The sequence below is a fragment of the Citrobacter sp. Cb004 genome (assembly GCF_030337065.1).
GTDB lineage: Bacteria > Pseudomonadota > Gammaproteobacteria > Enterobacterales > Enterobacteriaceae > Citrobacter > Citrobacter braakii.
Window position 1 is genome coordinate 88,036 of sequence record NZ_JAOWCH010000069.1, and the last position, 56,983, is coordinate 145,018.

Genomic DNA, 56,983 nt, shown 5'->3' on the forward strand with positions numbered 1-56,983 from the left:
TGATAACGATGCGCGACAGGCTGGAGGATAGATCAGCTTTGCTGAAACAGGGACATCTTTGTGGAATCCATTACGCAAAACGAAGAAAGTCGCGTGCGGTAGCAGGGTGGTTTAAGAACGTTTTAAAAATCGCGTCATGCGGCGTAGCAGTCGTGTCAGTATTCATGGCGATCCGTCACCTGAGAAACAAGATGACGAGACTCTACTTCCCTGGTCGCCAGTAATCATCCACGAGTTGATAACGATGCGCGACAGGCTGGAGGATAGATCAGCTTTGCTGAAACAGGGACATCTTTGTGGAATCCATTACGCAAAAAGCCGGATATCAGCATAAACGCTTTATCCGGCCAGGACGTTTGCAGTCATTTTTAGACCGGAAGCGTAGCACCATCCGGCATCGAACTAGCGCAAAGCCCACCACTCGCGCAGGCAGGCTTTACCTTCCGGACAACTCTTGCAGCTTCCGGAAAGACACCCGTCGGCATCTTCCTGAATCCGCACCGCTTTGCCCATCTTTTCTAACTGATTCAGCATGGCGTCAATCATGGGCTGCGGGGTGTGCAGCGTGTGGCTAATCTGAGTTGCCTCCATGCGTCCCCGCAAAGCCAATAAATCACGAACCTGAATAAGCGATGCCATTGTCGATAACCTTAGTGGCAGTCGCCAGTGGTGCTGGAACAGCAGGAGCTTGCCGTCCTGTTGGTCGCCAGCAGTGCGAGATCCACGCGACTGCGAGCTCGACGCAGCAGGCCCAGCAACACAATGTTAAACAGGATGACAGCTAAAATGCACACCAGGCTGTAGGTCGGGTGCTCTTTGTAGCTGACCGCCTGATAAAACAGCGTCGACAGAGAGTAGGCGATGTTCAGGCCCCACAGAATCGAGAAGCTCATCCAGCCACGGCTGGATTCACGTGCAATAGCGCCCATTACCGAAATACACGGCACATACAGCAGCACGAAAATCAGGTAGCTGTAAGCGGCGGCAGCGCTGCCAAATTTTTCGCCCATCACGCCCATTGCACCCGTAGCCATTTCACCGTCGCCCTTGCTGGCTTCAATAGGGTTAGCCAGTACGCTCAGGCTGAAGGTGTCTTTCAGGCTTTGCCAGGTCTCATCTACCGCGCCGAGCAGCTCGTCACCGAGGTGGAAATCTGCCGGGTTGAACTCTTCTTCCTGAATGTTTTCTGCGGTATAGAGCGTGTTCAGCGTACCGACAACCACTTCTTTCGCCATCGCGCCGGTGAACAGACCTACGGTTGCCTGCCAGTTATCTTCGTGAACGCCAATCGGCTTGAAGACCGGCGTGATTACGCGGCTGACGGAAGCCAGAGCAGAGTCGTTGATGTTGTCGACGATTTTTCCGCTCAGCGAGAAACTGTTAAACGCGCTGAGGAAAATGCTGACGATGATGATGACTTTACCCGCACGCAGAACGAAGCCTTTCAGGCGTTGCCAGGTCTGAATAATCAGACTCTTAATGTGCGGCACGTGGTACACCGGCAGCTCCATCACGAACGGCGTTGCTTCGCCACGCATGATGGTGTGTTTGAGCATCAGACCGGTCAATACCGCCATAACGATACCCAGTACGTACAGTGAGAAGACCGCCAGCGCACCGTTCTGACCAAAGAACGCTGCGGCAAAGACGGCGAAAATCGCCAGGCGAGCGCCACAAGACATAAACGGCGCCATCATGATAGTCATCAGACGTTCACGCGGGGCGTCCAGCGTACGTGCGCCCATCACTGACGGTACGTTACAGCCAAAGCCGACGATCAGCGGGACAAACGATTTGCCCGGCAGTCCCAGCGCCTGCATCAGACGGTCCATTACAAACGCGGCGCGCGCCATGTAACCTGAGTCTTCAAGGAAGGAGAGGAACAGGTACATCATGCCGATTTGCGGTACCAGTGGCAGCACGGTGTTAATCCCGCCGCCAAGACCTTGCGCCAAAAAGATAGTGAGCCAGTCCGGGAAGTGCAGCGTGTAGCCAATCCACTGAATACCATGGATAAAGAGCGCTACGGAGCCGACGTCAAACAACGGTTGCAGCGCGCCGCCAATGTTGATGGCGAGCAGGAACATCAGGTACATCACGAACAGGAAAATCGGCAGCCCGAGGAAGCGGTTGAGGACGATTTTATCTACTGCGGTGGTGAAGCGGCTCGGCTCTGCCGTCAGGGTGTTGCTGACGGTATCGCAGATAGCGGCAATGCACTGATAGCGCGCATCGGCGATATGCAGTGCCGGATCGTCCATTGTCTCGCTCAGACGTGCAATGGCGGCATCAAGGTTTTGCGCGGCATCACCCGCGTAGGCCCGACTGTAGATATCGCCTTCCAGCATCTGCAGGCCCAGCCAGCGGCGCTGTTTTAACGGCATATCTTTGGCCATCGCATCGGCGAGGGAATCCGCTTCCTGCAGCAGCGGCTGGGCATAATGAACCAGCTCGACGGTGTCGTTTTCTTTGTAGCGATCGATCGCCAGCTTCAGCGCTTCAATGCCGCGGGCGCGGGTGGATACCAGCGGAACCACCGGGCAGCCAAGGCGAGCGGAGAGGGCATCGATATCGATACGGATTTGCTGCTTCTCGGCAATATCCAGCATATTCAACGCGACGATGCAGGGGATGCCCAGCTCAAGCAGTTGCAACGTCAGGTAGAGGTTGCGTTCAAGGTTTGAAGCATCGACCACGTTGATCAAGAGATCCGCGTCGCCGCTTAAAATATAGTGACAGGCGATCTGCTCATCGAGAGAGGTCTGGGATGAGATTGTCGTCAGAGAATAGGTGCCGGGTAAATCAACCAGCGTGACCTGGTGGTCCGTCGTTGCGAAATGACCTTCTTTACGCTCAACGGTAACGCCAGCCCAGTTGCCTACACGCTGGCGTGCGCCGGTAAGCTGGTTGAATAAAGTAGTCTTGCCGGAATTAGGATTGCCAATTAAACCAATGGTTAGTTTTTTCATTTTTATAGACTCACTGTATTAACAGGAAACCGCTTCCACTTCTAATAACGCCAGATCTTTCTTACGCAATACCAGACTTACGCGACGCGTTTCGATATGGATAGGATCGCCGAGTGGGGCGACGCGCACCACGTTGAAAGAGGAGCCGGGTAGCATGCCAAGTGACAACAGTTTCTGACGATAAGCCGGGCTGATTTCACGGGCAAAACCGGTAATTTTCCACGCACTGTCAGGAGTGAATTGCATAGGGACCTACTTATATCTCGCTAACTGGATGATTACCTCATGGGGCGGCAAGGCGGCATGAGGCCAGATGATTAGCCAACGTAAGGAAAGAGTAAATAATCAACAGATCAATGATAATGAGAATGGTTTCTATCATCAATAGAATAAATGTGACGGAATGTACAATTGGATAATAATTTGCGCCAATTTTGATATTCCTCAATATTTATTCTGGTTGGGAACGAATGATTCGCGGAAATAATTAGTGAGGATCTTAATGTTTAATTAAGGTTTCATCTGTTAATGAAGTGATAAATATATGGCGGTGGAAAGCGGGAAATAGACTAAATATGCCGGATGGCGACGCTCACGCGTGTTATCCGGCTTACAAATTAATTGCGACAAGTCAGCCGGATAAGGAGGTTACACCCCCATCCGGCACAAAAGTCACACTAGCGTTTTTTACCCATTGCCGCCGCCAGCGCATCCATCATGGCGCTGTTACCCGCAGGCTGTGCGTCACGACCACGAGGTTTCGCGGCTTTTGGCGCCGGGCGATTGCTTTGAGTACGATCGTTATTCCCGCCGCCGCGACGCGCATTGGTTTCACCCGGCTGCTCGTCCAGACGCATGGTCAGTGCGATACGCTTACGTTGCAGGTCAACTTCCAGCACTTTCACCTTCACAATGTCGCCCGCTTTCACCACAGTGTGTGGATCTTCGACGAACTTATTCGACAATGAAGAGATATGCACCAGACCATCCTGATGAACGCCAATATCAACAAACGCGCCGAAGTTCGTGACGTTAGTGACTGCCCCTTCCAGAATCATTCCCGGCAGCAGATCGTTCATGGTTTCTACGCCATCAGCAAACTGCGCGGTTTTAAATTCAGGACGCGGGTCGCGGCCCGGTTTTTCCAGCTCTTTGATGATGTCGGTGACGGTCGGCACCCCGAAGCGTTCGTCGGTAAAATCGGCTGCTTTCAGATTGCGTAGTTCGTTGCTGTTGCCCATCAGGTCACGCAGCGATTGCTCGGTTGCGGCCAGAATGCGTTCCACAATCGGATAAGCTTCCGGGTGAACGGTAGAAGCATCCAGTGGGTTATCGCCATGGTTGATACGCAGGAAGCCCGCGCACTGTTCAAAGGCTTTTGGCCCCAGGCGGCTAACTTTTAGCAGTTGCTGACGGTTCTGAAACTGACCGTTCTCATCGCGCCAGGCGACGATGTTTTGCGCCATCATGCGCGTCAGGCCAGCAACGCGGGTCAGCAGCGGCACGGAGGCGGTATTCAGATCGACGCCGACGGCGTTCACGCAGTCTTCCACCACTGCATCCAGCTTGCGCGCCAGTTGCGTCTGGCTAACATCGTGCTGATACTGGCCCACGCCGATAGATTTCGGATCGATTTTCACCAGCTCCGCCAACGGATCCTGCAAACGACGGGCGATAGACACCGCGCCACGCAGTGAAACGTCGAGATCCGGGAACTCCAGCGCCGCCAGCTCGGAAGCAGAGTAAACCGATGCCCCGGCTTCGCTGACGATCACTTTCTGCGCGGTCACTTTCGGGAATTGTTTCTGCACGTCGAGGAAGAAACGCTCGGTTTCGCGCGACGCCGTACCGTTACCAATCGCGACCAGCTCAACGTTGTATTTTTCACACAACGCCGCCACGGCAACGGCGGCTTTGGCTGCCTGGCCGGTATGCGGATAAATAGTGTCGGTCGCGACCAGCTTGCCGGTACCGTCAACCACCGCCACTTTTACACCGGTACGCAGACCCGGATCGAGACCCATTGTGGCGCGCAGCCCGGCCGGGGCGGCCATCAGCAGGTCATGCAGGTTACGGGCAAAGACGTTGATCGCTTCATCTTCCGCACGTTCACGCACGGTACCCATCAGCTCAGTTTCAAGGTGCATCAGCACTTTGATGCGCCACGTCCAGCTAACAACGCCTTTACGCCAGCTGTCAGCGGGGGCGTTGTTCAGGCGCAGTCCCAGGTGATCCTGGATAATCTGCTCGCCGTGGCTCTCTTTTGGCGGCTCATCGAATTGCGGATCGGCATTTAGTGAAAGCTGCAACACGCCTTCGTTACGACCACGGAACATGGCCAGCGCACGGTGGGATGGAACGGTAGAAATAGGTTCGTGGTGATCGAAGTAGTCGCGGAACTTAGCGCCTTCCTCTTCTTTACCATTAACCACGGCGGCAACCAGATGGGCGTTTTTCCACAAATAATCACGCACTTTTGCCAGCAGCGCAGCGTCTTCGGCGAAGCGCTCCATCAGAATGTAGCGTGCGCCATCGAGGGCGGCTTTGGTATCGGCCACGCCGTTTTCAGCGTTGAGATATTTTGCGGCTTCGGTTTCCGGGTCATGGGACGGTTCGTTCCACAGCAGATCTGCCAGCGGCTCCAGTCCGGCCTCAATGGCTATCTGCCCACGGGTGCGGCGCTTAGGTTTGTACGGCAGATAGAGATCTTCGAGTTCGGTCTTACTTAACGTGCCGTTGATCGCGTTCGCCAAATCGTCGGTCAGTTTGCCTTGCTCGCCGATAGATTTCAGGATTGCCTGACGGCGGTCTTCCAGTTCACGCAGATATCCCAGACGGGTCTCCAGATTACGCAGTTGCGTATCGTCCAGACCGCCGGTGATTTCCTTACGATAACGTGCGATAAACGGCACGGTGTTCCCTTCGTCAAGCAGGCGAACGGCAGCTTCTACCTGTTCAGCACGAGCCTGAATTTCACCTGCGATAATGCGGCAGAAAGAATCATTCATCATGGATAGCTTCGTCTATAGGATAAAAAATCAGGGGATAGTTATACGGATTGACTGGCAAAAATGCCAGTCATCTACCGGGGCTTCGGATTGTTCCGGTCTCACTTAACGTATTCAATTTCGTTCACGTACCAGCTGGCTTCACCACCAGGGGTGTTGACTATCGCGAGATCGCCGACCTCTTTTTTCAGCAGCGCCCGCGCCATCGGTGAGTCGATAGAAATGTAATCTTTACGACCGAAGATCTCATCGTAGCCGACAATACGGAATTTACGGATGTCGCCATCGTCATTTTCAACCTCGACCCACGCGCCAAAGAAGACTTTGCCCTCTTGCTGCGGGGAGTAATCGACGATTTTCAAATTCTCCATGCACTTGGTCAAATAACGGACACGGCGGTCGATCTCACGCAGACGCTTTTTATTATACTGGTAGTCGGCATTTTCGCTGCGGTCACCCAGACTTGCGGCCCAGGTAACCTTTTTGGTGACTTCCGGGCGCTCTTCACGCCAGAGGTAATTCAGCTCTTGTTTGAGTTTTTCATACCCTTCGCGGGTTATCAGGGGCGTTTTCATCTTATTGTTTTACCTTCGACTCTGTGATGATGCGCACAATTAGTATTACGCGAGCATATCAACAGAATAAATAATGTATTGCGAGAAACATTGTATACTTAAGCTGCTGTTTAATATGCTTTGTAACAATTTAGCCTGGAATTCATACCAGAATTCGCTGGTGACTCACGTTAGCTTTCTTAAGAATATACACTTAATTGTTGCGAACCTTTGGGAGTAATAACAATGCAAGAGAACTATAAGATTCTGGTGGTCGATGACGACATGCGCTTGCGTGCGCTTCTGGAGCGTTATCTGACCGAGCAGGGCTTCCAGGTTCGAAGCGTCGCTAACGCTGAGCAGATGGATCGTCTGCTGACCCGTGAGTCCTTTCACCTGATGGTGCTGGATTTAATGCTGCCGGGAGAAGATGGCCTGTCTATTTGCCGTCGCCTGCGCAGTCAAAGCAACCCGATGCCGATCATTATGGTCACGGCGAAGGGTGAAGAAGTCGATCGTATCGTTGGGCTGGAAATCGGCGCTGACGATTACATTCCGAAACCGTTTAACCCGCGAGAACTGCTGGCCCGTATTCGCGCTGTACTGCGTCGTCAAGCGAACGAACTGCCGGGCGCGCCTTCTCAGGAAGAAGCGGTCATTGCTTTTGGTAAGTTTAAACTGAACCTCGGTACGCGTGAAATGTTCCGTGAAGATGAGCCAATGCCGCTCACCAGTGGGGAATTTGCGGTACTGAAAGCGCTGGTAAGCCACCCGCGCGAGCCGCTGTCCCGCGACAAGCTGATGAACCTGGCTCGTGGGCGTGAATATTCGGCGATGGAGCGTTCTATCGACGTCCAGATTTCTCGTCTGCGCCGTATGGTGGAAGAGGACCCGGCGCATCCGCGCTACATTCAGACCGTGTGGGGTCTCGGCTACGTCTTTGTTCCGGACGGTTCTAAAGCATGAGGCGAATGCGCTTCTCGCCACGAAGTTCGTTTGCCCGCACGTTATTGCTCATCGTCACCTTGCTGTTTGCCAGCCTGGTGACGACTTACCTGGTAGTGCTGAACTTCGCGATACTGCCGAGCCTCCAGCAGTTTAATAAGGTCCTGGCCTACGAAGTTCGTATGCTGATGACCGATAAACTGCAGCTGGAGGACGGTACGCAACTGGTGGTGCCGCCCGCATTCCGCCGGGAAATTTATCGTGAGCTGGGTATTTCCCTCTATTCCAACGAGGCCGCTGAAGAAGCTGGACTGCGTTGGGCGCAACACTATGAATTCTTAAGCCATCAGATGGCGCAGCAGCTGGGCGGTCCGACGGAAGTCCGCGTTGAGGTGAACAAAAGCTCGCCGGTCGTATGGCTGAAAACCTGGCTGTCGCCCAATATCTGGGTACGCGTGCCGCTGACGGAGATCCATCAGGGCGATTTCTCACCGCTGTTCCGCTACACGCTGGCGATTATGCTGTTGGCTATCGGTGGCGCGTGGCTGTTTATCCGTATCCAGAACCGACCGCTGGTGGATCTTGAACATGCGGCGCTGCAGGTGGGGAAAGGTATCATTCCGCCGCCGCTGCGTGAGTATGGCGCTTCAGAGGTGCGCTCCGTTACCCGAGCCTTTAACCATATGGCCGCGGGTGTGAAGCAACTGGCCGATGACCGTACGCTGTTAATGGCGGGCGTGAGCCACGATTTACGTACTCCGCTGACGCGTATTCGTCTGGCGACCGAAATGATGGGCGAAGAGGATGGTTATCTCGCGGAGTCCATCAATAAGGACATCGAAGAGTGTAATGCCATTATCGAGCAGTTCATCGATTATCTGCGTACCGGTCAGGAGATGCCGATGGAGATGGCGGATCTGAACTCGGTATTAGGCGAAGTGGTCGCAGCGGAAAGCGGCTATGAACGTGAAATCGAAACTGCGCTGCTGCCGGGCAGCATTCAGGTGAAAATGCACCCGCTGTCGATCAAGCGTGCGGTTGCCAATATGGTGGTTAACGCCGCCCGTTACGGCAACGGCTGGATTAAGGTCAGCAGCGGTACGGAGACGCATCGCGCCTGGTTCCAGGTAGAAGATGATGGTCCGGGCATCAAGCCGGAGCAGCGTAAACACCTGTTCCAGCCGTTTGTCCGCGGCGACAGCGCGCGTAGTACCAGCGGCACGGGCCTGGGTCTGGCGATTGTGCAGCGTATTATCGATAACCATAACGGTATGCTGGAAATTGGCACCAGTGAACGAGGAGGGTTGTCGATCCGCGCCTGGCTTCCGGTTCCCTTCACTCGCGCGCAGGGCACCACGAAAGACGCATAAGAAAGGGAGGCGAAATGCCTCCCTTTTTGTTGCTGTAGGCCGGATAAGGCGAAACCGCCATCCGGCACTCTTCGTTACAGCTTCGGTCCGGCGCTAACCAGCGCTTCACCCGCAGGGGTATCGGTGTATTTCTCGAAGTTCTCGATAAACAGTTTCGCCAGTGCGTTGGCTTTTTCCTGCCACTGCTCCGGAGAAGCATAGGTATTACGCGGATCGAGAATGCGAGTATCCACGCCCGGCAGCTCGGTTGGGATAGCCAGGTCAAACATCGGCAGACGGAACGTTTCTGCGTCATCCAGCGAACCGTTCAGGATAGCGTCGATAATCGCGCGGGTATCTTTGATAGAGATACGCTTGCCGGTACCGTTCCAGCCGGTGTTAACCAGATATGCCTGCGCACCTGCCGCCTGCATACGTTTCACCAGTACTTCTGCGTACTGCGTTGGGTGCAGTGACAGGAATGCTGCGCCAAAGCAGGCTGAGAAGGTTGGGGTCGGTTCGGTGACGCCACGTTCGGTACCGGCCAGTTTGGCGGTGAAGCCAGACAGGAAGTGGTACTGGGTTTGGTCTGCCGTAAGACGAGAGACCGGCGGCAGCACGCCAAACGCATCGGCGGTCAGGAAGATCACTTTGGTGGCGTGACCCGCTTTTGACACCGGCTTAACGATGTTATCGATGTGATAAATCGGGTAGGACACGCGGGTGTTTTCGGTTTTGGAACCGTCGTCGAAGTCGATGGAACCATCTGCGCGCACGGTGACGTTTTCCAGCAGCGCGTCACGACGGATTGCGTTGTAGATTTCCGGCTCGGCATCTTTAGACAGTTTGATGGTCTTCGCGTAGCAACCGCCTTCAAAGTTAAACACGCCGTCGTCATCCCAGCCGTGTTCGTCATCGCCAATCAGGCGGCGTTTCGGATCGGTGGACAGCGTTGTTTTACCCGTACCGGACAGGCCAAAGAAGACTGCCACATCACCTTTTTCCCCGACGTTTGCCGAGCAGTGCATGGAGGCAATGCCTTTCAGCGGCAGCAGGTAGTTCATTACGGAGAACATACCTTTCTTCATTTCGCCGCCGTACCAGGTGCCACCAATCAACTGGATACGCTCAGTCAGGTTGAAAGCCACGAAGTTTTCGGAGTTCAGACCCTGCTCTTTCCACTGCGGGTTAGTGCATTTAGCGCCGTTCATCACGATGAAATCAGGTTTGAAATCAACCAGCTCTTCGTCGCTTGGGCGGATGAACATGTTTTTAACAAAATGCGCCTGCCAGGCTACTTCGGTAATGAAGCGTACGGAAAGGCGGGTATCGGCGTTAGCGCCGCAGAATGCATCAATGATAAACAGACGCTTACCGGAAAGCTGCTGGGTGACTAATCCTTTCAGATGCTGCCAGGTTTCCGGGGAGAGCGGTTTGTTGTCGTTCTTACCTTTACCTTTGTCGGACCACCAGAGCGTGTCGCGCGTGGTGTCGTCACGGACAATATACTTATCCTTTGGCGAACGTCCGGTAAAGATACCGGTATCAACGGCAACGGCGCCCAGGTTTGTTAACACGCCACGCTCATAACCTTCCAGGTTTGGATCAAGTTCCTCCTGGAAAAGCGTGTCGTAGTCTGGATTGTAAACGATATCCTGAACGTTATTGATACCATAAGCCTTGAGATCTTGCGGGGTTAAACTGTTGTTCACACGCATTTCACTGCTCCTTAGCCAATATGTATTACCTGGAATAGTAAGGTTTTTTAGGGATTGCTAACCGCGACAAGGCTCATAGATTTACGCATCCGGGAAAATCACGGATAACCGAATGCGCTGCGACTCCTGTCACAAAGAGGCGGATATTATGGCAGGAAACCCTTTTTTGTTGTGGAAAATGTTCTTAAAACGTTAATAGAGAGTGTTTTTGGCGGGAAACTTGTGAGTGTAATCGCATTCACGTAAGAAAATAACGTAACTCATACATAAACAATATCGATTCACTTCCCGCCGCAGTGGTCCGGGATCGGCCTATCAATGCTCAAAATTGTGAAGTTGATGCGATAATTACCTTTTCTCTTCATTCTGGGTGACGACATGGATAGTGTTGAACTTTCACGTACTACTCGCTGGGGCATGATATCTATCGGCCTGTTACAGGGGATATTGTGCTACCTGCTGATGACATATCTGGTGCCGCATAATGACGGCTGGCTGTTCTATGGCATGCCCGCGACAATTGCTCTCTCCTCGGCGCTTTTACTCACTGTTGTCTCTTTCAAACAACGCGCGCTGTGGTACTGGATGGCGCTGATCTTTGTTGTCGTGCTGGCGATGAGCGTCTGGCTAAAGTGGCAAGTCGAGGGCAGCGATAAGTGGCGGCAAAATGATATTTTTATGTTGTACGGCTGGCGCTTACTGCTGATGGCGATGCTGGCATTGCCATGGATTCAGTACTCGCTCCACGCATCCCGCCAGCAGGCCCGTTATGCGCAGTTTTATACGAGTTTGTGGCTTAATGCGCTGACGTTACTGATTGTCTTTGTCGCCAACGGTCTGTTCTGGATGGTGCTCCTGCTATGGAGCGAGATGTTTAAGCTCGTTGGTATTACCTTCTTCGACACGCTTTTCTTTGATACCGACTGGTTTGGCTACGTGGCCTTTGGCCTGGTTACCGCACTGGCGGTGGTACTGACCCGCACGCAGTCGCGTCTGGTTGCGGCGGTCCAAAAGTTACTGACTTTGATCGCCACCGGTCTGTTACCCCTGGTCGCGCTGCTGGCGCTGATGTTTGTGCTGACCTTGCCCTTCACCGGCCTGGAGGCTATCTCGCAGCGGGTGTCTGCGGCCGGGTTGATGTCAACGCTGGCGCTGCTCCTGCTGCTGTTGATGGCTATCGTTCGCGAGCCGCAGAAAGAGGCGCTTCCCTATCCAGCCGCGTTACGCTACCTGATCAAATGCGCCCTGGTTGTCGCGCCCATCTATATGCTGATTGCCGGTTGGTCACTGTGGGTGCGAATTCAACAGTACGGTTGGACGCCCGAGCGTTTATATGGCGTGCTGGTGGTCTGCGTGCTGCTGCTCTGGTCGTTTGGCTATCTGGCGAGTATTTTACGCCGTGGGCGCAATCCGCTTGAGCTTCAGGGGAAGGTGATTCTTAGCGTTTCGTTGCTGGCGTTGGGGCTGTTGATTTTGCTGTCGTCGCCGGTTATTGATGCCTGGCGCATCAGCGTCAACAGCCATATGGGGCGGTATCACAGCGGGAAAATTAAGCCGGATCAGGTCAGCCTGTATATGTTGAGTAATAGCGGAAAACCGGGACGTGCGGCGTTGGAGGCATTACAAAAAGATGCGGCGTTTAACCAAGACAGTAAGCGCCGGCGCGACTTAAATTCTCTGCTGCAAGGACGTCGCGATCCCATTCAGAACCTGACTACCACTCAACTAGCGCCGAAAGTGATGATTGCTCCAGGTAGCAGGCAACCCGATGAGACCTTCTGGGCGTTTGTCAAAGGGCAGAGCTACCGCATTACATCCTGCGTTGAGCAGGATGCATGCGTCCTGGTCGATCAGGACCTCAATGCTGATGGTAAGCCTGAGCAGGTGCTGTATGCTTTTGGCGATGGTGAGAGTCTGGTCTTTGCCAGGAAAGAGGATAAATGGGAACTCATCGCATCAGGTCAGCTACCTGCAGGATTCAATAAGGATAAACTGCTGCAGGCGGTGGCGAATCATCAACTGGATTCAGCCCCCAGAGTTTGGCGTGATATCACTATTGATGGCACCCGATTGCCGATGAATTATTACAACGAGTGAGCGTGTTGCGGATAGCGTTTTGATGGATGGCGGTGCGAACGCCTATCCGGTCGACGATTGTGGGCCGGATAGGCAGTGGTGATTAATGTACCTGCGGGTCCGCCGGGGAAGCGTTGCTGCGGATCTCAGCAATGTCCATGGCATTAAACAGATAGTGGCTCCCGCAGTAATCGCAGTGCATATCGATCTCGCCTTCTTCCGCCAGAATGCTGTCCACTTCTTCGTCCGGCAGCGTTTTCAGTGCGCCAGCGCAGCGTTCGCGTGAACAGGTGCATTTGAACTCAACGTCCTGCGGATCGTAGAGAGTAACCTCTTCTTCGTGGTACAAGCGCCATAGCACTTCGTTGGCCGGGAGCGTTAACAGCTCTTCAGTTTTGATGGTTTCGGTCAGGGCTGTCAGGTGATCGAAATCATCTGCCTGCGCGTTTTGCGCCGGCATTACCTGCAGAAGCATCCCGCCAGCAGCGGGTTTGCCATCGACGTCGCCAGTACGGATAAACAGACGTGTCGGCAGCTGTTCAGAACGCATGAAGTAATCTTCCAGACAGGCGGCCAGCGTGTCGCCTTCCAGACCAACCACGCCCTGATAGCGCTCGCCTTCTTCTGGGGTAATGGTGATCACCAGGTAGCCGTTACCTACCAGCGTTTTGAGATCAGCGCCTTCAGGGATATCGCCCTGCATACGGGCCACGCCGCGCATCTGCTGATTGTTGTTGCCGTTAATGACGGCCAGGCTCAGCGGACCATCGCCCTGCAGCTGTACGGTGATATCACCGGCAAACTTCAGCGTGGCGGTGAGCAGGCTGGTGGCGACCAGCAGTTCAGCCAGCACGTTCTTGACCGGCTGCGGGTAAGTATGATTTTCGAGGATCTGTTGCAGGGTTTCCGAAACGGTCACCAGCTCGCCGCGCACGGCAAAGTTTTCAAACAGATAACGATGTAATTGGTCATGTTGCGGCATAATCATCTCTCTTGCAGGTGACAGTCACTCGCTGTCGCCATGTTTAAATCGTAACAGGTCGCGGCGCTCTTTCTTGTCCGGTCGCCTGTCCGGGTGCGGCATGGTTAACGCGTTAAGTTTACGCGCCAGCGCCACTTTTTCGCGTTTTTCTACGCTTTCCGCGGTTTCTTCATACAGCGTAACGGCTTCCGTGGCCGGGCGACGCTGCTCGGTAATAGCCTTGATAATGACCGTTCGCTCGTCATTTCCCTGGCGCAGGGTGAGGGTGGCGTTCAGCTCGACAATCTTGCTCGGTTTGCTGCGCTGGCCGTTGTAATGCACCTTACCGCCTTCAACCATTTCGCGGGCTAGCGCACGCGTTTTGTAAAAGCGTGCAGCCCACAGCCATTTATCCAGCCTGACTTCAGCAGAGGGCTTTTCTTTCATGGCGTCTCCTTCACATCAGTGAGGGGATCAGTCGGCGGTAGTCATTCAGTGACGGATGGCGTGCGTACTGTTTTTCCGCGATGCCTGAGTCGGGATTGGTCACGCCGAGGCAGTAACGAATACCGTACAGAGCAGCGGCGTCGAGAATGGGTTCGCTGTCGTCAATAAACAGCGTCTTCTCTGCACTCATTCCCGTTTCTTCAGCCACAGCGTGCCATAACCGCTGATCCTCTTTGGGATAACCAAATGTGTGGGTGGAAAGTAATAAATCAAGGTGTGAGGCCAGCCCGGTATGCTCCAACTTCACCGCCAGGTTATGGGGATGCGCGTTGGTGAGCAAAATACGGCGCTTGCCGCTGGCTTTTAAGGCATCAAGAAACGGTACGGTATCTTCACGCAAAACGGCGCGCGGTCCCTGTTCCGTTGTCATGGCGCAAATATCAAGATCCAGGCATTCGCTCCAGTAATCCAGGCAGTACCAGTTTAGCGTATGCTGCACGGCATGATACTGCTGACGAATATAGTCCTGGGCTTCCTGGGGAGAGATACCCTGTTTCGCGCCATAGGTTTCCGGCACCAGTTTTTGCCAGAAATAGTTATCGAATGCCAGGTCGAGCAGCGTGCCGTCCATATCTAACAACACGGTATCGACATCCTGCCAGGCAATATTGATCTGCATGGAAACTCCCCAGAAGAAAACATGATGCGCGACAGGGTAGCATATCCTGTCGCGCGAGCGTGTTATCGAATCAGGCTTTCCGGGTTGTCAATCAGCGTTGGATTCAGGCAACTTTCGTAGTAGCTCTGAATTTCCGTGATGCGGGAGCGGTGACGCTGGTAGCGTCTGAAGGCCTGTATGCTGTTGTAGACAGCGCACCCGAGCATGGAGAACATCAGCAGCGTTGTGCCAAGGTAACGCCATAATCCTGAACGATCCGGGATACGGTGCAGGCCAATGTGCTGGGTGCCATTGGCGTCGGTCGAAATATTGGTGACGATCCCCTCCGCGCGAAACGGCGTCTGCATCAGCATCTGCGCCAGACGCTGGAAGGCGTTCCACTGTTCCTGTGGGGGATAGTCATATAGCGAGGTTGTCGGCCACGGCTGATCGACCAGATCGCTGCCTTCGTCGCTGATAATCAGGAAACCGCCAGGGGCTGGGCTATTCAGCGTCTGGGCCGCTCGCGCAGTCTCGCGTGAAATAAACGGCGCCGTAGAGGTATTCACCAGATTATCCAACGACTCCGCGCTTACCGGACGCAGCAGCACGTTCACGCCATCCAGTTTGCCTGCGTTCGCCCGTTTCACCAGCGCCGTCCAGTCTTTACTGTTACCAAGGTTAACCAGTGCATTTTTTAAACGTACACATTCATCTTTGGCCGCGCACAGATCGGCCGTTTTCAGGACAATCTCGCCAAAATCGTCCAGTAACACCATTCCGGACTTTTGGATTGCCGAGCGTAACGATGCGCTGACGCGAGAGTCATCATCCGCATTGGGGTGCAGTTGGCGGTTCACCGCCTGCGTGAGCGCGGTGGCTTTATTCACCAGATCGGACTCAGGTAGCGGTAATGCGCGCGCGTCATTCCAGATAATTTGCGTGCAATCGAAAGGCATAAATGGCGCGGAAGGCTGCGCATTCCAGCTCCCCTGGGTATGAATGTTACACATACCCGTACCGCTCAGATGCAGCGTGTCACCCACGCGAACGCCCGCGTTTTCAAGCTGTTTAACGCTGGTGGCTTCGATAGTTTGTGCGCCCTTCATCCAGGAAAGCGTAAGCTTTATCGGCATATCCAGCGGGATCCAAAACAGCAGCATCAGCAGCACCAGCAACGAGCCGCCCGCGATGACGGCGTTGCGCAGCCAGTGCTGTAACGGGAAGTTTTTGACTTCGTCATGCAGCGATAAAAAACGTCCCTGGCGAACAACGTGGCGATCGAGATAAATATCAATATCCGTTTGCTGGCCAAGATCTTGTGCGATGTAAGGCTGCCAGTGCGGTGGATAAATCAGATCAATAATACCTAGCGAGATATTATTAATTTGCTCCTGGTCGTTTTCGCCAAACAGCCCCCAGCGACGCGGCGTACCGCGCAGACAATGAATTTCCCGCAGGGCGGTTTTAGACGGTGGGGCAAACAGCCCCCACAGACCCGCAGCCAGTAGCAGCACCGCGCTACCAACTGTCCACGGAACAAACGTATCCGGGATTATCAAACAGAAAAAGAACAGCAGGAACGATGCAGCAATCAGTAACGCCTCGCGCAATCCCGATGGGCGGCTGAGCGCATATTCTTCATGGGTTTCCTGGCGAATATTCAGCAGTTCAATCTGCTCGCTTTCTTCACCGCGAATGGACGCCTGGGTAGAGGCGGTGTGCTGTAACGCATAGCCACGCGCTTCCTGCATATATTCCTGCAGCGTATGGCCGTTCAGGGAGATAACTAGCGGTATCGTATTGGTGTGGATTAGCTCAACGCTGTTTTCGTCATTGATGTATTGTTCCCAGAAAGGGGGAAGATGTACCTCAACGGAATCAAGATAGTAACGCCATTTGTTAGGATCGTCGGTAGTAATGCCGTAACGTGTAATCGCGTGCGTAAGTACGATGACGCTATTACTTTGGGCATTCAGCGTTAATGACACCGGCGCGGAGCTGGCGCCCGTTGGACCAGGTACCTGTTGAATTTGACTAAGGCTTTCGAGATAGTTTTCGACTGCACTGCGCTCTTCAGGCGTGAGTTTACGCTTCGAGGCGTCTGAGAAGACGTTGCTCAAGGGTAAATTTTTCCGTCTGGATTTCGTTCTGAGTAGCCATCCTGCAAGCAATGAGCAGGCCAGCAAAGCAGCTAAAAAAATCAGAATGGTGCTCATGCTTTCCCCATCTTACTTAGTCTGTCAGGCGTGGTCAGTCGCACCCTGTTCAATATTCGTGATTCTGTGGTTGGCTATCGGCAAGTGTGGAGTCGAACTTGAGCATCTTTAAGTACAGCCCAGTAAATGCGAATCATAGCAAAATCACTAAAAATGGAATATCAGCAAATTCCTGGAGTTATTTCAACCTATTGACTTTTAATTTGAAATAGGGATTAACTTTTAGTACGTTACATAAATGTAAATAAACGGCAATTCACATTGCCGAAACCGTGCGGTATATCGCACAATAACCCCAGATTTCACAGCAAAGATCCTCACAATGAGCAAATCATTACAGAAACCCACGATTTTGAAAGTGGAAACCGTCGCCCAATCCCGGCTGTTTAAAGTCGAAAGCGTGGACCTTGAGTTCAGCAATGGCGTACGCCGCGTTTATGAACGTATGCGCCCGTCCACGCGTGAAGCGGTAATGATTGTGCCGATTGTGGACGACCACCTGATCCTCATCCGCGAATACGCCGTCGGGACCGAATCTTACGAACTGGGTTTTTCCAAGGGGTTAATCGATCCTGGCGAAAGCGTGTATGAAGCGGCGAATCGGGAGCTGAAAGAAGAGGTGGGGTTTGGCGCAAAAGATCTGACGTTTTTAAAGAAACTCAGCATGGCGCCGTCCTATTTCTCCAGCAAAATGAACATCGTGGTGGCGGAGGACTTATATCCTGAATCGCTGGAAGGTGATGAGCCTGAACCATTACCGCAGGTGCGCTGGCCGCTGGCGCATATGATGGACCTGCTGGAAGATCCTGATTTTCACGAAGCGCGTAATGTGAGTGCGCTGTTCCTCGTGCGCGAATGGCTGAAAGGACAAGGGCGGCTTTAATTTCTCTTCACGAATAATAAAAAAGGCGCCGAAGCGCCTTTTTTTGAACGGTCAGGGATCAGAACAGTTCGTGTGTCTCACCATTATCGATAATGGTCGTCCCCACCTCATGCACCGCCTGTTGCGTCGGCTGAGTGCCTTCAATGAAGTATTCTGCGCGGCTGTTGCCACCGCTTGCCAGTTGACCGGTGCTGCGATCGATATTGACCGTCACGATACCCGGCGGCGGCGTCAGCGGCTGCTCAGGCACGCCTTCCAGCACGGACTTCATATAGGCATCCCAGGCAGGCTGTGCGCTCTTTGCGCCGCCTTCGTAGCCGGAGATCTGGTCTTTGATCGCCCCAGAAGCCGTCGTGTGTCCGAGATTGCGGCGATGGTCATCAAACCCGATCCATACCGACGTCACCACGCCTGGCCCGTAGCCGGAGAACCATGCATCTTTAGAGCTGTTGGTGGTCCCGGTTTTCCCGCCGATATCATGGCGCTGTAAATCGCGACCTGCACGCCAACCGGTTCCCATCCAGCCCGGCTCACCAAAGATATTGGTATTCAGGGCGCTTTTAATCAGGAAGGCCAGCGGCGTGTTGATCACGTGTGGAGCGTACTCCTGCGTTCCGCTTTGCGCGACCAGCGCCTGGTTTGCCTGCTCAAGCTGAGGCATAGGCACGGAGGCATTCTGCTGTTCCTGCGAGACGGCGACATCTTCGACGTTACTGTTTTCCAGCACGTTAGATTTCTGGGTATCACCATAAATCACCGGAATATCGCATTCCGGACAGGCAATTTTCGGCTTCGCCTCGAAGATAACGCCGCCCATATCGCTTTCGATTTTACTGATGAAATACGGATCGACCAGGAAGCCGCCGTTAGACATCACTGCATAACCGCGCGCCACCTGCAACGGCGTGAACGAGGCAGAACCCAGCGCCAGCGACTCGGTGTGCACAATGTTCTGTGCCGGGAAGCCGAAACGTTGCAGATACTCTGCCGCGTAATCCACGCCCATCGCGCGCATGGCGCGTACCATCACCACGTTTTTCGACTGACCCAGCCCCTGACGTAAGCGGATAGGACCGGCGTATTGCGGCGGTGAGTTCTTCGGCTGCCAGTCGGAACCCGCGCCGGCATCCCAGCGGGAGATCGGCACGTCGTTGAGCATGCTCGCCAGCGTCAGACCTTTATCCATCGCGGCGGTATACAGGAATGGTTTGATGTTGGAACCCACCTGGCGTAACGCCTGGGTTGCACGGTTAAACTTGCTCTGGTTGAAGTCAAAACCACCGACCAGCGCCAGCACCGCGCCGTTTTGCGGATTGATGGAGACCAGTGCGGAGTTGACGTCCGGTACTTGCGCCAGCCACCAGGAATCGCCAACCTGGCGTACCCAGATTTGCTGCCCGGTTTGCACCACATCAGTCACTTTGCGCGGCGTCGGGCCTTGCTGGGTATCCGAGCGGTAAGGACGCGCCCAGCGCATGCCATCCATCCGTAATGACACTGACGTACCATCCGCCAGCGCGGCAATGGCTTCCTGCGGATTGGCGCTGGTAACAACCGCCGGTAGCAGGGGACCATAAGTCGGTAGCGCTTTCAGCGTATCGGTGATTTTCTTGCTGTCCCAACTGCTTTCGCCCACTTTCCACAGCACGTTCGACGGGCCGCGGTAACCGTGGCGCATGTCGTAATCCATCACGTTGTTACGTACTGCCTGCTGAGCAGCCTGCTGTACTTTGCGCGTAATGGTGGTGGTGATGCGATACCCGTCCTCATAGGCTTTCTCGCCATAACGGTTATACATCTCCTGGCGCACCATCTCAGAGAGATACGGCGCGGAGAAGGCGATTTCCGGCGCGTGGTAGTTGGCGTCAATGGCTTCGCCACGCGCCTGATCGTACTGGGCCTGCGTGATGTAGTTTTCGCTCAACATACGCGACAGTACGACATTACGTCGCGCGGTAGCCCTTTCCATCGAATAGAGGGGGTTGAAGGTTGACGGCGCTTTTGGCAGACCGGCAATCACCGCAATTTCACTTAAGCTGAGCTGATCAACCGTCTTACCGAAATAGACCTGCGCGGCAGCACCTACGCCATAAGCGCGATACCCCAGGTAAATCTTGTTCAGATACAGTTCGAGGATCTCATCTTTACTCAGCAGTTGTTCAATGCGGATCGCCAGGAAAACTTCTTTGATCTTACGCATCAGCGTACGTTCCGGGCTCAGGAAGAAGTTTCTCGCCAACTGTTGGGTAATGGTGCTGGCCCCTTGCGATGCATGGCCGGAGAATAGCGCGACGCTGGCAGCACGGAAGATCCCCACCGGGTCTACCCCGTGGTGCTCATAAAAACGACTGTCTTCGGTAGCGATAAAGGCTTTAACCATTACCGGCGGCATCTGATCCAGGGTGACCGGGATTCGACGTTTCTCGCCATATTGCGCGATAAGCTCGCCATCAGCGCTGTAAACCTGCATCGGGATCTGTAAACGCACATCTTTGAGCGTCGCGACGTCAGGTAATTGCGGCTCAATATAGCGATAGAGGCCATAAATCGAGCCTGCTCCCAGCAGGATGCAACATACTGCAAGGATTAATAAATACTTTACGAACTTCACTGGAGATTTCCCATTTAGTGGCATTTGGGCAGTTTATAAACAAACGCGCGGTAGTATAAAGGCAAGCCAGACGCATTGATATACTCGTTAAAGCAACGGGTGATAAGGAGATCATCAGCAATGGCTTTCAATATCTGGAAAATTGGTCTGCATATTCAGCAACATGAAGCGCTGGCTGTCGCCGTAGTTCAGGACGCATCCGGTTGGTTTCTCCAGCGCTGGTGGCGTATACCGCTGACGCCTCAGGTTATCGTCGATGGCCACATTCGCGAGCCTGAACAGCTTGTCGCAGCGCTACTGCCGTGGAGCCGGGAGCTTCCTCGCCGACACCATATTCATCTCTCTTTTCCTGCCAACAGGACGTTACAAAAAAAGTATCCTCGTCCGGAAATGATGCTGCGCGAGCCGGAGCAAGCCGCATGGTTATCCGGTTCGATGGCGCGTGAGCTGGATATGGCGCCGGATGCGCTGCATTTTGATTATAGCGAAGACACGTTAAGCCCGGCGTTTAACGTCACTGCAGCGCAAAGCAAAGAGATTTCAGCGCTTCTGACGCTTATCCAAACGTTGAAGGTTCAGGTTATGGCGATTACGCCGGATGCCAGCGCGTTACAGCGATTTATACCTTACCTGCCAGAACGTCATCAGTGTCTGGTATGGCGTGATGACACCCAGTGGCTATGGGCGACCCGTTCGGCATGGGGGCGTAAATCAACGGGCGATATTGGCTGTATCGACGAGCTTGCCGCGACATTATCGCTTTCCACGACAGCCATTGCGCTATGCGATCCCAGCGGCTTCGATCCTTTAAGCGTGGTGTCTGTACGCCAGCCGCCAATTCCAACGCAAAGCCATCGCTTCACCATTGCACTGGGACTCGCTATGGGAGGCACATGTTGATGATAGCGACCATCAATCTTCTGCCCTGGCGCCAGACGCGACGTCGCGCCTGCCTACGCTTCTGGAGTGTTTTATTTGGCGCTTCGCTACTGCTTAGTATTGGCGTGTTGTTGCGCTATTACAGCGTTTTGAGCGTAGAAAACCAGGTCGAATTGTTGTTAGCGGATGCCGAAAAGACGCGGGCCGAGGCTTTAATGGCGCTAAAGCCGCGTGTGCAGCAGCGCCAGCAACGATGGCAACAGGTTCAAGCGCGGAACAAACAGCGGGAGCAGACCCGAAGCTGGCAGCGGGTTTTGCAAGGGCTGGCGGAATTACTGCCAGAGCAGGCGTGGTTAACAAAAATAACCTGGCAGCAGGATACGCTGGAACTGACGGGAAACACGCTGAGCTTTGCCGCGCTGAAGGCGCTGGAAGCGCAATTACGCCAACTGCCGCTATTTAAATTGGGTAGCCCTGGCAAAACGCAGCAGGATGTGCAGGGACGCTGGCAATTCCACTATCGACTGATGCGGAGCGGTGCGCATGAAAATGCTTTGTGATAGCTGGTTAGCGCAGTCGCCGCGCTTTCGGCTCATCTGCGGCTGTGGCTGGATGCTGGGACTGCTCATCGTCGTCATGTTATACCTCAGCTCCACCGCGCAGAAACGGGTTATGCAACAAGAGGCGCTAAACCAGCAACGAGCGGCCACTCAGGCACAATGGCGAAATTTATATCTGCTGGCGGCATCGCCAGAAGAGCCTGAAGAGACGCTGATTCCGTTCTCCCCACTGCTGTTTCAGACTCCTCTTGCACATCTTATCCACTGGCAACCCTCCGCACAGGGCGGAGAAATGACGCTGAAGCCAGGCTGGGATGTCATCCCGCCGATGTTTGGCCAATTAGCGGAGCAAGGGATGAACGTCAGCCGGTTTTCTCTTTACGCAGAAGGTGCGGAGCTGCTGTTAACACTACAACTGGAGCGTCTGAATGATGGTTGAACGCTGGCTGTTGGCGTGCGTAAGCGTACTGATACTCACCGGTATGCGTAATCCCTTCCTGCCGCCGGAGGACCGTTGCCAAATTGCTGAGCTGTCGACATGGCGCTATCAGGGAATATTGAGCCAGGGCGCGCGACCTATTGGCATTGTTCAGGATAGCCAGAAAAAATGGCAGCGGGTTGAGCGAAATGATGTCCTGAAAAACGGTTGGACGGTTACGCAGATAACGGCCCAGAGCGTAACCCTCGACACAGGGAAAAACTGCGAGCCGTCGCAGTGGCAGTGGCAACGACAAGGAGCGATAAATGAAGCGATGGATGGCATGGATAGTACTCGTACTGGTGGTCGGGATTCAGAGCGTACTGGCGGCGAAATCACAAAACGTGACGCTGGTGGTCGATGATGTGCCGGTGGTGCAGGTATTGCAGGCGCTGGCCGAACAGGAAAAGAAAAACCTGGTAGTTTCACCGGATGTCAGCGGTGTGCTGTCACTGCATTTGACGGATGTGCCCTGGAAGCGGGCATTGCAAACGGTGGTGAAAAGCGCCGGGCTGGTATTACGCCAGGAAGGCAACATTCTGCATGTGCATTCTGTTCAATGGCAGAGTGAAAATGCGGCTCGTCAGGACAATGAGCAGGCACGGCTTCAGGCCAGCCTGCCGTTGGAACATCGCAGTATCATTTTGCAATATGCTGATGCCTCCGAGCTGGCAAAAGCCGGAGAAAAGCTGCTCAGCGCCAAAGGAAGCATGACGGTGGATAAACGCACCAACCGCTTACTGCTGCGTGATAATAGCGTTGCGCTTAACGCACTGGAAACGTGGGTGGCGCAAATGGATCTGCCGGTTGCACAAGTCGAACTGGCGGCGCATATCGTGACGATTAATGAAAAAAGCTTGCGTGAGCTGGGGGTGAAGTGGTCGCTGGCTGACGCACAGCAATCGGGGGCTGTGGGGAACGTCACAACGCTTGCCAGCGATCTTTCTGTATCCACAGCCACATCCCGTGTGGGATTTAACATTGGCCGTATTAACGGTCGTTTACTCGAGCTGGAGCTGTCTGCGCTGGAGCAAAAACAGCAGTTGGACATCATCGCCAGTCCACGCTTACTGGCTTCTCACCTGCAACCTGCCAGTATTAAGCAGGGTAGTGAGATCCCTTATCAGGTCTCCAGCGGTGAAAGCGGCGCGACATCCGTCGAGTTCAAGGAAGCTGTATTAGGGATGGAAGTCACGCCCACCGTATTGCAGAAAGGACGAATCAGACTGAAACTGCATATCAGCCAGAATGTTCCCGGGCAGGTGCTACAGCAGGCGGATGGCGAAGTTCTGGCTATTGATAAGCAGGAGATTGAAACTCAGGTCGAGGTAAAAAGCGGCGAGACGATTGCGCTGGGCGGGATTTTTTCACATAAGAATAAATCCGCAGCCGACAGCGTGCCGCTGTTAGGCGACATCCCCTGGCTTGGCTCTCTCTTTCGCCATGATGGTAAAGAAGACGAACGGCGTGAATTAGTAGTTTTTATTACGCCCAGACTGGTTTCAACGCAATAACTTATGCATGAAAAGCCGTTGTTTTTGCACTGAACACGTTTCAGAGATTTGACGTGCGGGTGTATTTAGCATACAAGGAGTACCGATTTGAGTGTCGGTACTTTTCTTTACTTATGCGGCAGTAAATACGCTTTGCCTTTCTGGTGGTGTGTCATAGGCTTATTTGGTGTCATTTGGCTGCGCGATACGTCGCCAGGTCTGATGTTTGCAGGGTAGCATGCCTGCCACGACCAGAAATGCGTAAGGTTTGGTGATTTATTCAGTTGCCAAACCCGCTTGAGTATTGAGATAATTTTCAGTCTGACTCTCGCAATATCTTATGAGGTTTCAGTTCATGTCCTGCTGCGCTGAGTGTCTGCGAAGCGGGTTTACCATTAACGAATAGTCTTAGTAGTACCGAAAAAATGGCAGAGAAACGCAATATCTTTCTGGTTGGGCCTATGGGTGCCGGAAAAAGCACTATTGGGCGCCAGTTAGCTCAACAACTCAATATGGAATTTTACGATTCTGATCAAGAGATTGAGAAACGAACCGGAGCTGATGTGGGCTGGGTCTTCGATGTAGAAGGTGAAGACGGCTTCCGTGATCGCGAAGAAAAAGTCATCAACGAGTTGACGGAAAAACAGGGTATTGTGCTGGCAACTGGCGGTGGCTCTGTTAAATCACGTGAAACACGTAACCGTCTTTCCGCGCGTGGCGTCGTGGTCTATCTTGAAACGACAATTGAAAAACAACTTGCGCGAACTCAACGTGACAAGAAACGCCCGCTGCTGCAGGTAGAATCGCCGCCTCGTGAAGTTCTGGAAGCGTTGGCTGACGAACGCAATCCTCTGTACGAAGAGATTGCTGACGTGACCATTCGCACCGACGATCAGAGCGCAAAAGTCGTAGCAAACCAGATTATTCATATGTTGGAAAGCAACTAATTCTGGCTGAATACACACTCGTCTGCGGGTACAAGTAACTAAGGTGGATGTCGCGTAATGGAGAGGATCACAGTCACTCTCGGGGAACGTAGTTACCCTATCACCATCGCGGCTGGTTTGTTTAATGAGCCAGCTTCATTCTTACCGCTGAAATCGGGCGATCAGGTTATGTTGGTAACCAACGAAACCCTGGCTCCCCTTTATCTCGATAAGGTTCGCGGCGTACTTGAACAGGCGGGTGTTAACGTTGATAGCGTTATCCTTCCCGATGGCGAGCAGTATAAAAGCCTGACGGTTCTGGATACGGTTTTCACTGCGTTACTGCAAAAACCGCACGGTCGTGATACCACGTTAGTCGCACTTGGCGGCGGTGTGATAGGCGATCTGACCGGTTTTGCGGCAGCCAGCTATCAGCGTGGTGTTCGTTTTATTCAAGTCCCGACAACTCTGTTGTCGCAGGTCGACTCCTCCGTTGGCGGCAAAACCGCCGTAAACCATCCCCTCGGTAAAAACATGATTGGCGCGTTTTACCAACCGGCGTCCGTGGTGGTGGATCTCGATTGTCTGAAAACGCTTCCTGCGCGTGAGCTGGCATCGGGGCTGGCGGAAGTGATCAAATACGGCATCATCCTTGACGGTGAATTTTTCAGTTGGCTGGAAGAAAATCTGGATGCGTTATTGCGTCTGGATGGTCCGGCGATGGCGTACTGTATTCGTCGTTGTTGTGAGCTGAAAGCAGAAGTTGTCGCAGCGGACGAGCGTGAAATGGGCTTACGTGCTTTACTGAATCTGGGACACACGTTTGGCCATGCGATCGAAGCTGAAATGGGTTATGGCAATTGGTTACATGGTGAAGCCGTTGCAGCAGGTATGGTAATGGCTGCTCGTACGTCAGAACGTCTTGGACAGTTTACCTCCGCTGATACGCAGCGCATCATTATGCTGCTGCAGCGAGCGGGCTTGCCGGTCAATGGACCGCGTGAAATGTCCAGCGAGGCTTATCTGCCGCACATGCTGCGAGATAAAAAAGTGTTAGCGGGAGAGATTCGTTTAGTGCTTCCGCGGGCTATAGGGAAGAGTGAAGTGCGCGGCGGAGTGTCGCACGAGGTGGTTCTTAACGCTATTGCTGATTGCCAGCCGGCGTAACAACAAGAAAGGTCTGGCTTGCGTTGCGAAACGTAGGTCTTTTAGCTTCAGGTTATGTGCAAAGTCGTAAGCATTAACCTTTGAGTGGGGTGTTAAATGGATGAATTCAAACCAGAAGACGAGCTGAAACCCGATCCCAGCGATCGTCGTACTGGTCGTTCTCGTCAATCGTCTGAACGCGATAATGAGCCGCAAATCAATTTTGATGATGTTGATCTGGATGCTGACGATCGCCGTCCTGCGCGCGCACGTAAAGAGCGTGAAGAAGAACGGGACATTGAAGAAGAGTATGAGTCTGATGACGATGACGTGGATGAAGAACGTGTAGAACGCCGTCCGCGCAAGCGTAAGAAACCCGCCAGCAAGCCTGCCTCTCGTCAGTATATGATGATGGGGGTCGGTGTCCTGGTGCTGTTGCTGCTGATCATCGGTATCGGTTCTGCGCTGAAAGCCCCCTCATCATCTCCCAGTGAGCAGGCTGGATCTGGCGAGAAGAGCATCGATCTTTCTGGCAACAACGCGACGGATCAGGCGAGCACGACTACGCCTGCAGCAGGCGCTGAGCAGACCGCTGGCAATACCCAGCAGGATGTTTCCCTACCGCCGATTTCCTCTACCCCAACTCAAGGTCAGACACCTGCGGCAACTGAAGGCCAGCAGCGTGTTGAAGTGCAGGGCGATCTGAACAACGCTCTGACGCAACCGCAAGGCCAGGAGCAGGTTAACAATGTAGTGGTTAACTCTACGCTGCCGACCGAACCTGCGACCGTTGCGCCAGTTCGTAATGGTAATGCTGTGCGCCAGACTGCGAAAACGGAAACGGCTGAACGCCCTGCTGCGACACACCAGGAACGTAAACAGGCTGTTATTGAGCCGAAGAGCAAACCGCAAACTACGGTGAAAGCGACGCAGACAGAGCCGAAACCTGTTGCTCAGGCAAAACCAACTGCAACTGCGCCGACGACCACAACCAAAGCACCTGTGGTTACCGCTACGCCGAAGGCGACCGTTGAGCCGAAAGCAACCGCGACTACAACGCCTGCGCCAACTGCGACGGCAACAACGTCAACGCCTGTTGCTGGTGGAGCGAAAAGTGCAGGAAATGTCGGAGCGTTAAAATCTGCGCCGTCCAGCCATTACACGCTGCAGCTCAGCAGTTCTTCTAACTACGACAACCTTAACGGTTGGGCGAAGAAAGAAAACCTGAAGAACTACGTGGTGTATCAGACGACGCGTAACGGTCAACCGTGGTATGTTCTGGTAACAGGCGTGTATGCGTCTAAAGAAGATGCGAAACGTGCAGTGTCTACGCTCCCCGCCGATATTCAGGCGAAAAATCCGTGGGCAAAACCGCTGCACCAGGTTCAGGCCGATTTGAAGTAAGATAGGATATGTTCTGCAATGGTTTGCTGTTTCGCCCAATTGCGGGACAAAGACTAAAGCGCAGGATGCTGTCGGAGCTTTCTCCACAGCCGGAGAAGGTGTAATTAGTTAGTCAGCATGAAAAAAAATCGCGCTTTTTTGAAATGGGCAGGGGGAAAATACCCCCTGCTTGATGATATCAAACGGCATTTACCTCAGGGTGAATGCCTGATTGAACCTTTCGTGGGTGCCGGGTCGGTGTTTCTCAACACCGACTTTTCTCGTTATATTCTTGCCGATATCAACAGCGACCTCATCAGTCTCTATAACATCGTGAAGACACGTACCGATGAGTATGTGCAGGCTTCACGTGAGCTGTTTATGCCTGAAACTAATCAGGCTGAGGTGTACTATCGGTTCAGAGAAGAATTTAATGCCAGTCAGGATCCGTTCCGCCGTGCAGTACTGTTCTTGTATCTGAACCGCTTTGGTTACAACGGATTGTGCCGTTATAACCTGCGCGGCGAGTTTAATGTACCGTTTGGTCGTTATAAAAAACCTTACTTCCCGGAAGCCGAGTTGTACCATTTTGCTGAAAAAGCGCAGAATGCGGAGTTCCATTGTCTCTCCTATGAAGAGTGCATGGACCGTGCGGATAGCAACTCTGTGGTCTATTGTGACCCGCCTTATGCACCGCTTTCGGCGACGGCAAATTTCACCGCGTATCATACCAACAGCTTTAGCCCAAAAGAGCAGGCGCATCTGGCCGAGATGGCAGAAAAGCTGGTCAGTAAGCAGATCCCGGTGTTAATTTCGAACCATGACACGCCCGATACCCGCGAATGGTACCGATCGGCGAAACATTTTCAGGTCAAAGTGCGGCGCAGCATTAGCAGCAATGGCGGCACGCGTAAAAAGGTGAACGAACTGCTGGCACTGTATAAACCAGGAGTTGTAACGCCTGCGAAGAAATAATTCTCAAGGAGAAGCGGATGAAACAGTATTTGATCGCCCCCTCAATTCTGTCGGCTGATTTTGCCCGCCTGGGTGAGGACACCGCGAGAGCGCTGACTGCCGGTGCCGATGTCGTACACTTCGATGTCATGGACAATCACTACGTACCGAACCTGACCATCGGCCCGATGGTACTGAAATCGCTGCGTAAATATGGCATTACTGCCCCGATTGACGTTCATCTGATGGTGAAACCGGTCGATCGTATTGTCCCGGACTTCGCCGCCGCCGGCGCGAGCATCATTACTTTTCACCCGGAAGCCTCCGAGCATGTCGATCGCACTTTACAGCTGATCAAAGAGCATGGCTGTAAAGCGGGCCTGGTGTTTAACCCGGCAACACCGCTGAGCTATCTGGACTACGTCATGGATAAGCTCGATGTGATCCTGCTGATGTCCGTTAACCCAGGCTTTGGCGGGCAGTCCTTTATCCCACAAACGCTGGATAAGCTGCGCGAAGTGCGTCGTCGTATTGATGAATCTGGCTACGATATCCGCCTCGAAGTGGACGGCGGCGTCAAGGTGAACAACATTGGTGAAATCGCGGCGGCGGGTGCAGATATGTTTGTCGCAGGCTCTGCTATTTTCGACCAACCAGACTACAAAAAAGTCATTGATGAAATGCGCAATGAACTGGCGAAGGTAAGTCATGGATAAGTTTCAGGATATTCGGGGCGTTGCATTTGACCTCGACGGTACGCTGGTCGACAGCGCGCCGGGATTAACCGCAGCGGTGGATATGGCGCTGTATGCGCTGGAACTGCCGATTGCCGGTGAAGAACGCGTTATCACCTGGATTGGCAACGGTGCAGATGTACTGATGGAGCGCGCGCTGGCGTGGTCGCGTCAGGAGCGCGCCACACTACGTAAGACAATGGGTAAACCGCCCGTTGATGATGATATCCCAGCCGAAGAACAGGTGCGTATTTTGCGTAAGCTGTTCGACAGATACTACGGCGATGTCGCAGAAGAGGGGACATTCCTGTTCCCTGATGTTGCCGACACGCTGGGCGCGATGCATGCGAAAGGATTGCCGCTGGGTCTGGTGACCAACAAACCGACCCCGTTTGTCGCGCCATTGCTTGAGGCGTTAGATATCGCCAAATACTTTAGCGTGGTCATCGGTGGTGACGACGTGCAGAATAAAAAACCGCATCCGGATCCGCTACTGCTGGTAGCAAGCAAGCTTGGCATCAAGCCTGAGCAATTGCTCTTCGTAGGGGATTCACGTAATGATATTCAGGCGGCAAAAGCTGCTGGCTGTCCGTCCGTTGGTCTGACTTATGGCTACAACTACGGCGAGTCGATCGCGCTGAGTCAACCCGACGTTATTTACGACCGTATTAATGAACTACTGCCCGTTCTCGGGCTTCCGCATAGCGAAAATCAGGAATCAAAAAATGACTAAGCCCATCGTTTTTAGTGGCGCACAGCCCTCAGGTGAATTGACCATTGGCAACTATATGGGTGCGCTGCGTCAGTGGGTGAGCATGCAGGATGACTACCATTGCATCTACTGCATCGTTGACCAACATGCCATCACCGTTCGTCAGGATGCTCAGCAGCTGCGTAAAGCAACGCTCGATACGCTGGCGCTGTATCTGGCATGCGGTATCGATCCTGAAAAAAGCACCATTTTCGTCCAGTCTCATGTACCGGAACACGCACAGTTAGGTTGGGCGCTGAACTGCCACACCTATTTCGGCGAGCTGAGCCGTATGACCCAGTTCAAAGATAAATCCGCACGCTATGCGGAGAACATCAACGCCGGTCTGTTTGATTATCCGGTGCTGATGGCGGCAGACATCCTGCTGTATCAGACCAACCAGGTACCGGTTGGCGAAGATCAGAAACAGCATCTGGAACTAAGCCGCGATATCGCCCAGCGCTTCAACGCCCTGTATGGCGACATCTTCAAAGTGCCTGAGCCATTCATTCCTAAATCCGGTGCGCGCGTGATGTCGCTGCTGGAGCCGACGAAGAAAATGTCCAAGTCGGATGACAACCGCAACAATGTGATCGGCCTGCTGGAAGATCCGAAATCCGTGGTGAAGAAAATCAAACGTGCGATGACCGACTCCGAAGAGCCGCCTGTTGTACGCTACGACGTGCAGAATAAAGCGGGTGTTTCCAACCTGCTGGATATCCTCTCTGCCGTTACCGGCCAGAGCATTCCGGAGCTGGAACAGCACTTTGAAGGCAAGATGTATGGTCATCTGAAAGGTGAAGTCGCAGAGGCCGTTTCCGGCATGCTGACCGAGCTTCAGGAGCGTTATCACCGTTTCCGTAACGATGAAGCTTTCCTGCAGCAGGTGATGAAAGATGGCGCGGAAAAAGCCAGCGCACGCGCGTCTGTTACGCTGAAAGCGGTTTACGAAGCGATTGGTTTTGTCGCCAAGCCGTAATGCGCTCTGCGTTGCTGAAGAAACCGGGTTCTACCCGGTTTTTTTTCGCCTGTTCGCTGGTGAATCTCAAAAAATATGAAGCGCCTCGCCGTTTGCATATTTCCTTATATCAATCACTTTAATGAAGATATAAATATTCAATTTACTGAAGATATAAAATGCGTCGGATATTTATCAAGAGAGAGGAGGGACTGACAACCCTGGCCCGCTACCTGCTCGGCGAGAAGTGCGGTAACGTGTGAATGAGCATTTAACCTATAAATATAAAAACCGGGGATTTCCCGGTTTTTTTGTATCTGCGCAATCGCTTCTGTTACAGATCTGCAGCCGGGCCACAGCCACCAATAATTTTAGAAATAGAAATTGCCGGATGCAGGAAGTAATCGTAGGTGCAGTTATCTTTTTTGTTATCGACATGACCAGTACACGCGGTCAGCGTAGCCAGAACACCAGCAACGATAGTGATTTTTGCAAATTTCAGCATGTTAAAATCCTTGTAAGATATCTATTTTTAAATGGATGAAATCCATTTCTCGGCGGTTAAGATATCAACTAAAATAAACTTAAAGTAGTCCGGATTAGGACATAACAAGTTTTATATAAAATATGCTTTCAATGAATTTAAATGTTTTAAAGATATATTTAATTAATGATTAACGGTTGGGCTACTGAGGCGAGTATATAGCGTATGTCGGTTATTTATTCCTATCGGAAGATAAATAAATGCCCTGAATATGAAATGTCCAACTTTATAGGGTCAGTCCAATATCAGGGCATTTTTCAGCATTCAATTAATGGTTCGAGAACCAGTTCAGCTTATCGCGTAGTCCAACCACGCGGCCGACGATAATCAGCGCCGGGCTTTCAACCTGTTGCGCCAGTTCGCCGAGTTGCGAAAGCACCCCGTTAACAACGCGTTGCTTCACGGAGGTACCGTTTTCTACCAGCGCGACAGACATATCGGGTTGCATGCCAAATTCGATCAGTTTTTCCTGGATAGTCGCCGCCTGATTGAGGCCCATGTAGAACACCAGCGTCTGTTTCTCTGCCGCCAGGTTTTCCCAGTCCAGCTCGCCGCCGGTTTTCAGGTGCCCGGTGACCAGACGTACACTCTGGGCGTAATCTCGATGGGTCAGTGGAATGCCGGAATAGGCGGAACAACCGGATGCTGCGGTAATACCTGGCACAACGGAGAATGGAATACCGGCATGGCACAGGGTTTCCAGCTCTTCGCCACCACGGCCAAAGATGAACGGGTCGCCACCTTTCAGGCGCACGACGCGTTTGCCCTGTTGCGCTTCACGCAGCAGGATCTGGTTAATTTCTTCCTGCGGTACGCAGTGGTAGCCCGCGCGTTTACCGACGAACACCCGGTCGGCATCGCGGCGTACAAGGTTCATGATGTCGTCGGATACCAGACGGTCATAAACCACGACATCCGCTTGCTGGATCTGCTGTAGACCTTTCAGCGTCAGCAGCCCGGCATCGCCAGGACCGGCGCCAACCAGCACTACTTCGCCTCGATGGTCCAACGGTTCGCTGAGCAACTGCTCGGTGGTTTCCTCGACTGCTTTCTGGTCACTGTTCGCCAGCGATTGCGCCAGGCGGTCATTCACGAACAATTTTTCCCAGAAGCGGCGACGTTCACCCATGCTGGCAAACTGTTCTTTCACTCGGGCGCGTAACTTGCCTGCATATTGCGCGACCTGGCCCAGATGCTGAGGCAGCACAGATTCAAGTCTTTCACGTAGCAGACGGGCAAGCACTGGCGATGTACCGCCGGAGGAGACCGCCACCATCAGCGGCGAGCGGTCGATAATGGAGGGCATGATAAAACTGGCTGCTTTTGGCGCATCGACCACGTTGCAGAAAATACGACGTGATTCTGCGGCGGTGCTGACGCTTTGGTTGACGGCATCGTCATCGGTGGCGGCAATAGCCAGCCAGCAGGTGTCGAGCAGGGATTCGTCGAACGGTCCCTCAACCAGCGTCAGCATGCCTTCATCTGCCCATACGGTGAACTGCGGAATAAACGCCAGCGCATTAACCGTTATACGGGCGCCCGCTTCCAGCAGTAACCGCGCTTTGCGTTCTGCGACATCACCACCGCCGACGATCAAGCAGTCGCGGTCACGTAGTTGACAAAATATAGGCAAATGATCCACGACATTACCCCTTAATTATTGGCAGTAGCCTCTGGCTGGTTGATTTTTGCCGGAACAGGACGCTCCGATTTTGGCGTAGCATACCAATAACCCAATCCCATGAATACGACACCGGACAAAGTATTACCGAGTGTCACCCACAACAGGTTATGACCAATTCCTGACAGGGTATAGGCTTCGCTGTGGTGGCCGAACCAGGAGAGGGCAAACAGCGTCATGTTGGCAACCGAGTGCTCGTAGCCGGAAGCGATAAACGCCAGTAGACACCACCAGATAGCGAGGAATTTTGCTGCGCCCTCGGTACGAATTGCCATCCAGATTGCCAGACAAACCAACCAGTTACACAGTGCGCCTTTAAAGAACAGCACCGTTGCTGGCGCGGTAGTTTTCGCCAACGCCACCGAATGGACGATGCTGGTATCGACCGGCAGCAGGCTACCGCCGCCCCAACTGTAAAGCAGAGCGACAAACACGGATCCGACCAGATTACCCAGCCAGGTTTGCGGCAAAATAGCCCACATCTGACCGTGACTGATGGTGCCCGCTTTGACGCCGAGCGTCAGGAACATGGTGTGACCGGTAAACAGTTCCGAACCGGCAATAATGACCAGCGTTAAAGCGATACCAAAGGTTGCACCCATTACCAGAGGACGAACGGACGGGTCGAGCAGATTACCGAGGGTGAAAATAAGAATGATGCCGAGACCGACGTAGGCCCCTGCCATTGCCGAACTGACCCAGAATCCGAGCGGGTTATTAGCCGAGAGGCGTGCGATGCGCGCAGCGTTAGCCGCACACTTATTAATAGTGTCTGTGAACATGTGTTGATTATCCTTGAAGTACAAACAATAAAAAGAAATCGTAACCGTAGGCCTGATGGCGCTACGCTTATCAGGTCTACAAATAAAAGACCTACAAATACGTCAAAAAAGGGAGGCGTTGCGCCTCCCAAAAAGTTATTAACCGCGCAGTTGCACCATGCCGTCTTTCACTCGGGCTTCGTAATGTTTCACGGAGAACTGTTCGTCTTCCATGCACAGACCGTCGCTTAAGCGAAAGCGCTGTTTTTTCAGCGGGCTGGCGACCCACAATTCGCCCTGATGTTCAGCAATGAGCCCACGAGAAAGCACGCTGGACTCGAAGAATGGGTCGATGTTGCTGATCGCAAACACCTGGTCGCTGTGATACGGGCGGAAAATCGCAACTTGCTCGCTACCTAACAGGGCGCAGACGCCTGTTGCAGGCAGAATGTCATCGATTTTGCAGATGTTTTTCCACTGGCTCATGCGTTTTCCTCCACCAGAGTCACCGGGATACGCTCATAGGGCGTGGCCGGACGATGTTGTTCACGTTCAGGCACAACCTGGACATTCGGATCGCGTTGATCGCTGTTGATAAAGTGTTTGAAGCGAACCTGTGCGGATGGGGTGTTAACCGTCTCTGTCCACTCGCAGACCACCGCTTCACGCAGACGGGCCATCTCTTCTTCCAGGTGCTGGTTCAGCCCCAGTTTGTCGTCGATGATGACCGATTTCAGATATTCGATACCGCCTTCCAGGTTGTCTAACCATGGTGCGGTTCGGGTCAGTTTGTCAGCGGTACGGATGTAGAACATCATGAAACGATCAAGGTATTTGAGCAGTGTTTCGCGGTCGATATCCGCTGCCAGCAGGTCTGCATGACGAGGTTTCATCCCGCCGTTACCGCAAACGTATAAGTTCCAGCCTTTCTCAGTGGCGATGATACCCACGTCTTTGCCTTGAGCTTCCGCACATTCACGGGTACAGCCGGAGACGCCGAATTTCATTTTGTGCGGGGTACGAATGCCCTTGTAGCGGTTTTCCAGCTCCACGCCGAATCCGACGCTATCGCCGACGCCATAACGGCACCAGGTACTGCCTACGCAGGTTTTCGCCATACGCAGGGCTTTGGCGTATGCGTGACCGGTTTCAAAGCCCGCTTCAATCAGCTGACGCCAGATTTCCGGCAGGTCATCTTTTTGCGCGCCGAACAGGCCGATACGCTGAGAACCGGTGATTTTGGTATACAGGTTAAATTCACGCGCGATACGGCCCACGGCCACCAGGCCTTCAGGAGTTATTTCTCCGCCCGCGGAGCGCGGGATCACGGAGTAGGTACCGTCTTTCTGGATGTTCGCCAGGAAGTTGTCGTTAGTGTCCTGCAGCGGCGTGTGCTGTGGTTTGAGGATGTACTCATTCCAGCAGGAGGCCAACAGGGAACCTACGGTTGGTTTACACACTTCACAGCCGTAGCCTTTCCCGTGTTTTGCCAGCAGCTCTTCGAAGGTTTTAATTCCTTCTACACGGATCAGATGGAACAATTCCTGACGCGAGTACGGGAAGTGTTCACACAGGTTGTTGTTGACTTCGATCCCCTGTTTCGCCAGTTCAGCGTTCAGGACCTGCGTTACCAACGGGATACACCCGCCGCAGCCGGTACCAGCTTTGGTTTCAGCTTTCAGCGCCGCAACGGTATGGCAGCCTTTGTTAATAGCGGCGATCAGCATGCCTTTGGTGACGTCGAAGCAGGAGCAAATCTGCGCGCTGTCCGGCAGTTTATCGACACCGATAGACGGCTTACCGCTGCCCGCGTGAGCTGGCAGAATCAGTGAGTCTGGGTTTTCCGGCAGTTCGATGGCGTTCAGCACCAGCTGCAGCAGGTTGCCGTAATCGCTGGTGTCACCGACTAAAACCGCCCCGAGCAGGGTTTTGTTATCTTCGCTAACGATGAGGCGTTTGTAGACTTCTTTGCTTTCGTCGAGATAGACGTAGCTACGGGCGCCCGGCGTGCGCGCATGCGCGTCGCCAATCCCGCCGACGTCAACACCAAGCAGCTTCAGCTTGGCGCTCAGATCCGCGCCTTCAAAGGCGTTTTCGGTTTCGAGAATATGGTCAACGGCAACCTGCGCCATTTTGTAGCCTGGAGCGACCAGGCCATACACGCGGTTGTTCCAACTGGCGCATTCGCCGATGGCATAGATGTCCGGATCAGAAGTCTGGCAAGTATCGTTAATCACAATACCACCGCGCGGCGCAACGTCGAGGCCGCATTGGGTGGCCAGTTTGTCGCGTGGGCGAATACCGGTAGAAAAGACGATGAAATCGACTTCCAGTTCGCTACCGTCGGCAAAACGCATGGTTTTGCGCGCTTCGGTGCCTTCCTGGACGATCTCTTTAGTGTTTTTGCTGGTGTGGACACGCACGCCCATGCTTTCAATTTTGCGACGTAACTGCTCGCCACCCATGTGATCCAGCTGTTCGGCCATCAGCATCGGGGCAAATTCAATCACGTGGGTTTCAACGCCGAGGCTTTTCAGCGCACCGGCGGCTTCCAGACCCAGCAGGCCACCGCCGACGACGGCACCGCGTTTGCTACGGCGCGCGCAAGACTCAATGGCGTTGAGGTCTTCGATGGTGCGGTAAACGAAGCAGTCTTGGGTTTCCGAACCTTTAATCGGTGGGATCCACGGATAAGAGCCTGTCGCCATGATCAGCTTATCGTAATAGACCGTACGACCCGCGCTGGAGTGGATCACCTTCTCCTGGCGGTTGATGGTGATTGCGCGCTCGCCCACTAACACCTTAACGCCATGCTTCTCGTAGAATCCTTCACGCACCAGAGAAAGTTCTTCGGCGGTGTGGTGGGAGAAGTAGGACGACAGATGGACACGGTCGTACGCTTTGCGGGGTTCTTCACAGAAGACGGTAATATCAAAATTGGCAGCGTCGGATTTATCAAGAAGATCCTCAATAAAGCGATGGCCGACCATACCATTACCGATAATAGCGAGTCTGACTTTGCTCATTTTTGCCTCGATTTCTTTTCTATTACTGCCTACCTTAACGATTCAGCAACCCCGCTTATTGATGCAAATCAAATTCGCCTTTATATACTCCTTAAGAGGTATATGGCTGATTTAACTGCATTTTTATAAGTTACGGAATTAACAGGCTTTTCGTGTTTGTATAAATAGCGTACAAATTAAGGGGTTTTTGTAAGAATTGGCCTACAGCACCAGAGAAAGAAGAGGTCGCGGGAATAGGCCGGAGGGCGTCTGCGCCTTATCCGGCCTACGAACAGCTTGTCTTGTAGGCCGGATAAGATGCGTTAGCATCGCCATCCGGCACTCAGATTAATGCGTTGCGGGTGCGTTATGCTGGCGATGACGCGTGACGAACCCAAGAATAAAGCACATCACGAATACGACCGCATACAAGCCGTTAGCCGTCTGCAATGCCGCCAGTGGACCGTTGTGCGCCACGATAGGGCCAGTGACCACGAAAGTGAGCATAGTACCGATGGTGCCACAGGTCAGAACGAAGTTAACCAGTTTAGGTGATGCGACCTTCGTCTGCTGGGAGCCGAGGGTAATGATGGTGGTATAAATCGCGCTGGAGAAGAAGCCCAACGTCAGAATGAACCACGGCATATGCTCCGGCGTACCGGTGATAAACAGATACATCAGGACGGTAGCCACACCCGCCAGTACGGTCAGGATGCGCTGCAAATCGAAGAAACGCAGGATAAAGCTAAATGCCCACATGCCAACCATGTAAGACATCCAGAAGTCGCTGACCAGTTTACCTGCGTCGTTCAGGCTCATGCCCAGACTTTTGGCGTATTCCGGCACCCAGGAGATAAAGCCCAACTGACCGAGGATGTAGCACAGCGCGGCGATCGCCAGGAACAGCACGCCAATGCCCCATTTTTCTTTTACCACAGGCGCGTCCGGTTGCTGTGCGTGTTTACCCAGCGCCGGGAATTCGCAGCCGAAGGTCAGCAGGAAAATGGCGACGTATACCAGGCCGATGCAGGCATAAACCCAATACCATTCGATGCTGCGCGCTAACAGGAATGCTGCCACCATCGGGAAAATCATGCCGGCCATGCTGAAGAAGGAGTCAGTAAACAGCAGGCGGGAACCGCGCTGGCGACCTTCGTACATCTGAGTCACCAGGAACGTACCAATCGACATGGTGATACCGCTCACCAGACCCAGTACAAACATGGCGGCTGAGAACAAGGCCAGGCTATGGCTGAGCATCAGTCCGGCGACCGCCAGAACCATCAGGATAAAGCCAAAGCGCAACTGGGTTTTCAGTGGCACAATTTCCATCAGCCATGCATTCAGAAAAATAGAGATCAGAATGCCGGCATTCAGAAAGGTGAAGGTGTTACTCATACTGGAAACGGGCAAATGGAAGTAATCTGCGATGTTTCCCATCACCATCCCGGTGACAATTACCAACGCGCCTGTCAGGGCGTAGGAGAGAAAGCTAATCCATGTGAGCTTGATGCGATTGCTGTTAGTCATGACTGGCCTGTATAGAAGTGTTAGGTGCATTGACTGCACCGTGAGCGGGCAGATTTTAGGCGCTTTAGTGATGCATTTAAATGTTTATTGGTAATTACTTGCTTCGTTACATTTTTTTATGTGATCTAGATCGCATTGAATCTTGAGGCTATAAGGTTACATTTGTTTCAAGTACGTAAAATTAAGTAAAGGGATGGCCTTGTTCTTGAAGGCTCTTTAGAATCAATTCACTTGCTTCATTTCTGCTCTTGTTAAGGAATTCTCATGCTCAAATCGACTCTGGCGGCTGTTGCAGCTGTTCTCGCTCTTTCTGCTCTTTCTCCCGCAGCACTGGCAGCAAAAGGTGACCCGCATGTCCTGCTGACAACCTCTGCCGGTAACATTGAGCTGGAGCTGAACAGTCAGAAAGCCCCGGTTTCAGTGCAAAACTTTGTCGATTATGTCAACAGCGGTTTCTATAACAACACCACGTTCCACCGCGTGATCCCTGGCTTCATGGTGCAGGGCGGCGGTTTTACCGAGCAGATGCAGCAGAAGAAACCTAACCCGCCAATCAAGAATGAAGCCGATAACGGACTGCGTAATACCCGCGGCACGATTGCCATGGCGCGTACAGCAGATAAAGACAGCGCGACCAGCCAGTTCTTTATCAACATTGCAGACAATGCGTTCCTCGATCACGGCCAGCGCGACTTTGGGTACGCGGTCTTCGGTAAAGTTGTGAAAGGTATGGATGTCGCGGATAAGATCTCTCAGGTGCAGACCCATGATGTTGGTCCTTACCAGAATGTCCCGTCAAAACCGATTGTTATCCTGTCTGCCAAAGTCCTGCCGTAAACGTATTTTGCGCGGGCAGTTCCTGTCCGCGTTCTTTCCCTTCTCTGCGTAACCTGAAATTGCCGCTTATACTTGTGGCAAGTGTCGGCTCATTCAGGGAGGTCACGTGAAAAAACTCACCGATAAACAAAAGTCCAGACTCTGGGAACAACGGCGAAATGCCAATTTCCAGGCCAGTCGGCGGCTGGAAGGCGTGGATATTCCACGGGTGACTCTGAGCACGGAAGACGCCCTGGCGCGTCTTGAAGAGTTGAGGGGGCACTATGAGCGATAAATTCGGTGATGGACGCGATCCCTATTTGTATCCGGGCCTGAATGTCATGCGTAACCGTCTGGGGATTCATCAGGCACAGCGCCTGGCGCAGGCGGCGTATGAACTGACGGCGCTGCGTGCGGCCACTATCGAATTAGGCCCGCTTAAACGGGGCTTGCCGCATCTGTGCGCCATTCATCGCCAACTGTATCGGGATATTTTTGACTGGGCGGGACATCTGCGAGAAGTGGATATTTACCAGGGCGAGACCCGCTTTTGCCATTTCGCTTATATCGAGAAAGAGGGCAATGTGTTGATGCAGGACCTGGAAGACGAGTCCTGGTTGGTGGGGTTACCGGAAGATAAGTTTGTGGATCGTCTTGCGCACTATTATTGCGAAATCAACGTGCTGCATCCGTTTCGTATTGGCAGCGGTCTGGCGCAGCGAATTTTCTTCGAACAGTTAGCGATTCATGCTGGGTATATATTGAGCTGGGATGACATTCCGGTTGAGGAGTGGAACCTGGCTAATCAGAGTGGGGCGATGGGTGACCTGTCTACGCTTCGGGCGATATTTCGTAAAGTGGTAAGCGAAGCCCCGGAAACTGAGTAGAATAGCGCGGTTCTTATGTACCGGAGCCGCCATGATCCTGCTTATCGATAACTATGATTCTTTTACCTGGAACCTGTACCAATACTTCTGCGAACTGGGCGCTGATGTCCTTGTCAGGCGCAACGACGAACTGACGCTGGCGCAAATCGACGCGCTAAGCCCGCAAAAAATCGTAATATCCCCAGGCCCCTGCACGCCGGATGACGCTGGGATCTCATTGGATGTTATTCGTCATTTCGCGGGCAAGACGCCCCTGCTGGGTGTTTGTCTGGGACATCAGGCTATGGCGCAGGCCTTTGGCGCGACAGTGGTTCGGGCAGCTAAAGTGATGCACGGTAAAACCTCGCCAATTACGCATAACGGGCAGGGTGTTTTTCAGGGGCTCGCCAACCCTTTAACGGTGACGCGCTACCATTCTCTGGTGGTTGCCCCCGCGACGCTTCCTGACTGCTTTGAGGTGACGGCCTGGAGTGAAACGCAGGAGATTATGGGCATTCGTCACCGCGAGTGGGATATGGAAGGGGTGCAGTTTCACCCGGAGAGTATTCTCAGCGAGCAGGGGCATCAACTGCTGGCTAATTTCCTCAACCGGTGATTTGTGGTTGCTATTCAGTGATTTTTTATTCATATTTTGTGATTATAATTTCACTAACATTTCTGCTTAACAGGGTGGCAATGACATGGCAACTGAACAAACTGCAATTACGCGCGCGACATTCGATGAAGTGATTCTGCCGATTTATGCACCGGCTGAGTTTATCCCGGTAAAAGGAAAAGGGAGTCGAGTCTGGGATCAACAGGGCAAAGAGTATGTTGATTTTGCGGGCGGCATTGCAGTTACTGCACTAGGGCATTGCCATCCGGCCCTGGTGGAGGCGTTAAAAACCCAGGGTGAAACCCTGTGGCATACCAGCAACGTTTTCACCAACGAACCGGCGTTGCGCCTGGGCCGTAAAATCATTGATGCGACCTTCGCCGAGCGCGTGCTGTTCATGAACTCGGGTACCGAAGCTAACGAAACCGCCTTTAAGCTGGCGCGCCACTATGCCTGCGTGCGCCATAGCCCGTTCAAAACCAAAATCATTGCCTTCCACAATGCGTTTCACGGTCGTTCGCTGTTTACCGTGTCCGTCGGCGGGCAGCCAAAATACTCTGACGGTTTTGGACCAAAACCAGCGGATATCATCCATGTACCGTTTAACGATCTGCATGCGGTCAAAGCGGTGATGGACGATCACACCTGTGCGGTGGTGGTTGAGCCTATTCAGGGGGAAGGTGGCGTCACTGCGGCAACGCCGGAATTCCTGCAAGGTTTGCGTGAACTTTGCGACCAACACCAGGCGCTATTGGTATTGGATGAAGTGCAGAGCGGGATGGGCCGTACCGGCGATCTGTTTGCCTATATGCACTACGGCGTGACGCCGGATATCCTCACCAGCGCGAAGGCTCTCGGCGGCGGCTTCCCGGTGAGCGCGGTGCTGACCACCCAAGAGATTGCCTCCGCATTTCATGTGGGTTCGCACGGTTCCACTTATGGTGGCAATCCGCTGGCCTGCGCAGTTGCGGGGGCCGCGTTTGATATCATCAACACGCCGGAAGTGTTAGAAGGTATTCAGGCTAAACATCAGGCGTTTGTCCAACATTTGCACAAAATTGATCAACAGTTCGACATTTTCAGCGAGATTCGCGGGATGGGGCTGCTGATTGGCGCCGAGCTGAAGCCGCAGTTTAAAGGCCGGGCGCGCGATTTCCTGTATGCCGCCGCGCACGAAGGGGTGATGGTACTCAACGCCGGACCGGACGTGATGCGTTTCGCGCCGTCGCTGGTAGTTGAGCAGGCGGATATCGATGAAGGGATGCAGTGTTTCGCACAAGCGGTAGCGAAAGTCGTTGCCTGATTACCTGTTGCCGGATAAGCACAGCGCATCCGGCAGTCGATCTTAACCTTTCATGTCCCGCAGACGGCGGCTCAGCCAGATTCCGTGGTGCGGTCGCTGACGCCATGCTACCGACGAAATGGTGTGCATGGTGTTCAGATGCCCCAGTATCCGTTGCAGATGCTGCTCAAGGGTGCTTAACGGACCGTGGGATAGCATCTCTGGCGCTTCGAGAATATTCACATCGCCTGAGCTTCCCGGTCCGTCATATTCCAGCCGCTGCTGACAGCGCTGGAGCGCAATTTCACAGGATTCCAGATACCGCTGCGCTAAATCCGGCGTCAGCATTGTGTGTTCCCTTGCCAGTGTGGTCATCGCGTTGATGTGCTCGACGATGAACTGGCTGTGCGTGACCCACAGTTTCATGTCCGCCAGGTAGTGCGAGTTGAATCCTGGCTCCTGCATCGCCTGGTTCAGTGAGTTGAACAACGTGTTATGCGCCTGATTGACCCGCATGCGTTGATACGCCAGCGGCGTGGCCTGCGGATCGTTACTGAGGATCAGGCGAATGGCCTCCTGATCGGCTTCTAACGCATCATGGGCGTTCTTACGCAGCAGGCCGCTCTGCCACTGCGGCCACAGCCAGAGTGTACCGCCAAAGGCGATTAAGCAGCCAATAACCGTATCGACAAACCGCGGCACGATAAACTGTTCTCCGTTCAGCGTCAGCAGTTGCAGGGTGTATACCGCCGTGACCGTAAAGCCGACGGTAGCCCAGCCGTAGTTTTTGCGCATGATCAGATAGCTACCCAGGGTAATCAGCAGCATGCCTGCCAGCGTGTAACCTTCCTGAATATGAAAGTGCAGGGTGACCCCGGCAATGACCAGTCCAACGAGCGTTCCTGCTGAACGGTGTAAAATACGTACCCGGGTTGCTCCGTAGCCATTTTGCGTGACGAACAGGATCGTCATCAAAATCCAGTAAGGCTTTGGCAGGTGTAAAGCGCTGCCCATCAGGCTGGCGATACTCAGCATGACGCTGATGCGCCCGGCATTACGTAGCGCCGGCGATTTCAACGACAGATAGTTTTTCAGGGCCGGGATCAGCGGCAACCGACGCTGCTTGTCTGCCATTAAATCTCGGGCGTACAGCGGTCGCTGGGTGCGTAGCACGCGGGCAATACGGCTGAAGTGCCAGTAGCAAAATTGTCCCACCGGATTGTCCGGATGCTGGTTGGCGATTTTCTCCAGCGTGCCAATCTGCTTGTCCATCGAGAAACGGGTCGGCAAGCGGTGATACAAAATATCATCGGCCAGTACCCGAAGGCGTTCGGCGACGGTGCGCGCATTCCAGCGAATCACCTGTTCGGCGTGGCTACGTTCGACCAGCTTTTGCACCTCTTCCGGCTGGTGAAGGCTGACGGAAATATGCTCCTGCAAGTCCAGTGCCTCCTGAAAGGCACGCAGCAGGCGCTTGTAATCGTTGTTGCGATGCGCCGACAGCATATGCATTTGCTGGTAGCACTGGGTAATCAGATCCACCGCTTTCTGCTGGCGAACCAGCAGGGGAGGCAACGCTTTTTCCGGATCGGCATGCTGGGTCAGCAGGCTGTACTTGGCCTCACAGTAATCGGCTAATTCACGGTACAACAAGCTGAGCGATTCACGGAGCGGCTGCTCGCGCCACATCCAGAACCAGAACCAGTTGAACAGGCCGTACCATAACGTGCCCAGCGCATAGATCAGCAACGGTTCCCAGACGGGCATGTTCCCGACCAGGCTTAGCGTGAAAATCGCGGCGATAAGTGAGGCCGGTAACAGTCGGGCATGCAGAGGGCTTAGCTCGGCGGTTACGCCAAGAATCAGCGTCAGTCCGGTGAGGATAAGCGGCAGCGGTATGGCCTGTGCCAGCAGCAACTGCATGATCAGACTGCAACCGGCAAACAAAGACGCGCCAATAGCTAAACGTTTGAAAAAGCGCTTATGCGGGGTATCAAGACCGGCAATGTTGCAGCAGGCAGGGACCAGGGAGAAGAGGAGTCCCAGATGAAGCTGACCGATGATCAGACCAACAGCCACAGGTAAACATAGCACCAGCGTCTGCCGTAGTGCGTAGTTGATCTCTGGGTGGTATATCAGTCTTCGCCACATCGGTGTAAACAAAAGTGGCGCATCACTGAGTAACGCGCCACTTCGATGGGGTTAACGGGTGCCGTAGACGACGATGGTCTTACCGTGTGCGGAGATCAGATTTTGATCTTCCAGCATCTTCAGAATACGACCAACGGTCTCACGGGAGCAGCCAACGATCTGGCCGATTTCCTGACGGGTGATTTTAATCTGCATGCCGTCCGGGTGGGTCATCGCATCAGGCTGTTTCGCCAGATTCAGCAGAGTCTGCGCGATACGACCCGTTACGTCGAGGAAGGCTAGGTTGCCGACTTTTTCAGACGTGACCTGCAGGCGACGAGCCATCTGTGAAGACAGGCGCATCAGAATATCCGGGTTGACCTGGATTAATTGGCGAAATTTTTTGTATGAAATTTCAGCGACTTCACATGCGGTTTTGGCACGTACCCAGGCGCTACGTTCCTGACCTTCTTCGAAGAGGCCTAATTCACCAATAAAATCGCCCTGATTCAGATAAGAAAGGATCATTTCTTTCCCTTCTTCATCTTTGATCAGCACTGCCACTGAGCCTTTAACGATGTAATACAACGTTTCCGCTTTTTCACCCTGGTGAATCAGCGTGCTCTTCGATGGGTACTTATGAATATGGCAATGAGACAAGAACCATTCGAGAGTCGGGTCTGTTTGCGGTTTGCCAAGCACCATGCGCGGTTATCCTCTGTTATAAGCTGTCTCCAGAGCCAGAAAACGACGCTGCCTCTGGGTTTGCAAAAATATGCTTCCCGCTACCTGGGAAAGGGGCTGTCAAAAATTAACTGCAGCCTGTAATGTGATGTCCTCTGCATACATGCAGTACGTCAATGTATTACTGTAGCATCCTGACTGTTTTAGCATAGCTTTCGCCGTGTGTCTCCTGGTGTCTCGCTTCAGCATGACGCAGGTCGCCTTCCGTTGCGAGAATTGTTATGTACGCGTAATCTGTCAGGAAAATTGAAACATTGGAGTTACGAAATATGCAAGCGCGTGTAAAGTGGGTTGAAGGGTTAACCTTCCTCGGTGAGTCCGCCTCTGGTCACCAAATTTTGATGGACGGTAACTCCGGTGATAAAGCGCCGAGCCCGATGGAAATGGTATTAATGGCTGCGGGCGGTTGCAGCGCAATTGATGTGGTTTCGATCCTGCAAAAAGGTCGTCAGGATGTGACCAACTGCGAAGTGAAACTGACCTCAGAGCGTCGTGATGAAGCGCCGCGCCTGTTTACCCACATTAACCTGCATTTCATCGTAACGGGTAACGATCTGAAAGATGCGTCCGTTTCGCGCGCAGTCGATCTCTCTGCGGAAAAATATTGCTCCGTGGCGCTGATGCTGGAAAAGGCGGTGAACATTACCCACTCCTATGAAGTGGTTGCTGCTTCGTGATGTCATGCCTGATGGCGTTTCACTTATCAGGCCTACAGGATATAAACGCGTAGGCCGGATAAGGCATCAGCCGCCATCCGGCAAAATAACACCTTACTCTATCTTTTTGCCTTCCATCAGTCGCTGGACCAGCGGCAGCATAATCAATTCCATCGCCAGACCCATTTTCCCGCCCGGAACAACCAACGTATTGATATGGGAAATGAATGATCCCTGCAGCATGGCCAGTAGCCACGGGAAGTCGATCCCTTCCAGGTTCCGAAAATGAATCACGACAAAGCTTTCATCCAGGGATGGAATACTTTTGGCGGCAAAGGGGTTGGAGGTATCAACGGTCGGTACGCGCTGGAAGTTAATATGCGTACGGGAAAACTGCGGCGTAATGTAATTGATGTAATCGTCCATTGAGCGCACCACTGAGTCCATCACCGCTTCGCGCGAGTGTCCCCGCTCGCTGGTATCGCGGGTCAGCTTCTGAATCCATTCCAGGTTCACGATCGGCACTACGCCAACCAGCAGATCGACATGCCGGGCCACGTTTTGCTGTGGGGTTACGACGCCGCCGTGCAGTCCTTCATAGAACAGGACATCCGTCGGTTCAGGCAGAGGCTGCCAGGGCGTAAATGTACCCGGAACCTGATTCCACGGTACGGCCTCATCGTAGGTGTGCAGATATTTTCGCGACTGACCTTTGCCCGTCTGGCCGTATTCGATGAAGGTTTGCTCCAGCAGACCGAAGTCATTAGCTTCGGGGCCGAAATAGCTGATATGCCGCCCGGCATCGCGCGCTTTGCGAATCGCCATGTCCATTTCCGGACGGGTATAACGATGAAAACTGTCACCTTCCACCTCGGCGGCGCGCAGATTTAACTGCGCGAAAATTTTACGAAACGCGAGGCTGGTGGTGGTGGTCCCCGCGCCGCTGGACCCTGTTACCGCAATCACCGGATGTTTGGCAGACATAACAACTCCATGAATAGGTTGAATTTTTATTATAGTCGGCCGTCGGCTACGGATTACTCGTGAATCTGCTTCCTCGGCATAATGTTGACCGTTTCATGCAGTTCGGACCATACCAGCACGGCTTCACCAGATTGGAGTTGGCGTTTGACGTCGGCGACTTTTTGTTCGAGCGAGCGTTCATGTTCACCATAATCGGTGCCTTCGCGCAAGACAAAGCTTTCAATCAGATTGTCCAGCGCGTCCGGGGAGATGTCTTGCCAGGGGATGATCATGATGATGCCTCCAGATACGTTGTCAGCCAGTCCGGGATTCTGGATTCCAGCCACATCTCAGGACGGCGCACCGTACCGCCAATGAATCCGACGTGGCCGCCGTGTTCCGTCAGTTGATACTCTACCTGTGAGGGCAGATTTTCCGGTTTAGGGATCACGTGATGATCCATAAACGGATCGTCCTTGGCATGGATAATCAGCGTGGGTTTGGCGATCTGGTTGAGCAACGGCATAGCGCTACACTGACGGTAATAGTCTATAGCATCGGCGAAACCGTGGATTTTTGCGGTGATCAGATCGTCAAAATCGCGAATGCGACGCAGAGATTTCAACTGGCCCAGACTCACCGGCAGCGAGCCTGGATATGCCTCTAGCTTGCGCGAGGCATTGGCTTTCAACAGGTTTAGCAGGTAGCGCTGATAGACCCGGGAGAATCCCTTGTCCATATGGTAACTACAGGCTTCCAGCACGAAAGGCGCGGAAACGATAACCGCGGCATCAATTGGAATCTCAGTACCTTCTTTTGCCAGCAGGCAGGCCAGCATGTTTCCACCGAGCGAATAGCCTACCGCCGCGGTCGGCACGCGACCGAACTCACGTGCCAGCCAGTGTAAAAACCAGGTGCCATCTTCTGTTTCACCGGAGTGATAAATACGGTTCAGACGATTGGGTTCGCCGCTGCAGCCGCGAAAATGCATCACCACGCCCAGCCAGCCGCGCTTTTGCGCTGCTTCAATCAGGCCATGTGCGTACGGGCTGTTCAGACTGCCTTCCAGACCGTGAAAAACCACCAGGCGCGGTTTATGTTTCGCCTGTTGCGGATCTTCACTCCATGCCAGATCGACAAAATCACCGTCGGGCAATTCCAGACGCTGCCAGTGGGCGTCGAATTTCACCTTGCGGCGAATTAAACGCGGTAGCATCGTCTGCAGATGGCGGTTACTGATACCGCGCATCGGACGGAATTCTCGTGAATCGTCGGTATGTGGAGTTATTTCTGTGGACGTGATTTCAACCATAACACCAGAGCAATTAATAATCGGAAAGAATAACTATACCGCGCACAGCGCGTGCGGGTTAGCCAATATGTGATTTTGTCGCGAGTCAGTCAGCAGGCAATCATCGGCTATAGTGCCGGATGGCGGCTTCGCCTTATCCGGCACTCATGATTACTCGGCCAGCATCTGCTCAAGCTGTTCCTGAGCCTCCAGCCAGGCCATCTCGCACTCTTCCAGTCCGGATTTCGCACTGGCCTGCTGCTGCAAGCATGCCGTGAGTTCGGCTTTGCGGCTTTGGTCGTACAGCTCGCTATCGCCGAGTTTTTCTTCCGCCTGTGCCAGCTGTGCGTGCAGTTTCTCCATCTCTTTTTCCAGACGGGTAATCTCTTTACGTAGCGGTTGCGTCAGGGTGCGCAGTTCAGCTTCGCGACGCTTCTGGTCTTTACGTGCCTGGGCGCTGTTAACGCTCTCTTTTGCCGGTTCGTCGCTCTGGTTTTCCTGTTTTTGCACATCGCTCAGCCACTGCTGATAATCCTCAAGATCGCCATCAAACGGCTCGACTTTCTTGTCGTGCACCAGATAGAGGTCATCGGTAGTGGAGCGAATCAGGTGACGGTCGTGCGAGACCACAACCAGTGCGCCTTCGAAATCGATCAGCGCTTCGGTCAGCGCCTGACGCATATCCAAATCCAGGTGGTTGGTCGGTTCATCAAGCAGCAGCAGGTTCGGGCGCTGCCAGACGATCAATGCCAGCACCAGACGCGCTTTTTCACCACCGGAGAAGCGGCGAGTCTCTTCGCTGACTTTATCGCCCTGGAAGCCGAATCCGCCGAGGTAGTCTCGCAGTTTCTGCTCCAGCTCCTGCGGCGCCATGCGCGCCAGGTGCTGTATAGGTGATTCATCGGCGCGTAAAAACTCCAGCTGGTGCTGTGCGAAGTAACCCAGCTTGATGCCTTTTGCCAGGCCAATCTCGCCGCTGATGGGGGCCAGTTCGCCGGCCAGCAGCTTAATCAGCGTAGATTTACCCGCGCCGTTGCGTCCGAGCAGGCCGATGCGAGACCCCGGCACCAGATTCAGTTTGATCGAATCGAGAATGACGCGGTCGCCGTAGCCGGCGCTGACCTTTTCCATCTTTAACAGCGGGTTCGGCAGGCTTTCCGGCTCGCGGAAGCTGAAGTGGAACGGGTTGTCCACGTGCGCAGGGGCAATCAGCTCCATGCGTTCCAGCATTTTGATACGGCTCTGCGCCTGCTTTGCTTTGGTGGCTTTAGCGCGGAAACGATCGATATAGCTTTGCAGATGCGCCACGCGCTCCTGCTGGCTTTCGTACATTGCCTGTTGCTGTGCGAGGCGGGTCGCACGCTGGATTTCAAACGCGCTGTAGTTGCCGGTGTACTCGAACATCGTTTGCTGTTCGATATGAATAATTTTATCCACCACCGGGTCGAGGAAGTCGCGGTCGTGGGAGATCAAAATCAGCGTGCCCTGATAGCTTTTCAGCCATCTTTCCAGCCAGATCACCGCGTCGAGATCGAGGTGGTTGGTCGGTTCATCGAGCAGCAGCAGGTCTGAACGGCAAATCAGCGCCTGAGCCAGGTTGAGACGCATACGCCAGCCACCGGAGAAATCGCTGACGGGACGTTCAAGCTGTTCGTTGGAGAAGCCGAGGCCATGCAGCAGGCTGGCGGCGCGTGAGCGCACGGTCCAGGCGTCGATGGCATCCAGCTTGCCATGGACGGTGGCAATGGCATGTCCATCGTTACGTTCGTTGGCATCGTTCAACTGTGCTTCCAGTTGACGATACTCGCGGTCGCCGTCAATCACATACTCCAACGCCGGCTGTGGCAACGCAGGCGTTTCCTGATTAACCCACGCGAGCTGCCAGTTTCCCGGATAAGTAAATCCTCCGGCGTCGGCGCTGAATTCATTTTTCAGCAATGCCAGCAGGGTAGATTTACCGCAGCCATTTTTACCTACCAGGCCAACTTTCTGCCCTGGATTAATGGTGGCCGTGGCATTTTCCAGCAAGACGCGCACGCCGCGACGAATTTGTAACGATGAGAAAACAATCATAAGGCGCCGTATGTTCAGACTATGTTAATTTATCATTATGATAATGTAATGTGTGGGCCATTTGCCGCACCGAGGCGCAATGGTAGCCCAAAACGTCGAAAATAGACAAAAGACAAAACCGGGAGGGGGATGATGTTCCAGCCAGCGAAAGTCTTGCTGCTGTATGCCCATCCGGAATCTCAGGACTCGGTCGCGAACCGGGTACTGCTTAAACCGGCCATGCAGCTCAGCAATGTTACCGTGCACGACCTGTACGCGCACTATCCTGACTTTTTTATCGACATTCCGCATGAGCAGGCGCTGCTGCGCGAGCATGATGTGATTGTTTTTCAGCATCCGCTCTACACCTATAGCTGCCCGGCTTTGTTAAAGGAGTGGCTTGACCGCGTACTGAGCCGAGGATTTGCCAGCGGCCCCGGGGGGAATCAACTGGCGGGAAAGTACTGGCGGAGCGTTATCACTACCGGCGAGCCGGAAAGCGCCTACCGCTATGACGCGCTAAACCGTTATCCAATGAGCGATGTACTGCGCCCTTTTGAGCTAACGGCCGGTATGTGCCGCATGCACTGGATGAGCCCTATCATTGTCTACTGGGCCAGACGGCAAACGAAGCAGGAGCTGGGCAGCCATGCGAAAGCGTATGGTGACTGGCTGGCGAATCCGATCCCTGTGGGAGGCCGCTGATGGAAGGTTCTGATTTATTGACAGCCGGCGTGTTGTTCCTCTTCGCGGCGGTGGCTGCAGTTCCTCTGGCCTCAAAACTGGGTATCGGTCCGGTGCTGGGTTACTTGCTGGCGGGGATTGCTATTGGCCCATGGGGATTAGGGTTCATCAGCGATGTGGATGAAATCTTACACTTTTCCGAACTGGGCGTAGTTTTTCTGATGTTCATCATTGGGCTGGAACTTAATCCAGCCAAATTGTGGCAATTGCGGCGTTCAATTTTTGGCGTCGGCGCCGCGCAGGTGATGCTAAGTGCGGTCGTGCTGGCAGGGCTACTGATGCTTACAGCGTTCTCCTGGCAGGCGGCAGTGGTTGGCGGCATTGGTCTGGCGATGTCATCCACCGCTATGGCGCTACAGTTGATGCGCGAAAAAGGCATGAATCGCAGTGAATCCGGACAACTGGGCTTTTCGGTGCTGCTATTTCAGGATCTGGCGGTGATCCCCGCATTGGCGCTGGTTCCGCTGCTGGCGGGGTCTGCTGACGAACATTTTGACTGGATCAAAGTAGGGATGAAGGTGCTGGCCTTTGCCGGCATGCTGATTGGCGGGCGCTATTTGCTGCGTCCGGTTTTCCGCTTTATTGCGGATTCTGGCGTGCGGGAAGTGTTCACCGCCGCCACGCTGCTGTTAGTGCTGGGTTCTGCTTTATTTATGGATGCGCTGGGTCTGTCGATGGCGCTGGGGACCTTTATAGCGGGCGTTCTGCTGGCGGAAAGCGAATACCGACATGAGCTGGAAACGGCAATCGATCCGTTTAAAGGCCTGTTGCTTGGCCTGTTTTTTATCTCCGTAGGTATGTCGCTTAATCTTGGCGTGCTCTATACCCATATTTTGTGGGTGGCGGCGAGCGTGATGGTGCTGGTGGTCGTAAAAATGCTGGTGCTGTATGTACTGGCGCGTCTTAACGGCATGAGAAGCTCAGAACGGATGCAGTTTGCCGGGGTTTTAAGCCAGGGCGGTGAATTCGCTTTCGTGCTGTTTTCAACGGCCTCTTCCCAACGGCTGTTTCAGGGTGACCAAATGGCGCTGTTGTTGGTGACCGTCACGCTGTCGATGATGACCACACCGCTGGTGATGAAGTTGATTGATAAATGGCTCTCCCGCCAGTTTAACGGCACGGATGAAGAAGATGAAAAACCCTGGGTGGAAGATGATAAACCGCAGGTGATTGTGGTGGGTTTCGGGCGCTTTGGTCAGGTTATTGGTCGTCTGTTGATGGCCAATAAAATGCGTATTACCGTCCTGGAAAGAGATATCAGCGCAGTGAATTTAATGCGCAAATATGGCTATAAGGTCTATTACGGTGATGCCACGCAGGTGGATCTATTGCGTTCCGCGGGTGCAGAAGCCGCACAGTCTATTGTTATTACCTGTAATGAACCTGAAGACACTATGAAGCTGGTGGAGCTGTGCCAACAGTATTTTCCGCATTTGCATATTCTTGCGCGTGCGCGCGGACGTGTAGAGGCGCATGAGTTATTACAGGCTGGTGTGACGCAGTTTTCCCGCGAAACGTTTTCCAGTGCGCTGGAGTTAGGGCGAAAAACGCTGGTTACGCTAGGGATGCATCCGCACCAGGCTCAGCGCGCTCAGTTGCATTTTCGGCGGCTGGATATGCGCATGTTGCGGGAACTGATCCCCATGCACACGGATACGGTACAAATCTCCCGAGCCAGGGAAGCCCGGCGCGAGCTTGAGGAGATTTTCCAACGAGAGATGCAGCAAGAGCGACGTCAGCTGGATGGCTGGGATGAATTTGAGTAGAGGTAACCATGGCAATTCGTAAACGTTTTATCGCAGGCGCAAAATGTCCGTCCTGCCAGGCGCAGGATACGCTGGCGATGTGGCGCGAAAATAATATCGATATTGTTGAGTGTGTTAAGTGCGGTCATCAGATGCGGGAAGCGGATAAAGAGGCGCGCGAGCACGTTCGCAAAGAAGAGCAAGTGATCGGGATTTTTCATCCGGACTAGCGATATGGCGCAGCTTTTTTTAAGCTAGAGGGTACACGGGTGCAGAATTCCGCTACAATCTGCGCCACTATTCTTTCCATGCTCAGGAGATATCATGAAAGTAGCAAAGGACCTGGTGGTCAGCCTGGCCTATCAGGTACGTACAGAAGACGGTGTGTTGGTTGATGAGTCTCCGGTGAGTGCACCGCTGGACTACCTGCATGGTCACGGTTCCCTGATTTCTGGCCTGGAAACAGCGCTGGACGGTCATGAAGTTGGCGACAAATTCGATGTTGCTGTTGGCGCAAACGACGCATACGGTCAGTACGACGAAAACCTGGTGCAGCGCGTTCCTAAAGACGTCTTCATGGGCGTTGACGAACTGCAGGTTGGCATGCGTTTCCTGGCTGAAACTGACCAGGGTCCAGTACCGGTAGAAATTACCGAAGTGGAAGACGACCACGTTGTGGTTGACGGTAACCACATGCTGGCTGGCCAGAACCTGAAATTCAACGTAGAAGTTGTCGCTATCCGCGAAGCGACCGAAGAAGAGCTGGCTCACGGCCACGTTCACGGTGCGCACGGTCACGACCACGATCATGACCACGGTCATGACGGTTGCTGCGGTGGTCACGGTCACGACCATGGTCACGAGCACGGTGGCGAAGGCTGCTGCGGCGGTGGCGGTAAAGGTAACGGCGGCGGTTGCGGTTGCCACTAATCGTTATACGGCATAAAAAAAAGCGGGAATATCCCGCTTTTTTTATGTCTCAATAATGTGGCGGCGGGGTCTCTTCAGACTGCGACGCGATGTGGGACGGCTGCGTGGCCTTGAGCTTCTCCGTCAATAAACGCAGATGGTCGCGGAGTTTTGCCATTTCCAGTTCATGCGCGGTCACCGTCACGTTGAGTTCTTCAATGGTTATCTCCTGAAATGCCAGGCGACTTTCCAGTTCAGCCAGGCGAGTTTCCATTGTTGTATCCTGCATGATTCACCTCTTTCTTTTTTCTCCGGCAGATCGCGGACTGCGGCGAATTCTACTTAACTTTGCCTGTTTGCACAGCACTCAATCTTCGGTCACGAAACTAATTTAAACAAAAAGAGTCTGAAAAGTGGTGATAATAGGGCGTGCCCGTATGTTGATTTGTTCTGCAACGCTTTATAGTACATTTTTATGTTAGCTAACCTTGGGGTGAGATGCCCCGGCCCTGGAGATATGGATGAAATCACTGTTTAAAGTAACGCTGCTGGCGACCACAATGGCTGTTGCTCTGCATGCCCCGATCACCTTCGCTGCTGACGCTGCGAAACCAGCCGCTACTGCTGACAGCAAAGCAGCATTCAAGAATGACGACCAAAAAGCCGCTTACGCGCTGGGCGCGTCCCTGGGTCGTTATATGGAAAACTCTCTGAAAGAGCAGGAAAAACTGGGCATCAAACTGGATAAAGATCAGCTGATCGCTGGCGTTCAGGATGCGTTTGCAGACAAGAGCAAACTGTCTGACCAGGAAATCGAACAAACTCTGCAGGCGTTTGAAGCACGCGTGAAGAGCTCCGCTCAGGCGAAAATGGAAAAAGACGCGGCTGACAATGAAGCCAAAGGTAAAGTTTACCGCGAGAAATTTGCTAAAGAGAAGGGCGTTAAAACCTCTTCTACTGGCCTGGTCTATAAAGTAGAGAAAGAAGGTACCGGCGCTGCACCGAAAGATAGCGATACCGTGGTAGTCAACTACAAAGGTACGCTGATTGACGGTAAAGAGTTTGATAACTCTTATACCCGCGGTGAGCCGCTCTCTTTCCGTCTTGACGGTGTTATCCCAGGCTGGACCGAAGGCCTGAAAAACATCAAGAAAGGCGGCAAAATCCAGCTGGTTATCCCGCCGGATCTGGCTTACGGCAAAACCGGCGTACCGGGCATTCCGGCTAACTCTACGCTGGTCTTTGATGTTGAACTGTTAGACATCAAACCGGCACCGAAAGCCGATGCGCAGCCAGATGCTGCACCGGCTGCTAAAGCTGCGGACAGCAGCAAAAAGTAAGTAACCAGACACCGCCGCCCACAGGGCGGCGGTTTTTTATTATCGACAGGATATAATTAATACTGGAAAGCGCCTTGTGCGCTGTATTACTTTAGATGCCCCTATAATAGTGATGAGCCTGCCCTGACAACATAACGACAGGCTCCTGAAAAGGAGTGCTTTTTTTCATGTCCAGGTCGCTTTTAACCAACGAAACCAGTGAGCTAGATTTACTGGATCAACGTCCTTTCGATCAAACCGATTTCGATATCCTCAAATCCTACGAAGCGGTTGTGGACGGGTTGGCGATGCTCATTGGTTCCCATTGTGAAATCGTATTGCACTCTTTGCAGGATTTGAAATGCTCGGCCATCCGCATTGCTAACGGTGAACACACGGGCCGCAAAATTGGCTCGCCGATTACTGACCTTGCGTTGCGTATGCTGCATGATATGACGGGTGCGGATAGCAGCGTGTCGAAGTGTTACTTCACACGTGCGAAAAGCGGTGTCTTGATGAAGTCGGTGACGATTGCCATTCGCAACCGTGAGCATCGCGTGATTGGTCTGCTGTGCATCAACATGAACCTTGATGTTCCATTCTCGCAGATAATGAATACCTTTATCCCACCGGAAACCCCGGAAGTGGGTTCTGCCGTTAACTTCGCTTCTTCGGTGGAAGACCTGGTTACCCAAACGTTGGAGTTCACGATTGAAGAAGTGAATGCCGATCGTAATGTTTCCAACAATGCCAAGAATCGCCAGATTGTCCTGAATCTGTATGAGAAAGGTATCTTCGATATTAAAGATGCCATTAACCAGGTCGCCGATCGGCTGAACATCTCCAAGCACACGGTTTACCTCTATATTCGTCAGTTCAAAAGCGGCGATTTCCAGGGGCAAGACAAGTAATGCGTTTTGCCATTATGGTGACGGGGCCAGCTTATGGCACGCAGCAGGCGAGCAGCGCGTTGCAATTTGCTCATGCGTTACTCAAAGAAGGGCATGACCTATGCAGCGTCTTTTTCTATCGTGAAGGTGTGTATAACGCCAACTTCCTGACTTCACCTGCCAGTGATGAATATGATCTGGTGCGGGCCTGGCAACAGCTGAACCAGCAGCATGGCGTGACGCTGAATATCTGTGTAGCTGCGGCGCTGCGTCGCGGCGTCGTTGATGAAACAGAAGCGAAGCGACTGGGACTGGCAGGGGCTAATTTACAATCAGGTTTTAACCTCAGCGGGCTGGGTTCGCTGGCTGAGGCATCCCTGACCTGCGATCGCGTGGTGCAGTTTTAATGAAACGTGTTGCTTTTGTCTTTTCTACCGTGCCGCATGGCAGTTCGTCTGGCCGCGAAGGGTTAGATGCCTTACTGGCGACATCGGCATTAACGGAAGACCTCGGCGTATTCTTTATCGGCGATGGCGTTTTTCAAATCCTCCAGGGACAACAACCGGATGTCGTGCTGGCTCGCGACTATATCGCAACCTTCAAGCTGTTAGGGTTGTACGATATCGATCAATGTTGGCTTTGTGCCGCCTCATTACGCGAGCGGGGCCTCCAGCAGGGGGTTAATTTTGTGGTCGATGCGACAGCGTTAGAACCGGAAGATTTACGCCGTGAGCTAGGCAACTATGACGTCATTTTAAGGTTTTGAGATACTCATGCTGCACACATTACATCGTTCCGCATGGCTTACCGATTTCTCCTCTCTTCTTCGCCTGATTGATAAAGACGATGAACTTTTATTGCTTCAGGATGGCGTGACCGCGGCAATAGAAGGAAGCCGTTTCCTTGAAAGTCTGCAAAATGCCTCCATTAAGGTCTATGTACTGGAAGAAGACATTAAAGCTCGCGGCTTAGGTGGTCAAATTTCAGACAGTGTCGTCAGGGTTAGCTATACTGACTTCGTCAGGCTTACGGTGAAGCATCCCAGCCAGATGTCCTGGTAATTGTGGGATCGTTGTATATTTCTTGACACCTTTTCGACACCGACCTAAAATTCTGCGTCCTCATATTGTATGAGGTCGTTTTATTACGTGTTTACGAAGCGAAAGCTACAACCAGGAGCTATTTAATGGCAACAGTTAACCAGCTGGTACGCAAACCACGCGCACGCAAAGTTGCAAAGAGCAACGTGCCTGCACTGGAAGCATGCCCGCAGAAACGTGGCGTATGTACTCGTGTATATACTACCACTCCTAAAAAACCAAACTCCGCACTGCGTAAAGTATGCCGTGTGCGTTTGACTAACGGTTTTGAAGTGACTTCCTACATCGGTGGTGAAGGTCACAACCTGCAGGAGCACTCCGTGATCCTGATCCGTGGCGGTCGTGTAAAAGACCTCCCGGGTGTTCGTTACCACACCGTTCGCGGTGCGCTTGACTGCTCCGGCGTTAAAGACCGTAAGCAATCACGCTCCAAGTATGGCGTGAAACGTCCTAAGGCTTAATGGTTCTCCGTTAAGTAAGGCCAAACGTTTTATATTAATGTCAAACTAAACTCGTAGAGTTTTGGACAATCCTGAATTAACAACGGAGTATTCCCATGCCACGTCGTCGCGTCATTGGTCAGCGTAAAATTCTGCCGGATCCTAAGTTCGGATCAGAGCTGCTGGCTAAATTTGTAAATATCCTGATGGTAGATGGTAAAAAATCTACTGCAGAAACC

57 protein-coding genes and 2 pseudogenes (1 of these 59 cut by a window edge) are annotated in these 56,983 nt (G+C 53.2%); 35 read left to right on the forward strand and 24 right to left on the reverse strand.

The window, feature by feature from the left end; all coding sequences use genetic code 11:
* On the forward strand, positions 1-224 hold a 224-nt coding region (locus OGV65_RS25550), incomplete at its 5' end, for a hypothetical protein (RefSeq protein WP_502874462.1).
* 178 nt (positions 225-402) lie between these two features.
* Here the strand turns inward: OGV65_RS25550 and feoC are convergent.
* From feoC to greB, 5 genes are all read right to left on the reverse strand, one after another.
* The gene (gene feoC / locus OGV65_RS21045; protein WP_003023516.1) at positions 403-639 is read right to left on the reverse strand and encodes a [Fe-S]-dependent transcriptional repressor FeoC; all 237 of its coding nucleotides are present in this window, start codon (positions 637-639) and stop codon (positions 403-405) included.
* Positions 640-650: 11 nt separating this feature from the next.
* Positions 651-2,969: a Fe(2+) transporter permease subunit FeoB gene (gene feoB, locus OGV65_RS21050; RefSeq protein WP_016157644.1), complete on the reverse strand. Its 2,319-nt coding sequence runs from the start codon at positions 2,967-2,969 to the stop codon at positions 651-653.
* Between the two features lie 18 nt (positions 2,970-2,987).
* Positions 2,988-3,215, reverse strand: coding sequence for a ferrous iron transporter A (gene feoA / locus OGV65_RS21055; RefSeq protein WP_003023519.1), 228 nt, complete (start codon positions 3,213-3,215; stop codon positions 2,988-2,990).
* Positions 3,216-3,646: 431 nt separating this feature from the next.
* The gene (locus OGV65_RS21060) at positions 3,647-5,980 is read right to left on the reverse strand and encodes a Tex family protein (protein ID WP_049283094.1); all 2,334 of its coding nucleotides are present in this window, start codon (positions 5,978-5,980) and stop codon (positions 3,647-3,649) included.
* A gap of 98 nt (positions 5,981-6,078) precedes the next feature.
* Entirely contained in the window at positions 6,079-6,552 is a 474-nt protein-coding gene (gene greB / locus OGV65_RS21065; RefSeq protein WP_049283093.1) for a transcription elongation factor GreB, read from the reverse strand.
* Between the two features lie 225 nt (positions 6,553-6,777).
* Between greB and ompR the strand changes: the two genes are divergently transcribed.
* Together ompR and envZ are read left to right on the forward strand one after the other, a co-directional pair.
* Positions 6,778-7,497 (forward strand): osmolarity response regulator transcription factor OmpR, encoded by a 720-nt coding sequence (gene ompR / locus OGV65_RS21070; RefSeq protein WP_001157751.1) that lies wholly within the window; start codon positions 6,778-6,780, stop codon positions 7,495-7,497.
* Positions 7,494-8,846 carry a two-component system sensor histidine kinase EnvZ gene (gene envZ, locus OGV65_RS21075; RefSeq protein ID WP_006687412.1) on the forward strand — a complete coding sequence of 451 codons (1,353 nt, stop codon included), beginning with the start codon at positions 7,494-7,496 and terminating at the stop codon, positions 8,844-8,846. Before ompR ends, envZ begins: the two co-directional genes overlap by 4 nt.
* Before the next feature lie 74 nt (positions 8,847-8,920).
* On the opposite strand, the gene pckA is transcribed toward envZ, so the two are convergent.
* Positions 8,921-10,543, reverse strand: a complete 1,623-nt coding sequence (pckA, locus tag OGV65_RS21080) for a phosphoenolpyruvate carboxykinase (ATP) (RefSeq protein ID WP_286455390.1) — start codon at positions 10,541-10,543, stop codon at positions 8,921-8,923.
* Between the two features lie 378 nt (positions 10,544-10,921).
* On the opposite strand from pckA, the gene OGV65_RS21085 reads away from it, so the two are divergent.
* Positions 10,922-12,640, forward strand: a complete 1,719-nt coding sequence (locus OGV65_RS21085; RefSeq protein WP_286455391.1) for a DUF4153 domain-containing protein — start codon at positions 10,922-10,924, stop codon at positions 12,638-12,640.
* Positions 12,641-12,722: 82 nt separating this feature from the next.
* On the opposite strand, the gene hslO is transcribed toward OGV65_RS21085, so the two are convergent.
* From hslO to igaA, 4 genes are all read right to left on the reverse strand, one after another.
* Positions 12,723-13,601 (reverse strand): Hsp33 family molecular chaperone HslO, encoded by an 879-nt coding sequence (gene hslO, locus OGV65_RS21090; protein ID WP_016157640.1) that lies wholly within the window; start codon positions 13,599-13,601, stop codon positions 12,723-12,725.
* A gap of 24 nt (positions 13,602-13,625) precedes the next feature.
* Positions 13,626-14,027: a ribosome-associated heat shock protein Hsp15 gene (gene hslR / locus OGV65_RS21095; RefSeq protein ID WP_016157639.1), complete on the reverse strand. Its 402-nt coding sequence runs from the start codon at positions 14,025-14,027 to the stop codon at positions 13,626-13,628.
* 10 nt (positions 14,028-14,037) lie between these two features.
* Positions 14,038-14,706, reverse strand: coding sequence for a GMP/IMP nucleotidase (yrfG, locus tag OGV65_RS21100; RefSeq protein ID WP_016157638.1), 669 nt, complete (start codon positions 14,704-14,706; stop codon positions 14,038-14,040).
* A gap of 62 nt (positions 14,707-14,768) precedes the next feature.
* A complete protein-coding gene (gene igaA, locus OGV65_RS21105) occupies positions 14,769-16,904 on the reverse strand; it encodes an intracellular growth attenuator protein IgaA (RefSeq protein ID WP_286455392.1) in 2,136 nt (711 codons plus the stop codon).
* A gap of 322 nt (positions 16,905-17,226) precedes the next feature.
* On the opposite strand from igaA, the gene nudE reads away from it, so the two are divergent.
* Positions 17,227-17,787 carry an ADP compounds hydrolase NudE gene (gene nudE / locus OGV65_RS21110; protein ID WP_016157636.1) on the forward strand — a complete coding sequence of 187 codons (561 nt, stop codon included), beginning with the start codon at positions 17,227-17,229 and terminating at the stop codon, positions 17,785-17,787.
* Between the two features lie 58 nt (positions 17,788-17,845).
* Here the strand turns inward: nudE and mrcA are convergent, their stop codons facing one another.
* A complete protein-coding gene (mrcA, locus tag OGV65_RS21115) occupies positions 17,846-20,398 on the reverse strand; it encodes a peptidoglycan glycosyltransferase/peptidoglycan DD-transpeptidase MrcA (RefSeq protein ID WP_181220928.1) in 2,553 nt (850 codons plus the stop codon).
* A 120-nt stretch (positions 20,399-20,518) separates the two neighbouring features.
* Between mrcA and OGV65_RS21120 the strand changes: the two genes are divergently transcribed.
* From OGV65_RS21120 to OGV65_RS21180, 13 genes and pseudogenes are all read left to right on the forward strand, one after another.
* On the forward strand, positions 20,519-21,298 hold the full coding sequence (locus OGV65_RS21120; protein WP_235117019.1) for a type IV pilus biogenesis protein PilM: 780 nt from the start codon (positions 20,519-20,521) through the stop codon (positions 21,296-21,298).
* Positions 21,298-21,837 (forward strand): PilN domain-containing protein, encoded by a 540-nt coding sequence (locus tag OGV65_RS21125; RefSeq protein WP_235117030.1) that lies wholly within the window; start codon positions 21,298-21,300, stop codon positions 21,835-21,837. The genes OGV65_RS21120 and OGV65_RS21125 overlap by 1 nt, the downstream gene beginning before the upstream one ends.
* On the forward strand, positions 21,821-22,276 hold the full coding sequence (locus tag OGV65_RS21130) for a HofO family protein (protein WP_049283088.1): 456 nt from the start codon (positions 21,821-21,823) through the stop codon (positions 22,274-22,276). The genes OGV65_RS21125 and OGV65_RS21130 overlap by 17 nt, the downstream gene beginning before the upstream one ends.
* Complete coding sequence (locus OGV65_RS21135) at positions 22,266-22,679, forward strand: HofP DNA utilization family protein (RefSeq protein WP_049283087.1); 414 nt, start codon at positions 22,266-22,268, stop codon at positions 22,677-22,679. Before OGV65_RS21130 ends, OGV65_RS21135 begins: the two co-directional genes overlap by 11 nt.
* Complete coding sequence (hofQ, locus tag OGV65_RS21140) at positions 22,582-23,829, forward strand: DNA uptake porin HofQ (protein WP_103766936.1); 1,248 nt, start codon at positions 22,582-22,584, stop codon at positions 23,827-23,829. The genes OGV65_RS21135 and hofQ overlap by 98 nt, the downstream gene beginning before the upstream one ends.
* 404 nt (positions 23,830-24,233) lie before the next feature.
* Positions 24,234-24,755, forward strand: a complete 522-nt coding sequence (gene aroK / locus OGV65_RS21145) for a shikimate kinase AroK (RefSeq protein ID WP_003023552.1) — start codon at positions 24,234-24,236, stop codon at positions 24,753-24,755.
* Between the two features lie 57 nt (positions 24,756-24,812).
* Positions 24,813-25,901: a 3-dehydroquinate synthase gene (gene aroB / locus OGV65_RS21150; RefSeq protein WP_103766935.1), complete on the forward strand. Its 1,089-nt coding sequence runs from the start codon at positions 24,813-24,815 to the stop codon at positions 25,899-25,901.
* Positions 25,902-25,997: 96 nt separating this feature from the next.
* A complete protein-coding gene (gene damX / locus OGV65_RS21155) occupies positions 25,998-27,284 on the forward strand; it encodes a cell division protein DamX (protein ID WP_103766934.1) in 1,287 nt (428 codons plus the stop codon).
* Between the two features lie 117 nt (positions 27,285-27,401).
* Entirely contained in the window at positions 27,402-28,238 is an 837-nt protein-coding gene (gene dam, locus OGV65_RS21160; RefSeq protein ID WP_016154786.1) for an adenine-specific DNA-methyltransferase, read from the forward strand.
* Between the two features lie 17 nt (positions 28,239-28,255).
* Positions 28,256-28,933 (forward strand): ribulose-phosphate 3-epimerase, encoded by a 678-nt coding sequence (gene rpe / locus OGV65_RS21165; RefSeq protein WP_003023561.1) that lies wholly within the window; start codon positions 28,256-28,258, stop codon positions 28,931-28,933.
* Positions 28,926-29,684, forward strand: a complete 759-nt coding sequence (gene gph, locus OGV65_RS21170; RefSeq protein ID WP_016154785.1) for a phosphoglycolate phosphatase — start codon at positions 28,926-28,928, stop codon at positions 29,682-29,684. The genes rpe and gph overlap by 8 nt, the downstream gene beginning before the upstream one ends.
* Positions 29,677-30,681, forward strand: a complete 1,005-nt coding sequence (trpS, locus tag OGV65_RS21175; RefSeq protein ID WP_286455393.1) for a tryptophan--tRNA ligase — start codon at positions 29,677-29,679, stop codon at positions 30,679-30,681. The genes gph and trpS overlap by 8 nt, the downstream gene beginning before the upstream one ends.
* Positions 30,682-30,839: 158 nt before the next feature.
* A pseudogene (locus OGV65_RS21180) lies at positions 30,840-30,917 on the forward strand (hypothetical protein); the annotation flags it as partial.
* Positions 30,918-30,994: 77 nt separating this feature from the next.
* Here OGV65_RS21180 and OGV65_RS21185 read toward each other — a convergent pair.
* From OGV65_RS21185 to tsgA, 6 genes are all read right to left on the reverse strand, one after another.
* A complete protein-coding gene (locus OGV65_RS21185) occupies positions 30,995-31,165 on the reverse strand; it encodes a YhfL family protein (RefSeq protein WP_016154783.1) in 171 nt (56 codons plus the stop codon).
* A gap of 307 nt (positions 31,166-31,472) precedes the next feature.
* Entirely contained in the window at positions 31,473-32,846 is a 1,374-nt protein-coding gene (cysG, locus tag OGV65_RS21190) for a siroheme synthase CysG (RefSeq protein WP_016157628.1), read from the reverse strand.
* A gap of 11 nt (positions 32,847-32,857) precedes the next feature.
* A complete protein-coding gene (gene nirC, locus OGV65_RS21195; RefSeq protein ID WP_016154781.1) occupies positions 32,858-33,667 on the reverse strand; it encodes a nitrite transporter NirC in 810 nt (269 codons plus the stop codon).
* A 138-nt stretch (positions 33,668-33,805) separates the two neighbouring features.
* Entirely contained in the window at positions 33,806-34,132 is a 327-nt protein-coding gene (nirD, locus tag OGV65_RS21200; RefSeq protein ID WP_047501470.1) for a nitrite reductase small subunit NirD, read from the reverse strand.
* The gene (nirB, locus tag OGV65_RS21205; protein WP_016154779.1) at positions 34,129-36,672 is read right to left on the reverse strand and encodes an NADPH-nitrite reductase large subunit; all 2,544 of its coding nucleotides are present in this window, start codon (positions 36,670-36,672) and stop codon (positions 34,129-34,131) included. The genes nirD and nirB overlap by 4 nt, the downstream gene beginning before the upstream one ends.
* Before the next feature lie 327 nt (positions 36,673-36,999).
* A complete protein-coding gene (gene tsgA / locus OGV65_RS21210; RefSeq protein ID WP_200049479.1) occupies positions 37,000-38,181 on the reverse strand; it encodes an MFS transporter TsgA in 1,182 nt (393 codons plus the stop codon).
* Positions 38,182-38,445: 264 nt separating this feature from the next.
* Between tsgA and ppiA the strand changes: the two genes are divergently transcribed.
* The 5 genes from ppiA to argD all read left to right on the forward strand — a co-directional run bounded on the left by ppiA (position 38,446) and on the right by argD (position 41,782).
* Positions 38,446-39,018, forward strand: coding sequence for a peptidylprolyl isomerase A (ppiA, locus tag OGV65_RS21215; protein WP_003023595.1), 573 nt, complete (start codon positions 38,446-38,448; stop codon positions 39,016-39,018).
* Between the two features lie 106 nt (positions 39,019-39,124).
* Positions 39,125-39,292 carry a FicA/YhfG family antitoxin gene (ficA, locus tag OGV65_RS21220; protein ID WP_016157626.1) on the forward strand — a complete coding sequence of 56 codons (168 nt, stop codon included), beginning with the start codon at positions 39,125-39,127 and terminating at the stop codon, positions 39,290-39,292.
* Positions 39,282-39,884 carry a putative adenosine monophosphate-protein transferase Fic gene (locus OGV65_RS21225; RefSeq protein WP_153689955.1) on the forward strand — a complete coding sequence of 201 codons (603 nt, stop codon included), beginning with the start codon at positions 39,282-39,284 and terminating at the stop codon, positions 39,882-39,884. Before ficA ends, OGV65_RS21225 begins: the two co-directional genes overlap by 11 nt.
* Positions 39,885-39,915: 31 nt before the next feature.
* On the forward strand, positions 39,916-40,479 hold the full coding sequence (pabA, locus tag OGV65_RS21230) for an aminodeoxychorismate synthase component 2 (protein WP_016154776.1): 564 nt from the start codon (positions 39,916-39,918) through the stop codon (positions 40,477-40,479).
* A gap of 85 nt (positions 40,480-40,564) precedes the next feature.
* Entirely contained in the window at positions 40,565-41,782 is a 1,218-nt protein-coding gene (argD, locus tag OGV65_RS21235) for a bifunctional acetylornithine/succinyldiaminopimelate transaminase (RefSeq protein WP_279265451.1), read from the forward strand.
* Between the two features lie 42 nt (positions 41,783-41,824).
* Here the strand turns inward: argD and OGV65_RS21240 are convergent, their stop codons facing one another.
* Entirely contained in the window at positions 41,825-43,912 is a 2,088-nt protein-coding gene (locus OGV65_RS21240) for a YccS/YhfK family putative transporter (RefSeq protein ID WP_016154774.1), read from the reverse strand.
* Positions 43,913-43,963: 51 nt separating this feature from the next.
* A complete protein-coding gene (crp, locus tag OGV65_RS21245; protein ID WP_000242758.1) occupies positions 43,964-44,596 on the reverse strand; it encodes a cAMP-activated global transcriptional regulator CRP in 633 nt (210 codons plus the stop codon).
* Positions 44,597-44,904: 308 nt separating this feature from the next.
* On the opposite strand from crp, the gene OGV65_RS21250 reads away from it, so the two are divergent.
* The gene (locus tag OGV65_RS21250) at positions 44,905-45,312 is read left to right on the forward strand and encodes an OsmC family protein (protein ID WP_016154773.1); all 408 of its coding nucleotides are present in this window, start codon (positions 44,905-44,907) and stop codon (positions 45,310-45,312) included.
* A gap of 93 nt (positions 45,313-45,405) precedes the next feature.
* Here the strand turns inward: OGV65_RS21250 and OGV65_RS21255 are convergent, their stop codons facing one another.
* The 4 genes and pseudogenes from OGV65_RS21255 to OGV65_RS21270 all read right to left on the reverse strand — a co-directional run bounded on the left by OGV65_RS21255 (position 45,406) and on the right by OGV65_RS21270 (position 49,618).
* Entirely contained in the window at positions 45,406-46,275 is an 870-nt protein-coding gene (locus OGV65_RS21255; RefSeq protein WP_003827751.1) for a phosphoribulokinase, read from the reverse strand.
* 53 nt (positions 46,276-46,328) lie between these two features.
* The gene (locus OGV65_RS21260) at positions 46,329-46,547 is read right to left on the reverse strand and encodes a YheU family protein (protein WP_003023615.1); all 219 of its coding nucleotides are present in this window, start codon (positions 46,545-46,547) and stop codon (positions 46,329-46,331) included.
* Positions 46,544-47,612: pseudogene (locus tag OGV65_RS21265) on the reverse strand (hydrolase). The gene OGV65_RS21260 and the pseudogene OGV65_RS21265 overlap by 4 nt, the downstream one beginning before the upstream one ends.
* A gap of 104 nt (positions 47,613-47,716) precedes the next feature.
* Positions 47,717-49,618, reverse strand: coding sequence for an ABC transporter ATP-binding protein (locus OGV65_RS21270; protein WP_286455394.1), 1,902 nt, complete (start codon positions 49,616-49,618; stop codon positions 47,717-47,719).
* 132 nt (positions 49,619-49,750) lie between these two features.
* Here OGV65_RS21270 and kefG point away from each other — a divergent pair, with 132 nt between their 5' ends.
* The 4 genes from kefG (at position 49,751) to slyD (ending at position 53,016) form a co-directional block, all read left to right on the forward strand.
* Complete coding sequence (kefG, locus tag OGV65_RS21275; protein WP_181627430.1) at positions 49,751-50,302, forward strand: glutathione-regulated potassium-efflux system ancillary protein KefG; 552 nt, start codon at positions 49,751-49,753, stop codon at positions 50,300-50,302.
* A complete protein-coding gene (kefB, locus tag OGV65_RS21280; protein ID WP_016154769.1) occupies positions 50,302-52,107 on the forward strand; it encodes a glutathione-regulated potassium-efflux system protein KefB in 1,806 nt (601 codons plus the stop codon). Before kefG ends, kefB begins: the two co-directional genes overlap by 1 nt.
* 8 nt (positions 52,108-52,115) lie before the next feature.
* Positions 52,116-52,316, forward strand: a complete 201-nt coding sequence (locus OGV65_RS21285; protein WP_016154768.1) for a YheV family putative zinc ribbon protein — start codon at positions 52,116-52,118, stop codon at positions 52,314-52,316.
* Between the two features lie 94 nt (positions 52,317-52,410).
* Entirely contained in the window at positions 52,411-53,016 is a 606-nt protein-coding gene (gene slyD, locus OGV65_RS21290) for a peptidylprolyl isomerase (RefSeq protein ID WP_003023634.1), read from the forward strand.
* 49 nt (positions 53,017-53,065) lie between these two features.
* Here the strand turns inward: slyD and OGV65_RS21295 are convergent, their stop codons facing one another.
* The gene (locus tag OGV65_RS21295; RefSeq protein WP_003023639.1) at positions 53,066-53,284 is read right to left on the reverse strand and encodes a protein SlyX; all 219 of its coding nucleotides are present in this window, start codon (positions 53,282-53,284) and stop codon (positions 53,066-53,068) included.
* Between the two features lie 232 nt (positions 53,285-53,516).
* Here OGV65_RS21295 and fkpA point away from each other — a divergent pair, with 232 nt between their 5' ends.
* The 7 genes from fkpA to rpsG form a co-directional block, all read left to right on the forward strand.
* Positions 53,517-54,335, forward strand: coding sequence for an FKBP-type peptidyl-prolyl cis-trans isomerase (fkpA, locus tag OGV65_RS21300; protein ID WP_016154767.1), 819 nt, complete (start codon positions 53,517-53,519; stop codon positions 54,333-54,335).
* 167 nt (positions 54,336-54,502) lie between these two features.
* Entirely contained in the window at positions 54,503-55,225 is a 723-nt protein-coding gene (locus OGV65_RS21305; protein WP_003023643.1) for a helix-turn-helix transcriptional regulator, read from the forward strand.
* The gene (tusD, locus tag OGV65_RS21310) at positions 55,225-55,611 is read left to right on the forward strand and encodes a sulfurtransferase complex subunit TusD (protein ID WP_047501481.1); all 387 of its coding nucleotides are present in this window, start codon (positions 55,225-55,227) and stop codon (positions 55,609-55,611) included. Before OGV65_RS21305 ends, tusD begins: the two co-directional genes overlap by 1 nt.
* A complete protein-coding gene (gene tusC / locus OGV65_RS21315) occupies positions 55,611-55,970 on the forward strand; it encodes a sulfurtransferase complex subunit TusC (protein ID WP_049041316.1) in 360 nt (119 codons plus the stop codon). The genes tusD and tusC overlap by 1 nt, the downstream gene beginning before the upstream one ends.
* 7 nt (positions 55,971-55,977) lie before the next feature.
* The gene (tusB, locus tag OGV65_RS21320; RefSeq protein ID WP_016157620.1) at positions 55,978-56,265 is read left to right on the forward strand and encodes a sulfurtransferase complex subunit TusB; all 288 of its coding nucleotides are present in this window, start codon (positions 55,978-55,980) and stop codon (positions 56,263-56,265) included.
* 125 nt (positions 56,266-56,390) lie between these two features.
* Positions 56,391-56,765, forward strand: a complete 375-nt coding sequence (gene rpsL / locus OGV65_RS21325; RefSeq protein WP_003023654.1) for a 30S ribosomal protein S12 — start codon at positions 56,391-56,393, stop codon at positions 56,763-56,765.
* 95 nt (positions 56,766-56,860) lie between these two features.
* A protein-coding gene (gene rpsG / locus OGV65_RS21330; RefSeq protein WP_016154763.1) for a 30S ribosomal protein S7 crosses the window boundary here: on the forward strand, positions 56,861-56,983 show its start. Its footprint extends 348 nt past the window's final position; 123 of the gene's 471 nt are visible here — the first part of the coding sequence; it begins with the start codon at positions 56,861-56,863; its stop codon lies off the right edge, out of view.

Bases quoted from the DNA above. Each gene is read 5' to 3' on its own strand.
- feoC (WP_003023516.1), bottom strand. From the start codon at position 639: ATGGCATCGCTTATTCAGGTTCGTGATTTATTGGCTTTGCGGGGACGC.
- feoB (WP_016157644.1), bottom strand. From the start codon at position 2,969: ATGAAAAAACTAACCATTGGTTTAATTGGCAATCCTAATTCCGGCAAG.
- feoA (WP_003023519.1), bottom strand. From the start codon at position 3,215: ATGCAATTCACTCCTGACAGTGCGTGGAAAATTACCGGTTTTGCCCGT.
- OGV65_RS21060 (WP_049283094.1), bottom strand. From the start codon at position 5,980: ATGATGAATGATTCTTTCTGCCGCATTATCGCAGGTGAAATTCAGGCT.
- greB (WP_049283093.1), bottom strand. From the start codon at position 6,552: ATGAAAACGCCCCTGATAACCCGCGAAGGGTATGAAAAACTCAAACAA.
- ompR (WP_001157751.1), top strand. From the start codon at position 6,778: ATGCAAGAGAACTATAAGATTCTGGTGGTCGATGACGACATGCGCTTG.
- envZ (WP_006687412.1), top strand. From the start codon at position 7,494: ATGAGGCGAATGCGCTTCTCGCCACGAAGTTCGTTTGCCCGCACGTTA.
- pckA (WP_286455390.1), bottom strand. From the start codon at position 10,543: ATGCGTGTGAACAACAGTTTAACCCCGCAAGATCTCAAGGCTTATGGT.
- OGV65_RS21085 (WP_286455391.1), top strand. From the start codon at position 10,922: ATGGATAGTGTTGAACTTTCACGTACTACTCGCTGGGGCATGATATCT.
- hslO (WP_016157640.1), bottom strand. From the start codon at position 13,601: ATGCCGCAACATGACCAATTACATCGTTATCTGTTTGAAAACTTTGCC.
- hslR (WP_016157639.1), bottom strand. From the start codon at position 14,027: ATGAAAGAAAAGCCCTCTGCTGAAGTCAGGCTGGATAAATGGCTGTGG.
- yrfG (WP_016157638.1), bottom strand. From the start codon at position 14,706: ATGCAGATCAATATTGCCTGGCAGGATGTCGATACCGTGTTGTTAGAT.
- igaA (WP_286455392.1), bottom strand. From the start codon at position 16,904: ATGAGCACCATTCTGATTTTTTTAGCTGCTTTGCTGGCCTGCTCATTG.
- nudE (WP_016157636.1), top strand. From the start codon at position 17,227: ATGAGCAAATCATTACAGAAACCCACGATTTTGAAAGTGGAAACCGTC.
- OGV65_RS21120 (WP_235117019.1), top strand. From the start codon at position 20,519: ATGGCTTTCAATATCTGGAAAATTGGTCTGCATATTCAGCAACATGAA.
- OGV65_RS21125 (WP_235117030.1), top strand. From the start codon at position 21,298: ATGATAGCGACCATCAATCTTCTGCCCTGGCGCCAGACGCGACGTCGC.
- OGV65_RS21130 (WP_049283088.1), top strand. From the start codon at position 21,821: ATGAAAATGCTTTGTGATAGCTGGTTAGCGCAGTCGCCGCGCTTTCGG.
- OGV65_RS21135 (WP_049283087.1), top strand. From the start codon at position 22,266: ATGATGGTTGAACGCTGGCTGTTGGCGTGCGTAAGCGTACTGATACTC.
- hofQ (WP_103766936.1), top strand. From the start codon at position 22,582: ATGAAGCGATGGATGGCATGGATAGTACTCGTACTGGTGGTCGGGATT.
- aroK (WP_003023552.1), top strand. From the start codon at position 24,234: ATGGCAGAGAAACGCAATATCTTTCTGGTTGGGCCTATGGGTGCCGGA.
- aroB (WP_103766935.1), top strand. From the start codon at position 24,813: ATGGAGAGGATCACAGTCACTCTCGGGGAACGTAGTTACCCTATCACC.
- damX (WP_103766934.1), top strand. From the start codon at position 25,998: ATGGATGAATTCAAACCAGAAGACGAGCTGAAACCCGATCCCAGCGAT.
- dam (WP_016154786.1), top strand. From the start codon at position 27,402: ATGAAAAAAAATCGCGCTTTTTTGAAATGGGCAGGGGGAAAATACCCC.
- rpe (WP_003023561.1), top strand. From the start codon at position 28,256: ATGAAACAGTATTTGATCGCCCCCTCAATTCTGTCGGCTGATTTTGCC.
- gph (WP_016154785.1), top strand. From the start codon at position 28,926: ATGGATAAGTTTCAGGATATTCGGGGCGTTGCATTTGACCTCGACGGT.
- trpS (WP_286455393.1), top strand. From the start codon at position 29,677: ATGACTAAGCCCATCGTTTTTAGTGGCGCACAGCCCTCAGGTGAATTG.
- OGV65_RS21185 (WP_016154783.1), bottom strand. From the start codon at position 31,165: ATGCTGAAATTTGCAAAAATCACTATCGTTGCTGGTGTTCTGGCTACG.
- nirC (WP_016154781.1), bottom strand. From the start codon at position 33,667: ATGTTCACAGACACTATTAATAAGTGTGCGGCTAACGCTGCGCGCATC.
- nirD (WP_047501470.1), bottom strand. From the start codon at position 34,132: ATGAGCCAGTGGAAAAACATCTGCAAAATCGATGACATTCTGCCTGCA.
- nirB (WP_016154779.1), bottom strand. From the start codon at position 36,672: ATGAGCAAAGTCAGACTCGCTATTATCGGTAATGGTATGGTCGGCCAT.
- tsgA (WP_200049479.1), bottom strand. From the start codon at position 38,181: ATGACTAACAGCAATCGCATCAAGCTCACATGGATTAGCTTTCTCTCC.
- ppiA (WP_003023595.1), top strand. From the start codon at position 38,446: ATGCTCAAATCGACTCTGGCGGCTGTTGCAGCTGTTCTCGCTCTTTCT.
- OGV65_RS21225 (WP_153689955.1), top strand. From the start codon at position 39,282: ATGAGCGATAAATTCGGTGATGGACGCGATCCCTATTTGTATCCGGGC.
- pabA (WP_016154776.1), top strand. From the start codon at position 39,916: ATGATCCTGCTTATCGATAACTATGATTCTTTTACCTGGAACCTGTAC.
- argD (WP_279265451.1), top strand. From the start codon at position 40,565: ATGGCAACTGAACAAACTGCAATTACGCGCGCGACATTCGATGAAGTG.
- OGV65_RS21240 (WP_016154774.1), bottom strand. From the start codon at position 43,912: ATGTGGCGAAGACTGATATACCACCCAGAGATCAACTACGCACTACGG.
- crp (WP_000242758.1), bottom strand. From the start codon at position 44,596: ATGGTGCTTGGCAAACCGCAAACAGACCCGACTCTCGAATGGTTCTTG.
- OGV65_RS21250 (WP_016154773.1), top strand. From the start codon at position 44,905: ATGCAAGCGCGTGTAAAGTGGGTTGAAGGGTTAACCTTCCTCGGTGAG.
- OGV65_RS21255 (WP_003827751.1), bottom strand. From the start codon at position 46,275: ATGTCTGCCAAACATCCGGTGATTGCGGTAACAGGGTCCAGCGGCGCG.
- OGV65_RS21260 (WP_003023615.1), bottom strand. From the start codon at position 46,547: ATGATCATCCCCTGGCAAGACATCTCCCCGGACGCGCTGGACAATCTG.
- OGV65_RS21270 (WP_286455394.1), bottom strand. From the start codon at position 49,618: ATGATTGTTTTCTCATCGTTACAAATTCGTCGCGGCGTGCGCGTCTTG.
- kefG (WP_181627430.1), top strand. From the start codon at position 49,751: ATGTTCCAGCCAGCGAAAGTCTTGCTGCTGTATGCCCATCCGGAATCT.
- kefB (WP_016154769.1), top strand. From the start codon at position 50,302: ATGGAAGGTTCTGATTTATTGACAGCCGGCGTGTTGTTCCTCTTCGCG.
- OGV65_RS21285 (WP_016154768.1), top strand. From the start codon at position 52,116: ATGGCAATTCGTAAACGTTTTATCGCAGGCGCAAAATGTCCGTCCTGC.
- slyD (WP_003023634.1), top strand. From the start codon at position 52,411: ATGAAAGTAGCAAAGGACCTGGTGGTCAGCCTGGCCTATCAGGTACGT.
- OGV65_RS21295 (WP_003023639.1), bottom strand. From the start codon at position 53,284: ATGCAGGATACAACAATGGAAACTCGCCTGGCTGAACTGGAAAGTCGC.
- fkpA (WP_016154767.1), top strand. From the start codon at position 53,517: ATGAAATCACTGTTTAAAGTAACGCTGCTGGCGACCACAATGGCTGTT.
- OGV65_RS21305 (WP_003023643.1), top strand. From the start codon at position 54,503: ATGTCCAGGTCGCTTTTAACCAACGAAACCAGTGAGCTAGATTTACTG.
- tusD (WP_047501481.1), top strand. From the start codon at position 55,225: ATGCGTTTTGCCATTATGGTGACGGGGCCAGCTTATGGCACGCAGCAG.
- tusC (WP_049041316.1), top strand. From the start codon at position 55,611: ATGAAACGTGTTGCTTTTGTCTTTTCTACCGTGCCGCATGGCAGTTCG.
- tusB (WP_016157620.1), top strand. From the start codon at position 55,978: ATGCTGCACACATTACATCGTTCCGCATGGCTTACCGATTTCTCCTCT.
- rpsL (WP_003023654.1), top strand. From the start codon at position 56,391: ATGGCAACAGTTAACCAGCTGGTACGCAAACCACGCGCACGCAAAGTT.